General features: G+C 53.6%; 51 protein-coding genes (2 of these 51 cut by a window edge). 26 read left to right on the top strand and 25 right to left on the bottom strand.

Annotated features, from left to right (window positions below):
• Positions 1-1,285 carry the 5' portion of an ATP-dependent nuclease gene (locus ACM615_RS15545; RefSeq protein WP_112287291.1) on the bottom strand. It extends 449 nt beyond the left edge of the window, so the window shows 1,285 of its 1,734 coding nt (coding positions 1-1,285); its start codon is at positions 1,283-1,285; its stop codon lies off the left edge, out of view.
• Between the two features lie 189 nt (positions 1,286-1,474).
• Between ACM615_RS15545 and ACM615_RS15540 the strand changes: the two genes are divergently transcribed.
• The 7 genes from ACM615_RS15540 to ACM615_RS15510 all read left to right on the top strand — a co-directional run bounded on the left by ACM615_RS15540 (position 1,475) and on the right by ACM615_RS15510 (position 11,162).
• Positions 1,475-2,374 (top strand): lysine exporter LysO family protein, encoded by a 900-nt coding sequence (locus tag ACM615_RS15540; RefSeq protein WP_112287398.1) that lies wholly within the window; start codon positions 1,475-1,477, stop codon positions 2,372-2,374.
• A gap of 167 nt (positions 2,375-2,541) precedes the next feature.
• Positions 2,542-4,194, top strand: coding sequence for a hydroxylamine reductase (hcp, locus tag ACM615_RS15535; RefSeq protein ID WP_431012142.1), 1,653 nt, complete (start codon positions 2,542-2,544; stop codon positions 4,192-4,194).
• 6 nt (positions 4,195-4,200) lie between these two features.
• Positions 4,201-5,214, top strand: a complete 1,014-nt coding sequence (gene hcr / locus ACM615_RS15530) for an NADH oxidoreductase (RefSeq protein ID WP_431012141.1) — start codon at positions 4,201-4,203, stop codon at positions 5,212-5,214.
• Between the two features lie 294 nt (positions 5,215-5,508).
• A complete protein-coding gene (gene poxB / locus ACM615_RS15525) occupies positions 5,509-7,230 on the top strand; it encodes a ubiquinone-dependent pyruvate dehydrogenase (RefSeq protein WP_132965401.1) in 1,722 nt (573 codons plus the stop codon).
• 188 nt (positions 7,231-7,418) lie between these two features.
• Positions 7,419-8,432 carry a low-specificity L-threonine aldolase gene (gene ltaE / locus ACM615_RS15520; protein ID WP_132965403.1) on the top strand — a complete coding sequence of 338 codons (1,014 nt, stop codon included), beginning with the start codon at positions 7,419-7,421 and terminating at the stop codon, positions 8,430-8,432.
• An 84-nt stretch (positions 8,433-8,516) separates the two neighbouring features.
• Positions 8,517-9,971, top strand: coding sequence for a DUF2867 domain-containing protein (locus ACM615_RS15515; protein WP_430319211.1), 1,455 nt, complete (start codon positions 8,517-8,519; stop codon positions 9,969-9,971).
• Between the two features lie 156 nt (positions 9,972-10,127).
• Complete coding sequence (locus ACM615_RS15510; protein WP_112287286.1) at positions 10,128-11,162, top strand: NAD-dependent epimerase/dehydratase family protein; 1,035 nt, start codon at positions 10,128-10,130, stop codon at positions 11,160-11,162.
• 37 nt (positions 11,163-11,199) lie between these two features.
• On the opposite strand, the gene ACM615_RS15505 is transcribed toward ACM615_RS15510, so the two are convergent.
• Together ACM615_RS15505 and ACM615_RS15500 are read right to left on the bottom strand one after the other, a co-directional pair.
• Entirely contained in the window at positions 11,200-12,048 is an 849-nt protein-coding gene (locus tag ACM615_RS15505; protein WP_431012140.1) for an N-acetylmuramoyl-L-alanine amidase, read from the bottom strand.
• Positions 12,045-12,371, bottom strand: coding sequence for a heavy metal-binding domain-containing protein (locus ACM615_RS15500; protein ID WP_112287284.1), 327 nt, complete (start codon positions 12,369-12,371; stop codon positions 12,045-12,047). Before ACM615_RS15500 ends, ACM615_RS15505 begins: the two co-directional genes overlap by 4 nt.
• 189 nt (positions 12,372-12,560) lie before the next feature.
• On the opposite strand from ACM615_RS15500, the gene ACM615_RS15495 reads away from it, so the two are divergent.
• From ACM615_RS15495 to sanA, 9 genes are all read left to right on the top strand, one after another.
• Positions 12,561-13,142 carry a lipoprotein gene (locus ACM615_RS15495; protein ID WP_112287283.1) on the top strand — a complete coding sequence of 194 codons (582 nt, stop codon included), beginning with the start codon at positions 12,561-12,563 and terminating at the stop codon, positions 13,140-13,142.
• Positions 13,143-13,352: 210 nt separating this feature from the next.
• Positions 13,353-14,081: an arginine ABC transporter ATP-binding protein ArtP gene (artP, locus tag ACM615_RS15490; RefSeq protein WP_112287396.1), complete on the top strand. Its 729-nt coding sequence runs from the start codon at positions 13,353-13,355 to the stop codon at positions 14,079-14,081.
• Between the two features lie 47 nt (positions 14,082-14,128).
• Complete coding sequence (artJ, locus tag ACM615_RS15485; protein ID WP_112287282.1) at positions 14,129-14,860, top strand: arginine ABC transporter substrate-binding protein; 732 nt, start codon at positions 14,129-14,131, stop codon at positions 14,858-14,860.
• 12 nt (positions 14,861-14,872) lie between these two features.
• Positions 14,873-15,589 carry an arginine ABC transporter permease ArtQ gene (gene artQ, locus ACM615_RS15480; RefSeq protein ID WP_431012139.1) on the top strand — a complete coding sequence of 239 codons (717 nt, stop codon included), beginning with the start codon at positions 14,873-14,875 and terminating at the stop codon, positions 15,587-15,589.
• A complete protein-coding gene (gene artM, locus ACM615_RS15475; RefSeq protein ID WP_112287281.1) occupies positions 15,589-16,257 on the top strand; it encodes an arginine ABC transporter permease ArtM in 669 nt (222 codons plus the stop codon). The genes artQ and artM overlap by 1 nt, the downstream gene beginning before the upstream one ends.
• Positions 16,258-16,483: 226 nt before the next feature.
• Positions 16,484-17,218, top strand: a complete 735-nt coding sequence (locus ACM615_RS15470; protein WP_129638982.1) for an arginine ABC transporter substrate-binding protein — start codon at positions 16,484-16,486, stop codon at positions 17,216-17,218.
• Positions 17,219-17,516: 298 nt separating this feature from the next.
• Positions 17,517-18,401 (top strand): cytidine deaminase, encoded by an 885-nt coding sequence (cdd, locus tag ACM615_RS15465; protein WP_129638983.1) that lies wholly within the window; start codon positions 17,517-17,519, stop codon positions 18,399-18,401.
• 158 nt (positions 18,402-18,559) lie between these two features.
• On the top strand, positions 18,560-20,257 hold the full coding sequence (locus ACM615_RS15460; RefSeq protein ID WP_120161169.1) for an NAD-dependent malic enzyme: 1,698 nt from the start codon (positions 18,560-18,562) through the stop codon (positions 20,255-20,257).
• 227 nt (positions 20,258-20,484) lie between these two features.
• A complete protein-coding gene (sanA, locus tag ACM615_RS15455; protein WP_132965407.1) occupies positions 20,485-21,402 on the top strand; it encodes an outer membrane permeability protein SanA in 918 nt (305 codons plus the stop codon).
• Between the two features lie 105 nt (positions 21,403-21,507).
• Here sanA and mglC read toward each other — a convergent pair whose 3' ends face one another.
• The 7 genes from mglC to ACM615_RS15420 form a co-directional block, all read right to left on the bottom strand.
• Positions 21,508-22,518 (bottom strand): galactose/methyl galactoside ABC transporter permease MglC, encoded by a 1,011-nt coding sequence (gene mglC, locus ACM615_RS15450; protein WP_112287276.1) that lies wholly within the window; start codon positions 22,516-22,518, stop codon positions 21,508-21,510.
• A gap of 18 nt (positions 22,519-22,536) precedes the next feature.
• The gene (mglA, locus tag ACM615_RS15445) at positions 22,537-24,072 is read right to left on the bottom strand and encodes a galactose/methyl galactoside ABC transporter ATP-binding protein MglA (protein WP_112287275.1); all 1,536 of its coding nucleotides are present in this window, start codon (positions 24,070-24,072) and stop codon (positions 22,537-22,539) included.
• Between the two features lie 226 nt (positions 24,073-24,298).
• Positions 24,299-25,297, bottom strand: coding sequence for a galactose/glucose ABC transporter substrate-binding protein MglB (gene mglB / locus ACM615_RS15440; protein WP_129638986.1), 999 nt, complete (start codon positions 25,295-25,297; stop codon positions 24,299-24,301).
• A gap of 249 nt (positions 25,298-25,546) precedes the next feature.
• On the bottom strand, positions 25,547-26,590 hold the full coding sequence (galS, locus tag ACM615_RS15435) for an HTH-type transcriptional regulator GalS (RefSeq protein ID WP_129638987.1): 1,044 nt from the start codon (positions 26,588-26,590) through the stop codon (positions 25,547-25,549).
• A gap of 270 nt (positions 26,591-26,860) precedes the next feature.
• Entirely contained in the window at positions 26,861-28,015 is a 1,155-nt protein-coding gene (gene yeiB / locus ACM615_RS15430) for a DUF418 domain-containing protein YeiB (protein WP_129638988.1), read from the bottom strand.
• 114 nt (positions 28,016-28,129) lie between these two features.
• Positions 28,130-28,795, bottom strand: coding sequence for a GTP cyclohydrolase I FolE (gene folE / locus ACM615_RS15425; RefSeq protein ID WP_112287271.1), 666 nt, complete (start codon positions 28,793-28,795; stop codon positions 28,130-28,132).
• 126 nt (positions 28,796-28,921) lie between these two features.
• The gene (locus ACM615_RS15420; RefSeq protein ID WP_431012138.1) at positions 28,922-30,049 is read right to left on the bottom strand and encodes a YbfB/YjiJ family MFS transporter; all 1,128 of its coding nucleotides are present in this window, start codon (positions 30,047-30,049) and stop codon (positions 28,922-28,924) included.
• A 199-nt stretch (positions 30,050-30,248) separates the two neighbouring features.
• On the opposite strand from ACM615_RS15420, the gene ptrR reads away from it, so the two are divergent.
• From ptrR to fghA, 3 genes are read left to right on the top strand one after another with little or no spacing between them, the layout of a single operon-like run.
• Positions 30,249-31,178, top strand: coding sequence for a putrescine utilization regulator PtrR (gene ptrR / locus ACM615_RS15415; RefSeq protein ID WP_120163913.1), 930 nt, complete (start codon positions 30,249-30,251; stop codon positions 31,176-31,178).
• Between the two features lie 44 nt (positions 31,179-31,222).
• On the top strand, positions 31,223-32,347 hold the full coding sequence (locus ACM615_RS15410) for an S-(hydroxymethyl)glutathione dehydrogenase/class III alcohol dehydrogenase (RefSeq protein WP_112287268.1): 1,125 nt from the start codon (positions 31,223-31,225) through the stop codon (positions 32,345-32,347).
• Between the two features lie 11 nt (positions 32,348-32,358).
• Positions 32,359-33,216: an S-formylglutathione hydrolase gene (gene fghA, locus ACM615_RS15405; RefSeq protein ID WP_129638990.1), complete on the top strand. Its 858-nt coding sequence runs from the start codon at positions 32,359-32,361 to the stop codon at positions 33,214-33,216.
• A 607-nt stretch (positions 33,217-33,823) separates the two neighbouring features.
• Here fghA and gsiD read toward each other — a convergent pair.
• The 5 genes from gsiD to ACM615_RS15380 form a co-directional block, all read right to left on the bottom strand.
• Positions 33,824-34,744, bottom strand: coding sequence for a glutathione ABC transporter permease GsiD (gene gsiD, locus ACM615_RS15400; protein ID WP_129638991.1), 921 nt, complete (start codon positions 34,742-34,744; stop codon positions 33,824-33,826).
• A gap of 8 nt (positions 34,745-34,752) precedes the next feature.
• Complete coding sequence (gsiC, locus tag ACM615_RS15395; RefSeq protein WP_112291498.1) at positions 34,753-35,673, bottom strand: glutathione ABC transporter permease GsiC; 921 nt, start codon at positions 35,671-35,673, stop codon at positions 34,753-34,755.
• 109 nt (positions 35,674-35,782) lie between these two features.
• Entirely contained in the window at positions 35,783-37,339 is a 1,557-nt protein-coding gene (gene gsiB / locus ACM615_RS15390; protein ID WP_113877517.1) for a glutathione ABC transporter substrate-binding protein GsiB, read from the bottom strand.
• A gap of 59 nt (positions 37,340-37,398) precedes the next feature.
• On the bottom strand, positions 37,399-39,255 hold the full coding sequence (locus ACM615_RS15385; protein ID WP_431012137.1) for a dipeptide ABC transporter ATP-binding protein: 1,857 nt from the start codon (positions 39,253-39,255) through the stop codon (positions 37,399-37,401).
• On the bottom strand, positions 39,252-40,259 hold the full coding sequence (locus tag ACM615_RS15380; protein WP_431012136.1) for an isoaspartyl peptidase/L-asparaginase family protein: 1,008 nt from the start codon (positions 40,257-40,259) through the stop codon (positions 39,252-39,254). Before ACM615_RS15380 ends, ACM615_RS15385 begins: the two co-directional genes overlap by 4 nt.
• A 275-nt stretch (positions 40,260-40,534) precedes the next feature.
• On the opposite strand from ACM615_RS15380, the gene tsgA reads away from it, so the two are divergent.
• A complete protein-coding gene (gene tsgA, locus ACM615_RS15375; protein WP_113877514.1) occupies positions 40,535-41,731 on the top strand; it encodes an MFS transporter TsgA in 1,197 nt (398 codons plus the stop codon).
• A 75-nt stretch (positions 41,732-41,806) separates the two neighbouring features.
• Here tsgA and ACM615_RS15370 read toward each other — a convergent pair whose 3' ends face one another.
• A complete protein-coding gene (locus ACM615_RS15370) occupies positions 41,807-42,040 on the bottom strand; it encodes a DeoR family transcriptional regulator (protein ID WP_013574728.1) in 234 nt (77 codons plus the stop codon).
• A gap of 245 nt (positions 42,041-42,285) precedes the next feature.
• On the opposite strand from ACM615_RS15370, the gene moeA reads away from it, so the two are divergent.
• Both moeA and moeB read left to right on the top strand, forming a co-directional pair.
• Positions 42,286-43,527, top strand: coding sequence for a molybdopterin molybdotransferase MoeA (gene moeA / locus ACM615_RS15365; RefSeq protein WP_113877513.1), 1,242 nt, complete (start codon positions 42,286-42,288; stop codon positions 43,525-43,527).
• Between the two features lie 2 nt (positions 43,528-43,529).
• Positions 43,530-44,291: a molybdopterin-synthase adenylyltransferase MoeB gene (gene moeB, locus ACM615_RS15360; protein ID WP_431012135.1), complete on the top strand. Its 762-nt coding sequence runs from the start codon at positions 43,530-43,532 to the stop codon at positions 44,289-44,291.
• A gap of 182 nt (positions 44,292-44,473) precedes the next feature.
• On the opposite strand, the gene ACM615_RS15355 is transcribed toward moeB, so the two are convergent.
• Positions 44,474-46,066 carry an ABC-F family ATPase gene (locus ACM615_RS15355; protein WP_112291487.1) on the bottom strand — a complete coding sequence of 531 codons (1,593 nt, stop codon included), beginning with the start codon at positions 46,064-46,066 and terminating at the stop codon, positions 44,474-44,476.
• A 187-nt stretch (positions 46,067-46,253) separates the two neighbouring features.
• Entirely contained in the window at positions 46,254-47,141 is an 888-nt protein-coding gene (locus ACM615_RS15350) for a nucleoside-specific channel-forming protein Tsx (RefSeq protein ID WP_112291485.1), read from the bottom strand.
• A gap of 352 nt (positions 47,142-47,493) precedes the next feature.
• On the opposite strand from ACM615_RS15350, the gene parS reads away from it, so the two are divergent.
• Both parS and ACM615_RS15340 read left to right on the top strand, forming a co-directional pair.
• Positions 47,494-47,955 (top strand): type II RES/Xre toxin-antitoxin system antitoxin, encoded by a 462-nt coding sequence (gene parS, locus ACM615_RS15345; RefSeq protein WP_112291482.1) that lies wholly within the window; start codon positions 47,494-47,496, stop codon positions 47,953-47,955.
• On the top strand, positions 47,952-48,410 hold the full coding sequence (locus ACM615_RS15340; RefSeq protein WP_129638996.1) for an RES family NAD+ phosphorylase: 459 nt from the start codon (positions 47,952-47,954) through the stop codon (positions 48,408-48,410). The genes parS and ACM615_RS15340 overlap by 4 nt, the downstream gene beginning before the upstream one ends.
• A gap of 37 nt (positions 48,411-48,447) precedes the next feature.
• Here ACM615_RS15340 and ACM615_RS15335 read toward each other — a convergent pair whose 3' ends face one another.
• Together ACM615_RS15335 and ACM615_RS15330 are read right to left on the bottom strand one after the other, a co-directional pair.
• Positions 48,448-48,900 carry a DMT family transporter gene (locus tag ACM615_RS15335; protein WP_112291479.1) on the bottom strand — a complete coding sequence of 151 codons (453 nt, stop codon included), beginning with the start codon at positions 48,898-48,900 and terminating at the stop codon, positions 48,448-48,450.
• Between the two features lie 3 nt (positions 48,901-48,903).
• On the bottom strand, positions 48,904-49,338 hold the full coding sequence (locus ACM615_RS15330; protein WP_112291477.1) for a DMT family transporter: 435 nt from the start codon (positions 49,336-49,338) through the stop codon (positions 48,904-48,906).
• Positions 49,339-49,440: 102 nt separating this feature from the next.
• On the opposite strand from ACM615_RS15330, the gene ACM615_RS15325 reads away from it, so the two are divergent.
• Positions 49,441-50,370 (top strand): LysR family transcriptional regulator, encoded by a 930-nt coding sequence (locus tag ACM615_RS15325; RefSeq protein WP_112291475.1) that lies wholly within the window; start codon positions 49,441-49,443, stop codon positions 50,368-50,370.
• A 578-nt stretch (positions 50,371-50,948) separates the two neighbouring features.
• Here the strand turns inward: ACM615_RS15325 and ACM615_RS15320 are convergent.
• The 4 genes from ACM615_RS15320 to betI all read right to left on the bottom strand — a co-directional run bounded on the left by ACM615_RS15320 (position 50,949) and on the right by betI (position 55,298).
• Positions 50,949-51,404, bottom strand: coding sequence for a GNAT family N-acetyltransferase (locus ACM615_RS15320; protein WP_346637001.1), 456 nt, complete (start codon positions 51,402-51,404; stop codon positions 50,949-50,951).
• 88 nt (positions 51,405-51,492) lie between these two features.
• Positions 51,493-53,178, bottom strand: coding sequence for a choline dehydrogenase (gene betA / locus ACM615_RS15315; RefSeq protein ID WP_112289405.1), 1,686 nt, complete (start codon positions 53,176-53,178; stop codon positions 51,493-51,495).
• Between the two features lie 24 nt (positions 53,179-53,202).
• Positions 53,203-54,672 carry a betaine-aldehyde dehydrogenase gene (gene betB, locus ACM615_RS15310; protein ID WP_431012134.1) on the bottom strand — a complete coding sequence of 490 codons (1,470 nt, stop codon included), beginning with the start codon at positions 54,670-54,672 and terminating at the stop codon, positions 53,203-53,205.
• A gap of 44 nt (positions 54,673-54,716) precedes the next feature.
• Positions 54,717-55,298, bottom strand: coding sequence for a transcriptional regulator BetI (betI, locus tag ACM615_RS15305; protein WP_112289407.1), 582 nt, complete (start codon positions 55,296-55,298; stop codon positions 54,717-54,719).
• A 235-nt stretch (positions 55,299-55,533) separates the two neighbouring features.
• Here betI and ACM615_RS15300 point away from each other — a divergent pair, with 235 nt between their 5' ends.
• A complete protein-coding gene (locus tag ACM615_RS15300) occupies positions 55,534-57,588 on the top strand; it encodes a choline transporter (RefSeq protein ID WP_112289408.1) in 2,055 nt (684 codons plus the stop codon).
• A gap of 75 nt (positions 57,589-57,663) precedes the next feature.
• On the opposite strand, the gene ACM615_RS15295 is transcribed toward ACM615_RS15300, so the two are convergent.
• Positions 57,664-57,671, bottom strand: partial view of an alpha/beta fold hydrolase gene (locus tag ACM615_RS15295; RefSeq protein ID WP_431012133.1) — the end only. 868 nt of this gene lie beyond the right edge of the window; 8 of the gene's 876 nt are visible here — the last part of the coding sequence; the start codon falls outside the window, past its right edge; it ends in the stop codon at positions 57,664-57,666.

Here is a 57,671-nt window from a genome sequence, read left to right as displayed (position 1 = left end):
AATGATAACCACATTGCCGCGCCAGCTGATTCAGCAACCAGACTTCCGTTTCCCCTTCAACCAGCAACCAGCAACGGGCGAACAAAGAAGACGGCCGGTTGAAGCGAATATGAAACGCAATGCGGCGGCTGTCTTCCAGGCTCAGCCCTTCCGGACCAATGCCATACGCGGCCACGCGACCAGATTCACGCACCAGACGACAAATTTGTTCGACCGGTACCAGGGAAAGCAAATCGCCGGAATTGGTGGTGGTGATCCGCTGCAACGGCAGCTGATCCAGCAGGCCCCACGCCACAGAAAGCATGATCGGATGCAGGCGTGTTTCGGGGTCTTCGATAAGCAACAGCGGTCTGGCATCGGGATGCAACACCACTGATCCTTTAGCCTGTAACAGCGTCGAGAACATGCCAAGCAGCATCACCCGCATACTGCGGCTGTTGGGTTCGGCAATCATACGGTTGATGTTATCCAGAGAACGCCATGCCCGGCGGCTTTCTGCGCGGCCATGACGTTTTTGCTGCCACGGCACACTGTTCGATGTCCCCTGCTCGGCAAAATAATGTTCCAGCAACTGCTGCATCGCCGAAAGCCCGCTGCGCAGTTCGCTGTTTTTCAGCGTCTGCGGGCTGTGGACCAGCTCCCGCGTCAGTTCATCCAGTTGTTTTGCCAGTTCTTCGTTATTAGCCGCCAGCCGTGGCGCCAGTGTTTCACTGCGCAGACGGCGGATAAAACGCGCATCGCGTAAACGTAATACCGGATTGAGGCGGATCAAAGCCTGCGCCAGCGGATCAATCGTCGTCAGATTTAAAGGCTGACCGCTGGACGACAGGAAGCTGCGCAGCGTCATGACGCTGCCATCGTCGTCAAGTTCGCCTTCCAGCCGGTAATAAATCCGGTTGAGTTTGTCAGCACATTTCACCCAAAGCGGTGAGAGTGAATTAAACCGCGGCGACATATGATGACCGGCCTGATTCTCACAGAACGTAAATACCACGTGCAGGTACTGGGATTTGGATTCCTCCTCGCCGGCGGGGAAATAGAAATCCTCTTCTTTAAAGCAGTACAGTTTGGGTTCCGGAGAAAGCAGCAGAGTTAACGCGTCGAGCAGACTGGATTTACCCCAGGCATTCTCACCGATGAGAACGGTGTTGGTCGGAAAGGATTCGCCCTCCCCCTGTCGGGAGGCGCCGGTAATCGATGCGCCACGTTGAGCGGGCTGTGTCAGCGTTAAAGACAGGCGGTTAATCCCGCGAAAACCGACAATATCAATACGTTCCAGATACATCAGACGCCTCCTGTGCGCTCAAAACTTTCCTGAGCATGGCGTTAAAAAATGGTTCAGGTCAAGCGTGCAAAGATATCTCTGCGTGCCGAAGCTGCTTTACAGTCAGATAACTTTTCGTTAGCGTGGCGGGCGGCCTTTTCTGCGCCGCGTTCCACTTATGGGATCTCACTTTTCAGGGACTTTTGCATCATGTATTCCGGGCTGTTAATTATTCTCCTGCCGCTGATCGCCGGCTACCTTATTCCGCTAAAAAACCGGCCCCTGCTGCATATTGTTAATCAGTTGCTGAGCTGGATGGTGTACGTCATCCTTTTCATTATGGGCATCAGTCTGGCTTTCCTCGATAATCTCAGCACAAATTTACTGCTGATTTTCAAATATGCGGCAGTGTGTTTCCTGTGCATTTTTGTGATGAACTACGCCGCGTTGTGGCTGCTCGAACGCCGCCGTCCGTGGAAATCAGAGCACAAACAGGAAAAACTGCCGTCGCGTATTCACATGGCGCTGGAATCGTTGAAGTTATGCGGTGTGGTGATCGGTGGTTTCGCGCTCGGCCTGACCCAATGGCACTGGCTGACCTTCGCCTCGCAAGCCAGCGAAATTGCGCTGTTATTCCTGCTGGCACTGGTCGGTATACAGCTTCGCAACAGCAGCATGACGCTGCGACAGATAATCCTTAACCGTCGCGGAATGATGGTCGGGGTGGTGGTCGCCGTCAGCGCCTTAGCTGGTGGTGCAATCGCCGCGTTATTGCTCGGCCTGCCGCTGAAAACCGGCCTTGCGCTCGCCTCCGGCTACGGCTGGTATTCGCTTTCCGGCATTGTGCTTACCGATTCTTTTGGCCCGGTGATCGGCAGCGCCGCGTTCTTTAACGACCTGGCCCGCGAACTGTGCGCCATTATGCTGATCCCGACGCTGGTGCGTACCAGCCGCTCGACGGCGCTCGGCTTGTGCGGTGCCACGTCAATGGACTTCACCCTGCCGGTATTACAGCGTAGTGGCGGCCTGGATATGGTTCCGCCCGCCGTCGTTCACGGATTCGTATTAAGCCTGATAGCGCCTGTGCTGATGGCCTTTTTCTCCGCCTGATACTTGTTTTCCCGCTGCTTTCCGGCAGCGGGCACTCCCCTGTAAAACTTGCGATAAATCAATTCCCCTTCACTTAGTCCTAAAAACCCCTTCATTTCCGTCCCTGCCAGTTTTAGGCTTGCATTAAAACAAGCATTTAAAATGCAACTTTAAAAAAGGACCTCATTATGTTTTGTGTGCAATGTGAACAAACAGTCCGTACCCCGGCGGGCAATGGCTGCGCTTATGCGCAGGGAATGTGTGGCAAAACGGCAGAAACCTCTGATTTACAAGACTTACTGGTCGCCGTGCTCGAAGGCCTGTCCGCCTGGGCGCTGACCGCACGAGGCTACGGGATTATCGATGAAGAGATCGACAGCTTCGCGCCCCGCGCCTTTTTCTCCACCCTGACTAATGTGAATTTCGACTCTGACCGCATCGTCGGCTATGCCCGTGAAGCCATAATCCACCGCGAATCTCTGGCCGTGCGTTGCCGCATGATGGATCCGCAAATCACCGTCAGCCATCCGCTGGCGGCGCTGGAACTGGTCAGCGAAAGCCTCCATGAGCTGCAACAACAGGCGCAGCAGTTTGCGCTGAACGGCGACAAAGCGCAGATTGGCGATGACATTCATGGCCTGCGGATGCTGTGTTTGTACGGCATGAAAGGTGCAGCGGCATACATGGAACACGCGCACGTTCTGGGGCAGTCTGACCCCGCTATTTACGCCGAATATCACCGTCTGATGGCGTGGCTCGGCACGCAGCCAGCGGACATGGGGGAACTGCTCGCAAATGCGATGGCAATCGGCAAAATGAACTTTGGTGTGATGGAAATTCTGGATAAGGGCGAAACCGATGCCTACGGCCATCCGCAGCCGACCAACGTCAATGTCCGTCCGCTGGCGGGTAAAGCGATTCTGATTTCAGGCCATGACCTGAAAGATTTGCAGATGCTGCTCGAGCAAACCGCCGGTACCGGCATCAATATTTATACCCACGGCGAAATGCTGCCTGCCCACGGTTATCCGGAACTGAAAAAATTCCCGCATCTGGCCGGTAACTACGGCAGCGGCTGGCAAAATCAGCAGGTGGAATTCGCGAAATTCCCGGGGCCGGTGGTGATGACGTCCAACTGCATCATCGACCCGAACGTCGGTAACTACGGCGACCGGATCTGGACACGCAGCATCGTCGGCTGGCCGGGCGTCCAGCATCTGGAAGGTGAAAATTTTGCGCCGGTGATCGCGCAGGCCTTGCAGCTTCCGGGCTTCCGTTACAGCGAAATTGAGCAGGAAATAACAGTCGGATTTGGCCGCCAGACGTTGCTCGGCGCGGCGGATACCGTGATTGATCTCGTCGCCGCTAAAAAACTGCGCCATATCTTCCTGATCGGCGGGTGCGACGGCAGCCGCGGCGAGCGCAGCTACTTCACCGATCTGGCACGCAGCGTACCGCAGGATTGCCTGATCATGACGCTGGCCTGTGGCAAATACCGCTTTAACAAACTGGATTTCGGTTCCATCGAAGGCCTGCCGCGCCTGCTGGACGTCGGCCAGTGTAACGACGCCTACTCTGCCATTATTCTGGCGGTCAATCTGGCCGAGAAATTAGGCTGCGGTGTGAATGATTTACCGCTGAGTCTGGTGCTTTCCTGGTTTGAACAAAAAGCCATTGTGATCCTGCTGACACTGCTGTCGCTCGGCGTAAAAAATATCGCTACCGGTCCGACGGCACCTGCCTTCCTGACCGATAACCTGCTGGCAATCCTGAATGAAAAATTTGGCCTGCGCGCAATCACTTCGGTTGAGCAGGATCTGAAAACCATGCTGCCGGAGTAAGCTGAAATGAATTTTCCTTTATTTCCCGATCAGCCGACCGCGCTGTGCCAGAACCGTATGCAGGTGTATTCCGTCACGCAGGAAACACCGGATGTCCGCACGCTGGCGCTGATAAATCACGATGTGTATCCGTATCGTCCCGGCCAGTTTGCGCTGGTCAATATCGGTCAGAGTGGCGACGTACAGCGCGCATATACGCTGTCTTCCACTCCGGGCCAGAGCCGTTTTATTCAGCTGACGGTGCGCCGCATTGAAGGAGGCGCAGGTTCAGAGTGGCTGAATGAGCAGGTAAAACCCGGTGATTATCTGTGGCTGAGTGACGCGCAAGGGGAATTCACCTGCGACACGGAACAGCCCTTGCTCTTACTGGCTGCAGGTTGCGGAGTGACGCCGGTGATGTCGATCACGCGCGATGTTCTGGCACATCATCCGGCGCAAAGCGTACAGGTGTTTTACAGCGTGCGCAGCCCGCAGGACATTATCTTTGCCAGCGAATGGCAGCAGCTGGCGGCGCGCTATCCGCAACTGAATCTGACCCTTCTTGCTGAAAATGGTGCACTGCCGGGGCAAATCGCCGGGCGTCTGAGTCAGGATTTACTGCAAAGCCGGGTGCCGGATATTAAGACACGACGCGTGATGATTTGTGGCCCCGCGCCCTATATGCAACTGGCGGGTGACTGGGCAAAAGAACTCGGTGTGGCGGCGGGCAACATCGTCAAAGAGCAATTTCAGGCGATTGAAACCGTGGTATCTGCCGATCAGCAACTGACGCTGACACGCCTGATGCCGTTACAGAATTACCGCGTTCCGGTGGGAACGACATTGCTGGCTGCCATGGAACAGCATAGTTTGCCGGTCACCGCTGCCTGCCGTGCAGGCGTCTGCGGCAGTTGTAAAACCCGGATACTTTCCGGCGATTATCAGACCACCAGCCGCATGACGCTGACCGATGAAGAAGTCGCCCAGGGTTATGTGCTGGCCTGTAGCTGTCAGCTTCAGGGTGACGTCACCCTCGCCTGATCACACATTAACTCACTGCCCGCACATGACTTTTTACAGTCTTCGCGGGCAGATTTACAAATCTTCACCTCCCTACCCCGCATATTTTTGTATGGTTTAAGGCTGAACATTCAAGGATGTAATCAGTGGACTATGCTTAATCCACTTATTTGAAAATTAGCCCTAAATCATTCGAGTTGGATCAAGGCGGCAACTGAGTGAATTCCCGGGAGCATACATAAGTATGTGACCGGGGTTCGCGAAAGCAGCCTACGCAGAGGCAGCTCGAAGGATGACGGGCGCACCGGAGGGACTATGAAACAAAGCGTAGCAGCATACCTGGCGAAAACTCTTGAAGCAGCAGGCGTAAAAAGGATCTGGGGCGTCACCGGCGACTCCCTTAACGGGCTCAGCGACAGCCTGAACCGCATGGGGACTATTGAATGGCTGGGCACGCGCCACGAAGAAGTCGCCGCCTTTGCCGCCGGTGCCGAAGCACAAATTACCGGTGAACTGGCGGTGTGCGCCGGTTCCTGCGGGCCCGGCAACCTGCATCTGATCAACGGTCTGTTCGACTGCCACCGTAATCACGTTCCGGTGGTGGCGATTGCCGCGCATATTCCGTCGAGCGAAATCGGCAGCGGCTATTTTCAGGAAACCCATCCGACAGAATTATTCCGCGAATGCAGCCACTACTGCGAGCTGATCAGTAATCCCGAACAGTTGCCGCAGGTGCTGGCGATTGCCATGCGCAAAGCCATTCTCAACCGTGGCGTGTCCGTGATTGTGCTGCCAGGCGACGTGGCGCTTAAACCTGCGCCGGAAGACGCCAAAGTCAGCTGGTATCCGCCGGTACTGCCTAAAGTCACACCACAGCCGACCGAACTGGAAAAGCTGGCCGAACTGCTGAACGGTTCGACGAACATTACAATGATGTGCGGCAGCGGTTGTGCGGGTGCGCATGACGAAGTGATTAAGCTGGCTGAAACCCTGAAAGCGCCTGTCGTCCATGCACTGCGCGGTAAAGAACACATCGAATGGGACAATCCGTACAGCGTCGGGATGACCGGTCTGATCGGATTTTCTTCCGGTTACCACGCCATGCTCAATGCCGACACGCTGATCCTGCTCGGCACGCAATTCCCGTATCGGGCGTTTTATCCGACCGATGCCAAAATCATTCAGATTGATATCAATCCGGGCAGCATCGGCGCGCATTGTCACGTGGATATGGCGCTGGTCGGCGACATCAAATCTACCCTGACCGCCCTTCTGCCGCAGTTGCAGGTGAAGAACGAACGCAAATTCCTCGACAAGGCGCTGAAGCATTACGAAGAGGCGCGTAAAGATCTCGACGGGCTGGCCACGCCGAACGACAAGCAGGCCATTCACCCGCAATATCTGGCGCAGCAAATCAGCCGCTTTGCTGCTGCCGATGCGATTTTCACCTGCGACGTCGGTACGCCGACCGTGTGGGCATGTCGTTATCTGCAAATGAACGGCCAGCGCCGTTTGCTCGGTTCCTTCAACCACGGCTCAATGGCGAACGCCATGCCACAGGCAATTGGCGCGCAGGCCATCGACCGTTCGCGTCAAGTCGTTGCGCTGTGCGGTGACGGCGGTTTCGCGATGCTGATGGGGGATTTCCTGACGCTGGCGCAGCAAAAGCTGCCGGTGAAAATCATCATTTTCAACAACAGCGTGCTGGGCTTTGTGGCGATGGAAATGAAGTCAGGCGGTTACCTGACTGACGGTACCGAACTGAAAAACCCGGATTTCGCCGCCATTGCCGAAGCCGCGGGTATCAAAGGGATCCGTGTCGAGAAAGCGTCTGATATCGATACTGCTTTGCAGGATGCCTTCGCCTACGAAGGGCCGGTACTGATTGACGTGATCACCGCCACCGAAGAACTGGCAATGCCACCGCAGATTAAATTCGAGCAGGCAAAAGGTTTCAGCCTTTACATGCTGCGCGCAGTGATCAGCGGCCGCGGCGACGAAGTGGTCGATCTGGCAAAAACCAACTGGCTGCGATAACCCTGACAGGGCTATAGTGCATGATTAGACAAACTCTCATATGCAGCCCTAAATAGTCCGGATTGAAGTAAGGCGACAAGTTTGCGAGTCCCCGGAAGCTTAGATAACTAAGTGACCGGGGTGAGTAAACGCAGTCAACGCATCAGCAATTCGAGGTATGACGGGCATTCACCCAGAAGGAAGCCACGTTGATCGACTTACGCAGTGATACCGTAACCCGCCCCAGTGAAGCTATGCGTCAGGCCATGGCCAGCGCTGAAGTCGGCGATGATGTCTACGGCGATGACCCAACGGTAAACGCTTTACAGGACATGGCGGCACAACTTTGCGGCAAAGAAGCCGCGCTGTTTTTACCGACCGGAACGCAGGCCAATCTGGTGGCGTTACTGACGCACTGCCAGCGTGGCGAAGAATATATTGTCGGCCAGAAAGCCCACAACTATATGTATGAAGCAGGCGGCGCAGCGGTACTCGGCAGCATTCAGCCGCAGCCTCTGGACATGGACGCCGACGGTTCTATTCCGCTGGATAAAGTGGCCGCAGCCATCAAACCCGATGATATCCATTTCGCGCGTACCCGCCTGCTGAGCCTGGAAAACACGCATAGCGGCAAAGTGCTTCCGCTGGATTATCTGCAAAAGGCCTACGCGTTCACCCGTGAAAAAGGACTGGCATTGCATATCGACGGCGCGCGCATTATGAATGCGGCCGTGGCGCAAAACGTTGAACTGCGTGAAATTACACAGTATTGCGACACGCTGACCATTTGCCTGTCGAAAGGTCTGGGTGCGCCGGTTGGCTCACTGCTGGTCGGCAGCAAAGAGTATATCCAGCGTGCTAACCGCTGGCGCAAAATGACCGGCGGCGGTATGCGTCAGTCGGGCATTCTGGCAGCGGCGGCGATTTATGCGCTGGAAAATAACGTCGCACGTCTGAAAGATGACCACGACAATGCGCAGTGGCTGGCAGAAGAACTAAGCAAAATCGGCGTTGAAATCGCAGAGCCCGGTGCGCAAACCAACGTGCTCTACATCAAGCAAAGCGCGGAACTGGCTGCTAAAATGGGCCCGTGGATGCGCGAGCGCGGCGTGATCATCAGCGCAGGTCCTGTGACCCGCGTGCTGACGCACATCAATATCAGCCGCGAAGATCTGCAAAAAGTGGTCGCATTGTGGCAGGAATTCCTGCACCAGCACGCCTGATAATCCGTTACGTCTGCGGCGGTAACCTGCGGGTTATCGCCGTACTTTCTGAATTCTCTCCCTACACTGACTGAGCAAATGGAAATGCCAATCTCGACACAAACTGGCCGGGTCGTCATTCTCGGTGCCAGCGGATATATAGGACAACACCTTACCGCCCACCTGAGCCGGAATGGGTTTCAGGTGACGGCAGCCGCACGCCGGATAGAGTGGTTGCAACAGCAAAAATGGCCGCATGTGCGCTGCTGTTTTGCCGATGTTTATCAGAGTAAAACACTGGCCGCTGCCTTTGAAGGCGCTGACGTGCTGGTGTATCTGGTTCACGCCATGACGGAAGATGATGACCTTCTGGAGAAAGAGCGGCAGGCGGCGCAGCATACCCTGCTGGCACTGAAAGACTCTCAGATAAAGCACATCGTTTATCTCGGTTCGATGCAGCCTGAAGACAATCATTCCCCGCATTTACAGGCCAGAAAACTGACCGGTGATTTACTGCGCATGAGCAATATTCCGGTGACCGAGCTGCGCACCGGCATTGTCATTGGCGCGGGTTCAGCGGCGTTCGAAGTGATGCGGGACATGGTCTATAACCTGCCGGTACTGACGCCACCTCGCTGGGTGCGTTCAAAATCCTCACCGGTTGCGCTGGAAAATCTGCTCAATTATTTACAGGGTCTGGTGACATTACCGGCCACTGAGAACCGTGTTCTGGAAGCCGCCGGGCCGGAGTACATCAGCTATCAGACGTTGTTTGAACGCTTTATCGCCATGAGCGGAAAACGCCGCTGGCTGATCCCCATTCCCCTGCCGACTTCTTTTGTTTCGGTGTATTTTCTCAGTCTGATCACGTCTGTTCCGACGTCGCTCGCAAAGGCACTGATCCAGGGGCTGAACCATGATTTGCCCGCCGACAGCGCAGAATTGCAAAGGTTGATTCCCCAGGATCTTATCTCAATTGATGACGCGATCTGCAGCACGCTTGAGCAGGAACAAAAGCAGGTGATGGATTCACCGGACTGGGGATATGATCCCGATGCCCGTGCGCGCTGGCGTCCCGGTTACGGTTATTACCCGAAGCAAGCCGGTTTCACGCTGGAAACGTCCGCCTCAAAAGCCTCGCTTTGGAAAGTCGTGCAGCAACTTGGCGGTCAGGAAGGCTATTTTTATGCCAACGGATTATGGAAAACCCGCGCGCGCATGGACGATCTACTCGGCGGCGGTGTGAAATACGGTCGTCCGGATCGGGATTTCCTGAAAATTGGCGATAAAATTGATGGCTGGAAAGTGATCGGTCTGAAACCTCAGCGCGAACTGGCGTTGCTGTTCGGCATGAAAGCGCCAGGTTTGGGGCGTCTGACCTTCACCATCACCGATAACGGTGAAAGCCGCAGTCTGGATGTTCGTGCGTGGTGGCACCCTGCCGGATTCAGCGGTCTGCTGTACTGGTTCAGTATGATGCCCGCTCATCAGTTTATTTTTCGTGGCATGGCAAAGCGTATCGCCAGCCTGGCCCGTCAGAAAGATCGTTGCGGACGCTAAAGGGGGTTAATTAATCCGCTTTCGCACACAGCTTGCACCCTTTCTCATTGCAACCCGCACAATTTCACGAAAGAATGGCACCCTTATTGCTCAGGGGTGCCAGAACTCCGACGCAGCAAACATTTTTTCTCTATTTCTGAAGGCATTGGCCTGTATATGAAGGTTTTGGTTACCGGCGCGAGCAGCGGTTTAGGGCGTAACGCCGTCGAGTTTCTGCGAAATAAAGGCATTAAAGTCAGAGCGACAGGACGTAATGCCGCTATGGGCTCACTTTTGCAGAAAATGGGCGCAGAATTTATTCATGCCGATCTCACCACGCTTATCTCCTCGCAGGCGAAAGCGCTGCTGGCCGATATCGATACCGTCTGGCACTGTTCGGGGCTGATGTCGCCCTGGGGCAGCGAACAGGAATTCGAACTGGCGAATGTGCGCGCGACGCGACGTCTGGGCGAGTGGTCTGCGGCTTATGGCGTAGAAAACTTCGTCCATATTTCATCACCGGCCATCTATTTCGATTTCCATCATCATCGGGATATTCAGGAAGACTTCCGTCCGCACCGTTTCGCCAACTCTTTTGCGCGCAGTAAAGCCGCCGGTGAGCAGGTGATCCACACGCTGGCGATGTCTAACCCGCAAACCCATTTCACTATTTTGCGACCACAGGGTATTTTCGGCCCGCACGATAACGTGCTGTTGCCGCGCCTGATGCAGATGCTGAAATATGGCGGAACGCTGATGCTACCGCGCGGCGGTGAAGCGCTGGTAGACATGACGTATGTTGAAAACGCCGTCCATGCGATGTGGCTGGCAACCCAAACACAAGCCACAGAATCTGGCCGCGCATTCAATATCACTAATCAGCAACCCCGCCCGCTGCGTACGCTGGTCAAACAGCTGATGGAAAATCTGGATATCAAATACCGCATCCGCTCAGTGCCGTATCCGCTGCTGGATATGATGGCGCGGGGCATGGAGCGCATCAGCAAAAGCTCCCATAAAGAACCGGTGCTGACACATTACAGCGTGGCAAAACTGAATTTTGACCTGACGCTGGATACCCAACGTGCGCAGAAAGAACTTGGCTACGTGCCGGTGATTTCGCTCGATCAGGGGATTATCCGCACCGCCGACTGGCTGCGCGATCACGGTAAACTTCAGGGACTGCACGGTATCGGGCCAAAACGAGACTGACAAAAGTGCGACTGACCGCAATGGTCAGCCGCGCTGATCAGCTATTTGGATCCGGATACTGCTGCAACAAGGCCTGAGCAATGGCTTCGGTCTGGGCATCCGCATTCCCGCGATAATCACTCTGCCTGAAATGCATCTGGAACGCTGCAATCACCCGCTTTTGTTGCTGCGGTGTCATATTATCGTCCACTGTGTATCCGTACGCTTTCAGCAAGGCCAGTAAATGCGCCTGATCCACCGGCTGTTGCGGATTGCGCCCCGCCAGATACTGCTTCACTACATTCGCATCCGGCCAGGCGCCCACGCCGCGTTTCGCCATTTCCTGCCACGGAAATAACGGCCCGGGATCGTCCTTGCGCTGCGGCGCAATATCACTGTGACCCACCACATTGCGTGGCTCAATCTGATAGCGTGCGACAATCTCATTGCTCAAATTTGCCAGCAAATCAATTTGCGCAGGCGGGAACGGATAGAACTTTTTGCCGAGCAGATAATGGCTGTAGCCTTTGTTTTCCAGCTCGATACCCACCGACGTATCGTTCAGATTGGTGCGCCCGCGCCAGCCACTGGCACCCGCGTGCCAGGCACGCATATTTTCCGGTACCAGTTGCCACGCCACCGGTTTACCGTCTTCCAGCGGCGGTTTTGCCGGAATAAGGTAATGCGCACTGACGTGCTCATCGGTTAGCGTATTTAATGCGTTGTGGAAATCTTCCGCAGTATAGTGGATGACCAGAAAGCGGATCCGCTGATCCGCACCCTGCGCCTGTCGCGTAGTTTCCAGCCGGAACGGTGCATCGTCCGGCTGTTGGCTGGCGTGCTGACAACCGGCCAGCATCAGTAAAGCGGCGGTTAACAGACCACGCCTGATACGCTGGCCGATCATTTGCGATGCACAATGACAGCCGTACCGGAGACGCTCACCATCAGCATGCTGCTGTCTTTGCCCACGGTTTCATAATCGATATCAATACCGACAACGGCATTCGCGCCACGTTCTTTCGCCTGTTCTTCCAGTTCACGGAAAGCAATTTCACGCGCCTTGCGCAGCTCTTTTTCATACGCGCCTGAGCGCCCGCCGACGATATCGCGCACACCGGCAAAGAAATCACGGAAAATATTCGCGCCTAAAATCGCTTCGCCTGTCACCACGCCACAATATTCAGCGATAGTGAAACCTTCGAGGGTCGGAGTAGTTGAAACTTGCATGAGTATTCCTTATCAGTTGTCGTCCAAAGCCTGGCATTCATTTCATTTACAGCATAAACCATGCGTGCGGCATCGAGGTATCAGCCGGTGACTGATTTTCTCTTCGCCATGCATTAAGCCAAATCGGTTTTATACTGTATGGTAAAGAAAGTCATGGTGAAAATGTTCAATCTTTCAGTAAGGAATACGATGAAAAAGAAAACTCTTGTCGCCGCAATCCCGTTGGTGTTCATGTTAAATGCCTGCACCACGGTCGAACCTGCATACAAGGACATTGGCAGCCGTACCGCGCCGTGTGTCGACGGCGGCCCGGACAGCGTGGCTCAGCAATTCTATGATTTCCGCATTAAGCAAGGCGGCAGCGGTTTACCAAACTCCAGCCAGCTTGCCGCTTACCGGCCTTACCTGAGTACGGCGTTGTATAATGCGTTACTCAAAGCGCAGTCACAGCCTAAAGTGGATCTCGCCGCCACACCGAATGAAAAAACCGGTAACGGCGCAGTCGACGGCGATATCTTCTCCAGCCTGTTTGATGGCCCGACGTCCGCTTCCGTGGACAGCGCCTCAACCATTCCAAACACTGACGCCCGCAACATTCCTCTGCGCGTGACCTTCACACATGAGAAGGACAAAGGCGCATCCACCAGCTGGAAAGATGAAGTGTTAATGGTACGCGAAGGCAAATGCTGGACCGTCGATGATGTCCGCTACATGGCGAATCTTGATTTTGCTTCCAGCGGAACATTACGCCAGGTTTTAGAACACCAGTAACCGCTCTGCTTTCTAAAAATACCTCGTGAAAAAGGTTGGTCAGTGATGAATAACGTCATTGACCAACACCCCCGTCACAGATAGTTAACAATATGTTGTGCTAGACTTTAGCCTTCCTGCGGCAACACATAATTTTTAAGCCGCGATCGTTGCATAACTATGCTGTGGAAGTTACCATCTGCGGCATCAATGGCTATTCACTATTTGCGCATGAGTATTCAACTTAATAGCATCAACTGCTTCTACGGCGTGCATCAGGCGCTTTTTGACATTCAGCTTAACTGCCCCGCCGGTGAGACTTTGGTTTTACTCGGACCCAGTGGCGCAGGTAAAAGCTCCCTGTTACGTGTTCTGAACCTGCTGGAAATGCCGCGTTCAGGGACGTTGCAAATCGCCGGTAATACCTTCGATTTCACCCGTAAACCGGACGAGAAAGCCGTTCGTGAACTGCGTCAGAATGTCGGAATGGTCTTCCAGCAATACAATCTGTGGCCGCACCGCACCGTGCTCGACAACTTACTGGAAGCCCCGATGCGTGTTCTGGGTCTGACCAAAGATGTCGCGATGCAACGCGCCGAGAAATTGCTGACCCGTCTGCGTCTGACCGATTACGCGGATCGTTTTCCGCTGCATCTTTCCGGTGGCCAGCAACAGCGTGTGGCGATTGCCCGTGCGCTGATGATGGAGCCTCAGGTTCTGCTGTTTGATGAACCGACGGCGGCGCTGGACCCGGAAATCACCGCTCAGATCGTCAGCATCATCCGCGAACTGGCCGGCACCGGCATTACCCAGGTTATCGTGACCCATGAGGTTGAAGTGGCGCGTAAAACCGCCAGCCGCGTGGTGTATATGGAAAATGGCCGCATCGTCGAACAGGGTGATGCCTCCATTTTCGCCCAGCCGCAAACCAAAGAGTTTGCCAGCTATCTTTCCCATTAACTGTATTTTCACCAATACATTGATTGATGTTTTCTACGGAGTTAGCGATGAAAAAATTAGTAATTGCCGCGGTTCTGGCTACCGTCAGTTTGTCAGCCAGCGCGGCTGATACCATCCGTTTTGCGATGGAAGCGTCTTATCCTCCGTTTGAGTTTGTAGACTCCAGCAATCAGATTCAGGGCTTCGATGTCGATCTGGCTAATGCGATGTGTAAAGAGATGCAGGCAACCTGTACTTTTACCAACCAGGCCTTCGACAGTCTGATCCCAAGCCTGAAATTCCGCCGTTTTGACGCGGTGATTTCCGGTATGGACATCACGCCTGAACGTGAAAAACAAGTGTCCTTCACCAACGCTTACTACGACAACTCCGCTATTTTCATCGCGCATTCTGGTCAGTTCGCTGATGTTGCTGCGCTGAAAGGCAAACGTGTCGGTATGCAAAACGGCACCACCCATCAGAAATTCCTGATGGATAAGCATCCTGAAATCACTGCCGTGCCTTACGACAGCTATCAGAATGCCGTGCTGGATCTGAAAAATGGTCGTCTGGACGCGGTATTCGGTGACACCGCAGTGGTGAACGAATGGCTGAAGCAGAACAAAAACCTGGCCGCTGTCGGTGACAAAATCACTGACCCGACATACTTCGGTACCGGTCTGGGTGTTGCGGTTCGTCAGAACAATACTGAATTGCTGACTAAACTGAATGATGCTCTGGCAAAAGTGAAAGCAGACGGCACTTACAAAACGCTGTATTCAAAATGGTTCCAGCAATAAGTTTGCCTATCAATGACTGAATTCCAACCTTTAGCAAGCGCCGCCGGGATGACCGTCGGCCTTGCCGTTTGTGCGCTGATCCTCGGCCTGGTGCTGGCGATGATCTTCGCTGTCTGGGAATCCGCGCCGTGGAAGCCACTTAGCTGGCTGGGCACCGCGTGGGTCACCGTGCTGCGCGGCCTGCCGGAAATCCTGGTGGTGCTGTTCATCTATTTCGGTTCTTCTCAGCTGCTGATGGTGCTGGCCGATGGCTTTAGCATCAATCTTGGTCTGTTCGAGATCCCGATCAAGCTGCCGATTGAGAATTTCGAAGTCAGCCCGTTCGTCTGTGGCGTGATCGCCCTTTCCCTGCTGTATTCGGCTTATGCATCGCAGACTTTACGTGGCGCACTGAAAGCCGTGCCGCAAGGTCAGTGGGAATCCGGTCAGGTGCTGGGCATGAAAAAATCAGCGATTTTCTTTCGCCTGATCATGCCGCAAATGTGGCGTCATGCATTGCCGGGGCTGAGCAATCAGTGGCTGGTGCTGCTGAAAGATACCGCGCTGGTGTCGCTTATCAGCGTGAATGACCTGATGCTGCAAACCAAAAGCATCGCGACCCGTACTCAGGAGCCGTTTACCTGGTATGTGATTGCGGCCTGCATTTATCTGCTTGTCACCCTGTTCAGCCAGTTCGTGATTAAACGCATCGAACTGCGTACTACCCGCTTTGAACGGAGTGCTTCCTGATGTGGGAATATTTACCTGAAGTCCTCAAAGGATTGCACACCAGCCTGACGCTGACCGTGGCGGCGCTGATTGTGGCGCTGCTGCTGGCGATGATTTTCACCGTGATTCTGACGCTGAAAGTGCCGGTTGCCAGCCAGATTGTGAAAGGTTACATCACGCTGTTTACCGGCACCCCGTTGCTGGTGCAAATCTTCCTGATTTACTACGGTCCGGGTCAGTTTCCATCGATTCGTGAAATTCCGTGGTTATGGGAAGTGCTGTCACAACCGTGGCTTTGCGCGATGTTTGCGCTGGCGCTGAACAGCGCGGCATATACCACGCAGCTGTTTACCGGTGCGGTACGCGCCATTCCTTCCGGTCAGTGGCAATCTTGTGACGCGCTGGGTATGTCGAAGCCCCAGACCCTGCGTATCCTGCTGCCATATGCGTTTAAACGTGCGCTGTCGTCGTATTCCAACGAAGTGGTGCTGGTGTTTAAAAGTACCTCGCTGGCCTACACCATCACGCTGATGGATGTTATGGGTCACAGCCAGCTGATGTATGGCCGCACGTATGACGTGATGGTCTTTGGTGCAGCCGGTCTGGTGTATCTGTGCGTCAACGGTTTACTGACCCTGATGATGCGTCTGATTGAACGCCGTGCGCTGGCATTTGAACGCCGCAACTGATTAAGCAGAAAATACCTGAAGGGACGAGAAATCGTCCCTTTTTTTTGTGCCTGTAAAACCGGCCTCATGCCAGCTTATAATTTTTTAATCAAATTTATTGCATACAAATTCATTTAATGGCACTTTAATTACCGGTCTCACTTCCTGCCAGTTACCCGATTATATTAATAAAATCAGTAAACTGTACCGTGAAGGGAATGTCATTTTTTGAACAGGAATGTATTGCATGAAAAAGCTGATCCTCGCTGCCCTTTTGTCTGCCACTGCTTTTGCTGCCACTGCTGCAGATACTATTCGTTTCGGTACTTCCGCCACGTATCCGCCGTTTGAATCGATCGGTGCTGATAATCAGATTATTGGTTTTGATATCGATCTGGCGAACGCGCTGTGTAAGCAAATGCAGGAAACCTGCACCTTTACCAATCAGCCGTTTGATGGTCTGATCCCGGCGCTTAAATTCCGTCGTTTCGATGTGATCATTTCCGGCATGGATATTACCGAAGAGCGCAGCAAGCAGGTCACCTTTACCCAGCCTTACTACGCTAATACCGCGATGATCATCGGGCCAAAAGGCAAGTTCGCGTCCATCGCTGACCTGAAAGGCAAACGCGTAGGACTGGAAAATGGCACCACACACCAGAAATACCTGATGGAAAAACACCCTGAAATCACCACCGTCGGGTATGACAGCTATCAGAATGCGATTCTGGATCTGAAAAGTGGTCGCCTGGACGGCCTGTTAGGCGACACCGCGGTGCTAAATGGCTGGCTGAAATCCAACCCGAATCTCGGTGAAGTGGGTGAACTGATTAAAGATCCGCAATACTTTGGTACCGGCGTCGGCATGGCGGTGCGTCCTGATAATAAGGAACTGCTGGCGAAACTGAACACGGCGCTCGAAGGCATCAAAGCCAACGGCGAATTCCAAAAGATCAATGACAAGTGGTTCCCGTCCCACTGATCCCCCGTCATCCTTCGAGCTGACGCTGCGTTGGCCGCGTACCAATCTGCTCCCGGCAGATTGGTCACTCACCCCGGTCACATACTGATGTATGCTCCCGGGGTTCACTCAGTTACCGCATGGATTCAGCTCGAATGATTTTGGGGAACGGACTAAAAAGGCGGCTGTTCTGCGTAACATCTCTCAAAAATGTAATCTGCCAGAACTTATTACATCGAAAAAGTGATATCCGTCACACTACATTCATGGAATGACTTTTAAACTGTTCAACCGTAATCACTGTCGAGATCGAATGTTTATGCACGCACGTTTTCATACCGCCTTTGCGGCACTCCCTGAAAATTTATCCTCCGCGCTTGAGCCATTTCTGCGACATGACGACTTTCCGGCAATGTTCTCTGCGGCGGATGTTGCAGAGATAAAACAAGCGACAGGATTGAATGACGATGCGCTGGCCTTTGCTTTACTGCCGCTGGCCGCCGCCTGTTCCGTCACGCCTATTTCTCATTTCCACGTCGGTGCCATTGCCCGCGGTATTTCCGGCAATCTGTATTTCGGTGCCAATATGGAATTCGCCGGTGCGCCAATGCAGCAAACGGTTCACGCCGAGCAATCTGCAGTCACACATGCCTGGCTGCGGGGCGAAACCCGTCTGGCTTCCATCACCGTGAACTACACGCCTTGCGGTCACTGCCGTCAGTTTATGAATGAACTGACCAGCGGAACGGCGCTGAATATTCATCTGCCGGACAGAGACGTCGCCACGCTGGGCGATTATCTGCCGCATTCATTCGGACCGAAGGATCTGGATATCACCACCCTGCTGATGGATAAGGTCGATCACGGTTTCAAAACCGATACGACTGATGCGCTGGCGCTGCTTGCGCTGGATGCCTGTAACCAGAGTCATGCGCCTTACAGCAAATCGCACAGTGGTGTGGCACTGGAAACATCCAGCGGCAAACAGTTTGCTGGTCGCTACGCAGAAAACGCTGCGTTTAACCCAAGCCTGCCTCCGTTACAGGCCGCATTAATCTTGCTGAATATGTCGGGAGAAGATTGCCTGAACGTTCGTCGCGCGGTGCTGGTTGAGCAAAAAGAGGCGCTGATCACCCAAAAAGATGCCACACGCGCCACCTTAAACGCGCTGGGCTGTCAGGATGTGAGCACGCTGACCTGCTGATAGTGTGAGCGGGTTAACACTAAAGACTCCAATTCCGGAGTCTTTAGTTACATAACATTGTCATTACATTTGTCATTTGAAATCCTTATTTCCTCTCTGTTACCCTCACCGCTCCGAAATATAAAAAACAACATTCTGAACACCGGAAGAGTAAAACGATGGAACTTGAATACGAAAGTAAACGTCCCCTGTACATCCCTCACGCTGGCCCGATCCTGTTAGAATTCCCGCTGCTGAATAAAGGCAGTGCGTTCACCGAAGAAGAACGCAGCAATTTCAACCTCCACGGGTTGCTCCCGGAAGCGGTTGAAACTATCGAGGAACAAGCCGACCGTGCTTACCGCCAGTTTCAGAATTTCAAAACCGACATCGATAAGCATATCTATCTGAGAAACATTCAGGACACCAACGAAACACTGTTCTACCGCCTTCTCGACAGCCATCTCAGCGAAATGATGCCGGTAATTTATACCCCGACCGTCGGCGAAGCCTGTGAACACTTTTCTGATATTTACCGCCGCGCACGTGGCCTGTTTATCTCTTATCCGAACCGCGCTCACATTGATGACATGCTGCAAAACGCCACCAAACAACATGTAAAAGTCGTGGTGGTAACTGACGGTGAACGCATCCTTGGACTGGGCGATCAGGGCATCGGCGGGATGGGCATTCCGATTGGTAAGCTGTCTCTTTACACCGCGTGTGGCGGCATCAGCCCGGCCTACACCCTGCCGGTCGTGCTCGACGCGGGGACAAACAATCCGCAACTGCTCAATGACCCGCTGTATATGGGCTGGCGTCATCCGCGCATTACCGGTGAAGAGTATGAAGCCTTCGTCGATCAGTTCATTCAGGCAGTAAAAATCCGCTGGCCGAATGTGCTGTTGCAGTTTGAAGATTTTGCGCAGAAGAACGCCATGCCGCTCCTCGAACGTTATCGCGATGAGCTTTGCTGCTTTAACGATGATATTCAGGGCACAGCTTCCGTGGCGCTGGGCAGCCTGATTGCCGCCAGCAAAGCCGCCGGTGGCAAACTGAGTGATCAGACTGTCGCGTTCCTGGGTGCGGGTTCCGCCGGTTGTGGTATCGCCGAGCAAATCGTTGCGCAAATGAAATCAGAAGGCCTGAGCGAAGAAGAAGCCCGTGCGAAAGTCTTCATGGTGGATCGTTTTGGTTTGCTGACTGACAAATTGCCAAACCTGCTGGATTTCCAGAGCAAACTGGTGCAGAAAAGCAGCGCACTGGCAAGCTGGGGTATGGCGAATGACAGCATTTCGTTGCTGGATGTGGTGCGTAACGCCAGGCCGACTGTGCTTATCGGCGTATCCGGCCAGCCGGGTCTGTTCACCGAAGAAATCATCCGCGAAATGCATAAACATTGTGCGCGTCCGGTGGTAATGCCGCTGAGCAACCCGACATCGCGCGTAGAAGCCACGCCTGCCGATATCCTGAACTGGACCGACGGCGCAGCGCTGGTGGCCACCGGAAGCCCGTTTGCACCGGTAAGCCATAAAGGCACGCTTTACCCTATTGCCCAGTGCAATAACTCCTTTATCTTCCCGGGCATCGGTCTGGGTGTCATTGCTTCAGGCGCTACCCGCGTCACTGACGGTATGCTGATGGCTGCAAGCCGTACACTGGCAGAGTGTTCTCCGCTGGCGACCGAAGGTAAAGGCTCCCTGCTGCCGGACGTCGATGATATTCAGGGCGTGTCTAAATGCATCGCGCTTGAAGTCGGCAAAGCCGCACAGTTGCAGGGCGTGGCGATGGTGACGTCGGAAGATTCGCTGTCGAAAGCGATCGAGCACAACTTCTGGGCACCGCAATACCGCAGCTATAAACGCACCTCTTTCTGATAGCATTTTCGTCAAAAGCTGACTGACCATGATCCAGACCAATGCCCTGCGCATTGGTCTTTTTTTTCGGCTAAATTGCAGCGCATTACGCAGATTAGAAAGTAATTGCCTGAAAAGTGCTGAAAAAACCCGCGAAGCCGGCCGATGCAGAGTCCAACGTATTGCGAACCCCGAAGAGGTAAAGTAGCCTTGGATCCGATTTCCATCTGGTCATAACAGGGATACCTATGATTAAGCGACTTATAGCTGGCGTTTTCGGCATCATTATTCTGATGCTGGCTGTCGCTATTGGGCTTGATCAGTGGATCAGCTTACGCACCCAGCCTTATATTTACGACGAAGTACAGACCCTGCCACATCGTCAGGTCGGCGTGGTACTCGGAACGTCAAAATATTACCGCACCGGCGTGATCAACCAGTATTACCTCTACCGCATTCAGGGCGCGATTAATGCTTACAACAGCGGTAAGGTAAAATACCTGCTGCTCAGTGGTGATAATGCGCAGCAAAGTTACAATGAGCCGAGCACCATGCGACGTGACCTCATCGCCGCCGGGATCCCCGCCAGCGACATCGTGCTCGATTACGCCGGATTCAGGACGCTCGATTCCATCGTGCGCACGCGTAAAGTCTTCGACACCAACGATTTCATCATTATTACCCAACGTTTCCACTGTGAACGTGCGCTGTTTATCGCGTTGCATATGGGGATTCAGGCGCAATGTTTTGCCGTCCCTTCGCCGAAAAACATGCTCAGCGTCCGCAGCCGTGAAATCTTCGCCCGTCTGGGCGCGCTGACCGATTTGTATCTGCTTAAACGCGAGCCGCGCTTCCTTGGCCCGTTGATCCCAATCCCTGCGATACACAATATTCCTGATGATGCCCAGGGCTATCCGGCGGTGACGCCTGAGCAGTTACTGGCTCTGCAACAACAGCTGGAAGACGAGAAGAAAGCCGCTATCGCCAAAGCCGCGGCTGATAAAGCAGCAGCAGATAAAGCGGCTGCGGATAAAGCCGCCGAAGAACAAGCGGCAAAATTGAAAGCCGAGCAGGAAGCCAATGAAGCCGCTCAGGCTGAAACCGAGGATGCCGCTCCTCAACCTGAACCGGCGAAACCGGTGGGCAGAAATCCATTCCAGCAGTGAAAACCACACAGCTCCCACCCCTGCGAAGGGGGTAGCAGTCCGGTTCCGTATTTACGACAGCAAAAAGGCCGCATACGCGGCCTTTTGTTTTTACTACCCGATAACTTATTTTTTCTTGGCGTATTTCAAAGAGTCCAGCGCCACCGCGAAGATGATGATGCTGCCTTTGATGATGTACTGCCAGTAAGGGTTCACGCCGATGTAGGTCAGACCGTAGTTGATGACGGTGAAGATCAGCACACCGGTTACCACGCCTGCCACAGAACCCACACCACCGGCGAATGATACGCCACCGACCACGCACGCTGCGATGGCATCGAGTTCGTACATAAAGCCGAGGTTGTTAGTCGCACTGCCGATACGCCCTGCTTCCAGCAAACCACCGAAGGCATAGAACACACCAGAGAGCGCGTAAATCATGATCAGGTTTAACGGTACGTTAACGCCTGACACTTTTGCGGCTTCCGGGTTACCGCCGATGGCGAAGATGTTTTTACCAAAGCGCGTTTTGTTCCACAACACCCAGACGAAGGCGATAGCAATGACCGCATAGAAGGTGATGTAGGAAAGCTTCAGGCCGCCCAGGTGGATAAAGCCCTGTGCAAACTTGGAGAAGGCAGGATCGAAACCGGCAATCGGTGAGGAGCCCACATAGTCGTAATACAGGGAGTTAATCCCGTAAACGATAATCATGGTACCCAACGTAGTGATAAACGGCGTCACGTTCAGGTAAGCGATGATAATACCGTTAAGCAAACCGATCAGCGCGCCGACGATACACACGGTAAGAATGACCAGCGGGATCGGCACCACTTCCAGATGTGGGAAGACTTTGTTGACGTTGTCCATTGCCTGCAACATGGTGGCTGCGACAACCGCCGCTAAACCAACCTGACGACCGGCAGACAGGTCGGTACCTTGTGTGACAATCAGACCCGCCACACCAAGCGCAATAATCACGCGCACAGAAGATTGCGTAAGAATGTTACTTAAGTTAACCAGACTGAGGAAGCTGGGATCCTGGATGATAATAATGGCCAGTAAGACCAGCAGTACCACATAAATCCCGCCCTCTTTTAAATAAGTGAGCACACTTTTCTTATTTAATGCTTTCATAATAAGAACCCTTAAAAATTAGAGATGCAAGGAAGCCAGGCGTAATATTTCATTCTGCGAAGTCGTTTTTGTGTCAACAATACCCGCAACCTGTCCATTACTCATAACCAATATTCTGTCAGTAATACCCAGCAACTCAGGCATTTCAGAGGAGATAATAATGATCCCCTTCTCTTTTTTAGCCAACTCGGTGATTAACTGGTAAATTTCAAATTTAGCGCCAACGTCAATCCCACGAGTTGGTTCATCCAGCATTAATATTTCAGGATTGGTTAATAACCAGCGCCCGATAATGACTTTTTGCTGGTTCCCGCCAGACAAAGAGCCAATACTGGTTTTATGCCCTGGTGTTTTCACGCGCATGGAATCGATAACCCACTGGGTATCGCTTTTCATACGGGCGGTGTCGAGCAATCCGGCTTTATTTTTATATTGACGGATGTTCGAAATCAGCGAGTTAAAACCGATATCCAGATACGCATAAATACCGGTTGAACGACGCTCTTCAGTCACCAGCGCAAACCCGTGATTAATGGCTTCATTGGCGCTGTGATTATTAATTTTTTTGCCGTGCAGTTTAATGGTTCCGGATACTTTCTCACGGATGCCAAATAATGTTTCAACGATATCCGTACGTTTCGCACCGACCAGACCGGCAATTCCGAGGATTTCCCCTTTATGTAAATCAAAGGAAATATCGCGGATCGAAGGCTGACGCAGTGAAGTCAGATTACGGACTTCGAGGATCACTTCACCCGGGACGTTCTGACGGTCCGGGAAGCGCTGACTGAGTGAACGACCGACCATCATGGAAATGATTCTGTCCATGTCGAGGCCTTCCAGCGACTGAGTGGCAATCCACTGGCCGTCACGCAGGATGGTGATTTCATCACACAGCTGGAAAATTTCTTCCATCTTATGAGAGATATACACAATGCCGCAGCCGCGATCTTTCAGCTTGCGGATAATCGTGAACAGGTGGTTCACTTCCTTTTCCGTCAGGGAAGATGTTGGTTCGTCCATAATGACGATTTTGGCATTGTAGGAAAACGCCTTGGCGATTTCGATCATCTGCATCTGGGAAACAGACAATTTACCGACCTTATCACGCGGATCGATATCGATATCCAGCTCATCAAAAATCGCTTTGGTGTCTTTGTACATTTTGTCCTGATCGACAAAAATGCCTTTGGTCGGATAACGTCCCAGCCACATGTTGTCCATGACGGTACGTTGTAACACCAGGTTTAATTCCTGATGCACCATCGACACACCTTGTTCAAGCGCCTCTTTGGAACTTTTAAAATTAACTTCCTGTCCCTGAAAAAGAATCGTACCCGAGTCTTTGCTGTAAATTCCAAAAAGACATTTTAATAATGTGGATTTACCCGCGCCATTTTCACCCATTAAGGCATGGATGGAATGCGGACGCACTTTTAAATTCACATTATCTAACGCCTTAACGCCTGGGAATGATTTATTAATGCCGCTCATTTCCAGCAGGAATTCACCTGGCTTTTCTGTTTTTGTGTCAGATAACGAAATATCGGCCATAGTTGTACCTGGCTAAAGATAAAAATAAACGGATGTATTAATACCTGATGTCAGCCCTGCGTATGGCCGGTATACGCACCACACGCAGAGCGACATGACGTCCTGTCAGATAAGCATTAACGTCTAATCATACTTAGTCTTTATTTACGGCTTAACCGCAATTATTTTTGCCACTGCTTAGCTTTGTTTTTTATTGCTGTCTGTCTTTACTGCTGCGGACGTCGACTTATTTCACGAAGGAAGACAGATTATCTTTATCTACAGCCACGTAAGGAATACGAACGACTTTATTTTCAACTTTCCAGCTGGTGCCATCAGCAGCGGATTTGCCTGCAGCCAGATTTTTAGCCAGCTCAAAGGTTGCTTTAGCCTGGTTGCTTGCATCGTTCAGCACGGTACCGGCCATTGCGCCAGATTTAACCAGTGCCAGCGCTTCCGGCAACGCATCCACACCGAAGACCGGAATGCTGGATTTGTTATGAGATTTCAGTGCTTCTACAGCGCCCATAGCCATTGCGTCGTTGTTGGCGATAACCACTTCGATTTTGTTAGCGTTAGGACCGGACAACCATGCGTCCATTTTGTCTTTCGCCTGAGCGGTATCCCACATGGCGGTATCGAGCTGCAGCTGATCAGTTTTCAGGCCTTCTTTGCCATTCAGGGTGCTGATCACGTATTTAGTACGCGCTTCAGCATCCGGGTGACCCGGCTCGCCTTTGATCAGTACGTACTGGATGGTGCCGTCTTTGTTCAGATCCCAGGCCGGGTTAGCTTTCCAGTGTTTAGCAATCAGCTCACCCTGGATAACGCCGGATTCTTTAGAGTCAGTCCCGACGTAATACGCTTTGTCGTAGCTGTCTAAATCTTTACGGGAAGGTTCTTTGTTATAGAAAACAACAGGAATGCCAGCACCGCGGGCTTTCTCGATAATTACCGGGGCAGCAGCCGGGTCAACCAGGTTGATGGCTAACGCTTTAACACCCTTCGCCAGCATAACGTCAACCTGGTCATTCTGGGTGGACTGGCTGTTTTGCGAGTCATTCATCAGCAGTTGCACATCTGGAGACGCTTTTGCATCTTTCTCAATGGCTTTGCGAACTTCGGACATGAAGTTGTCATCATATTTGTAGACGGTGACGCCGATTTTTGTATCAGCAGCATGCGCGGCAAAACCAAACATCATGCTTGCAGCCAGAGTCGCCAGGGTGAAGACCTTCTTATTCATTTGTATCTCCGGTTATGTAGGGTGTTACAGAATGTGGCACCGGAAATCCATGCGGGAGCAGTACAGATCCACGCTATGTTTGCGGGTGCCTGCCATCCTTGACTTATAACGTCCTGACTCGCTGTGAAACAAGTCCGCCAGGCGGACCCAAATTGAATCATATTGAAAACGAATGAATCATAATGTGCGTGATGTTAATAAACTGTGAAAGTTCTCACAGATTGAAAACGGTTACATCGCGTTATTTGATCAATAAGTGACGGGCGCCACATTTTGCCACGGTGACACCGAATGGCGTCTGACCAGCGTCGGCATAAAACAATGCGATACGCCCGCAGATAGCTGTTCTGCCGCACCTTTTAGCGCCAGTTCGGTCGCCAGTGTTGCCATCGAAACGATCGGATAGCGCACCGTCGTCATCTTCGGACTGGTATAACGGGCAATCGGAATATCATCAAAACCAATCAAAGAAAAATCGTCTGGAATGTTAATTCCGTTTTCTTTCAACACGGCCATCGCACCCGCCGCCATCGAATCGTTATACGCAAACACCGCACTCAGATGTAAATTACGGCCAAGCAATTCCACCATCGCCGCCTCCCCGCCCTGCAGATCCGGCGAACTTTGCGCCCGCCATGCGGCAGGTGGCGCATCACCGCTCTGATGTGCCTGCGTCATTGCCTGCGTCATTGCTTGTGAATAGCCCTGATAACGCTGCAAATCGTCTTCGATTCCGTGACTGGAACCGATATAACCAATGCGCTGATGCCCCTGAGATAGCAGTAAACGGGTCGCCATTTCCGCACCGCTGACGTTATCAAGCCAGACGCAACGGTGTTCGTAGCCCGGAATAACCCGGTTAATCAGCACCATGCCGGAAACCTGATCCATAAAGCGGGAAAGCTCGTCATCGCCCAGTGCTTTGGAATGCACAATCAGCGCGTTACAGCGTTGTCGAATCAAAACTTCAATAGCATGCCTTTCTTTTTCGGCAATATGATAGCTGTTACCTATCAGGACATATTTCTGATGCTGCTGTGCAACGGTATCCACCGCTTTCACCAGCGCGCCAAAAAACGGATCGGAAACGTCCATCACGACAACGCCAATGGTGTCGCTGGTTTGAGTTGCCAGCGCCTGCGCATTGGCATTTGGCCGGTATCCCAGCGTGGCGACCGCCTGTAAAACTTGTTCGCGCGCTTCTTTGCTGGCGATTGCCGGATTGTTCAGAACACGTGAAACGGTGGCGACAGAAACGCCCGCCAGCCGGGCGACATCACGAATGGTGACCATGCGTCGCTCCGTGATCAGCCAGAGAATGGTAAGGAGGAATACGGAAGTTTTTGACCCAGGAAGTAAAAAATGCAGACAAAGAGAAGCGAGGTGAAGTGCTCATGGCGTTTCCTTTATTAGTGTAGTGGTCGTCGGACTGGCACGACCGCTATCCTAATCATTTTGTGAAAACGCCTGCGTGAATCTCGTCACAGGAAAGAAAACGTTTACATACAATTTTGCAACCTTCATCCCAAATCCATCATTTAGGATGATGTATCGACCTCAGGCTCAGGTGGTTTTCAGTTCTTCGCCTGCGGCTTTCGCCGTCAGAAGACGCCATAACCATTCCACCGGCCCCTGCCTGAAACGGCGCAACCACAGCAGCGTCACCAGCAGATTACATGCCCAGACCAGCGGCACCAGCGCCACCAGTTGCAGGCGGTCGAAGTGCTGGTAGAAGCCGAAAATGTTGAAGAAGGTGGTGCAGATGAGAGTCTGTAACAGATAGTTTGTCAGCGCCATGCGACCAATCATTGATACCCAGCGCGTCAGTCGCCAGCGGGAGATCTGCGGCCAGAAGCCGTAACACAGCGCGAGATAGCTGACGGCCTGCATCAGCGAGCCAATTTCACGCGGCACCTGCAATAAAAAACCACTCCAGCGGTAGTCCCAGCCGGTGCGGTATTGCATATAAATCGCCGGGATTTGTATCAGCAGTGAAAGCGGTAACAGCACTGCGGCAACTTTACGGTAATGCGAGGGACGAAACCCACCTTTCAGCCAGCCGCTGCGCATCAGACCGGAACCTATGAGCATTGCGCCCGCCAGTTCCCAGCCATATTGCGCGCCGATCGCCAGAAGACTCGACGACAGCAAATCGAGCCGGTTCTGAATCGCTTCCCAGCCGCCTTTCAGCCGCCAGTATTGTTCATATTGAATCTCCGCTGGTCCCGGAAGCCAGAAACTGCCGGGCTTGGGCGAACTGATAAGCCCGAGCATGGCCAGTACCGCCACGCCAATCAGATACAAAATAATGCCCGTGGAAATCAGCGACTGACTGCTGCGCCCTTCCCGCACCATCCGCCAGCACACCAGACCGATCAGTCCGTAAGACAGCAAAATATCGCCATCCCACAGCAAGGTCGCGTGTAAAAATCCGCACAGCAACAGAATCGAAAGACGCGCCTGGATCCAGTGTTTACCACGCGGCAGCAACAAATACAGTCCGCCGCCAAACAGCATGGCGAACATCATCAGGAACTTGCCCTGCGCCACGACGTCGAGCACAGCCCATGTCCAGGTATCAGAAGTCGAGGGTGTACCGGCAAATGCCGGATTCAGGTAAGCGGCTTTCGGTAACCCGAAGGCGCTGATATTGAGCAGAAGAATGCCAAAAATGGCGAGACCACGGGCAAAGTCGAGCGTGGCAATACGTGAGCGCATACCTGGCGTTCCTGTTAACGGTAAGGAGCTGATAATTGTGCGGGCTCCAGACAGACTAACGGCACCCTGAAGGTGCCGCAATATTAAAGTGTCTGACTGTTTAAAACGCTGCTGTTAGCTGGCGTGTCTTACGGTTCTTAAAAATTCTTGTCGCGTATTCTGGCTGGATTTGAAAAGACCGCCCAGAGAAGTCGTGGTCGTTGCGCTGGTCGCGTCACGCACACCGCGCGCTTTCACGCAGTAATGCACCGCATCAATGGAAACCGCCACGTTGGTGGTGCCGAGCAGCGTTTGCAAGGCCACCAGAATCTGCTGGGTCAGACGTTCCTGAACCTGCGGACGCTGCGAGAAGAACTGCACGATGCGGTTGATTTTCGACAGACCAATCACGGTGTCTTTCGGGATGTACGCCACGGTCGCTTTACCGTCGATGGTCACGAAATGGTGTTCACAGGTGCTGGTCAGGGTGATATCGCGCACGGTGACCATTTCATCCACTTTCATCTTATTTTCGATGACGGTGATTTTCGGGAAGTTGGCGTAATCGAGCCCGGAGAAGATTTCATCCACATACATCTTGGCGATGCGGTGCGGCGTTTCCGCCAGACTGTCATCGGAAAGATCCAGATTAAGAAGCTGCATGATACCGGTCATATGTTCCTGGATCCGCTGCTTGCGCGTTTCATTGTCGATCGGCAAAGCTTCACGCAGAGGGGTTTCCAGACCACGGGCTAACAGGGCCTCGTGAACCAAATTGGCTTCTTTACTCAGGATTGGCATTCTTTCTTTCTCCGGCAGATGTAATCACTTTGACGCAGATCACGCTAAAGTGAGGTGGCTTACTGTAGAGGAGAGCCGGTTCAGAATCCAGTGATAGTGTTTCATGATGGATGAAATAGCTGCAACTTATCGGTTATGCCGGAAGACCAGCGCACCTGCAATAATGAAACCAGCCAGCGCGACGTACAACGCAGGCTCCAGCTGATGCGTCAGCGCGGTAGAAATCGCCGACAGAACCGGGCCAAATAACTGACCGACGGCGTAACCGGTGGTCAGCAATCCGGCCATATAACGGCTGTGATTCGGCGCCAGTTCACGGCTGCACTGCAAAGCGAGTTGAACCACGCTGAGGAAACCGCCGCCGGTCAGCAATGCGCCGAGCACCAGACCGGTCACGCCCGGCACCACTTCCGCACATAAAATTCCCAGCCCCTGCGCCCATAATGTCAGCGCCAGACGTTTATGCGTCGTCAGGCGGTGCCGGGTCAGAATGCCGATGATAATACCGATAACCGCCGCGCCGCCAAACACCGGCCAGACGAACTGCGCGAACAGGCTGTCAGGAAAACGCGCACTCGCCATTTGCGATAAAAACGTCGCCGGAAGGATGTAACCAAAGCCCGCCAGACTGTAACTCCACACCAGACGTTTCAGCGCAGGCGTCATCACCAGCGGTTCCGTCGCCACATGGGAACGGTGCAGATCGCCTTTGCGCGGCAGATTCGGGGTGATAATCGCCACAAAAATCAGTGCCAGCACGCCGTAGACGCACCAGCCCTGTGCGGAGGTCAGTTGCAAACTGTGGATACCGACCGCTAACATGCCGCTGAGGAAAATCCCCGCCCCTGGCCCGGCGAAAACCGCCGCACTCAGTGCCGGACGGCCATAATGCGCCAGCCGTTCGTTACACCACGCCGACACCATCACCATCGCCCAGCCGCTGGTCCAGCCAATCATGAAGCGCACAATGCTGTGCAGCACTTCACCGGAAATCACCGCGGATAATAACGTGAGAACTACCCCGCCCCACACGCCGAGCCACAGACGGCGTTCGAGATGTTTGCTGGCACGCATTCCATCGAATGCGCCGCACAGATAACCGAGATAGTTGAACGCCGCGACCAGCCCGGCGCCGGTCAGGCTGAACTGATGTTCAGCTATCATTAAAGGAACCTGCGGCGTAAAGGCGAAGCGCCCGATACCCATCGCGACCACAAAAGCCAGAAAACCACTTAATGCAATACGAAAAGCCATAACTGCTCCGTCAGAAGAAACCGCGATGCAACATGTCAGAAACAATGAATAAACATACTCAAAGCCTGTTGCCGAAAACAGCAGATTTCTTAAAAGAAAGTTAATTGGAAGTTGTGGCTATGATGCCTTATGAGTACAATCACGAAAACTGAATAATACAAACCAACTTGTTTACGATAAGAGAACACAGGAACCCATCATGGATCTGACTCAGTTACGGATGTTTTGCTGCGTAGCGGAAACCGGTTCGCTGGCGCGTGCGGCAGAGCAGTTACACCGCGTGCCATCAAACCTGACCACCCGTTTACGCCAGCTCGAACTCGAACTGGGCACTGATTTGTTCATCCGTGAAAAACAGCGCATTCGCCTTTCCGCGATGGGTCACAACTTCCTTAACTACGCCGAACGTATTCTGGCGCTGAGTGATGAAGCCATGAGCATCACACATGCCGGAGAACCTGCCGGGAACTTCGCGCTGGGCTCGATGGAAAGCACGGCAGCAACGCGTCTGCCTTCGTTGCTGGCGGCCTATCATCAGAAATTCCCGCAGGTGGCATTGTCGCTGGTGACCGCCACGTCAGGCGAAACCATCGACAGCGTGCGTGCGGGACGTCTCGCGGCGGCGCTGGTTGATGGCCCGATCGATTTTGACGACATCAACGGTTGTATCTCTTTTCGCGAACGCATGGTGGTGATCAGTCCGCTGGGCGAATCACCGCTCGACGTGCCCGCCGGTCGCAGCGGTCATACCGTTTTTGCGTTTCGCCCGAGCTGTTCCTACCGCCAGCGTTTGCAGGGCTGGATTAAGCATATGAATGTGCCGGTTGCCAACACGATGGAGATTCAGTCCTATCATTCAATGATGGCCTGTGTCGCCAGCGGTGCGGGTATCGCGATGATCCCGCGTTCGGTGCTGGAACAATTGCCCGGACACGAGCGGGTAGAAATTCACGAAATTCCGGATGAATTCGCCGATACCGCCACCTGGCTTATCTGGCGCAGGGATGCGTTCAGCCCGAATGTTCGGGCGCTGAAAGAACTGATTATTGAACAGAATGACGGTGTGATCCCGTTACTGAAACACCCGCTGGCTGGCGAACATGACCCGGCTTTGCATCCGACGTATTAACCTGAAATCTGATTAAGCTAAAAACACCTGACTGGAGCTACATAATGGAAATGATTAAAACGCGTGCGGCCGTCGCCTGGGGCCCGAATCAACCTCTGTCCATCGAAGAAGTCGATTTGATGCCACCACAAAAAGGCGAAGTGCTGGTGCGTATCGTCGCCACCGGTGTTTGTCATACAGATGCTTACACGCTGTCCGGCAAAGATCCGGAAGGCGTTTTCCCGGCAATCCTCGGTCATGAAGGCGGCGGTATCGTTGAAGCCGTTGGCGAAGGCGTCACCAGCCTGGCCGTCGGCGACCACGTGATCCCGCTGTACACGCCGGAATGTGGCGAGTGTAAGTACTGTAAATCCGGCAAAACCAACCTGTGTCAGGCAATCCGCACCACACAAGGTAAAGGCCTGATGCCGGACGGCACCACCCGTTTCTTCAAAGACGGCAAGCCGATTTTCCATTACATGGGCACTTCGACTTTCTCCGAATACACCGTTGTTCCTGAAATCTCCCTGGCGAAAATCAACAAAGAAGCGCCGCTGGAAGAAGTGTGTCTGCTCGGTTGCGGCGTGACCACCGGCATGGGCGCGGTAATGAACACGGCTAAAGTCAAAAAAGGCGACACCGTAGCGATCTTCGGTCTGGGTGGCATTGGCCTTTCAGCGATTATCGGCGCAGTGATGGCCGGCGCAGGCCGCATCATCGGTATCGATCTGAATACCAGCAAGTTCGATCTGGCACGTAAACTCGGCGCAACGGATCTGATCAACCCGAAAGATTACGACAAGCCGATTCAGGAAGTGATCGTTGAAATGACCGACGGCGGCGTGGACTTCTCCTTTGAATGTATCGGCAACGTCAACGTGATGCGTTCCGCACTGGAATGCTGCCACAAAGGCTGGGGCGAATCCGTCATCATCGGCGTGGCCGGTGCCGGTGAAGAAATCTCCACCCGTCCGTTCCAGCTGGTGACCGGTCGTGTATGGCGTGGTTCCGCATTTGGTGGCGTGAAAGGCCGCAGCCAGTTGCCGGGCATTGTGCAGCGTTATATGGACGGTGAATTCGCCCTGAACGATTTCATCACCCATACCCTGCCGCTGGAAGAAATCAACGAAGCGTTTGACCTGATGCACGAAGGGAAATCTATCCGCACGGTTATTCATTTTAATAAGTAAGGAATGTTTCGATGAGCAGCTCGATTGAACTACTCGAAGAACACCGGATGTTTGGCGGCTGGCAGCAGCGCTACCGTCATACGTCTGCGAGCCTGAATTGCAGCATGACGTTCAGCATCTATCTGCCACCGGCAAAAGACGATGCACCGCCGCCGGTACTGTACTGGCTGTCGGGCCTGACCTGTAATGATGAAAACTTCACCCTTAAAGCCGGGGCGCAGCGCGTCGCGGCTGAGCTGGGGCTGATTCTGGTGATGCCGGACACCAGTCCGCGCGGTGAAGGTGTCGCCAACGACGAAGGCTACGACCTCGGTCAGGGCGCAGGTTTTTACCTTAACGCCACGCAGTCGCCGTGGGCAGCGCATTACCGGATGTACGATTACCTGCTCGATGAATTGCCTGCGCTGATCAGCGGGCATTTCAAGGTCAGCGACCGGCAGTCAATCTTCGGCCATTCAATGGGCGGCCACGGCGCGCTGATGCTGGCGTTGCGTAATCCCCAGCGTTTCTGTTCTGTGTCCGCGTTTGCGCCGATTGTGAACCCGGCTCAGGTGCCGTGGGGGCGTAAAGCTTTCACTGCGTATCTGGGGGATGACGAAAGCCAGTGGCTGCAATACGACAGTTGCCACCTGCTGAGTGCATTGCCTGCGGATCAGAAAACGTTCCCGATTTTAGTCGATCAGGGCGACGGCGATCAGTTCCTGGCGGATCAGTTGCAGCCGTCAAAACTGGCAGAAATCGCCCGTCAGCGCGGCTGGCCTTTACAGCTGCGCGCCCAGCCGGGGTACGATCACAGTTACTTCACGATTGCCTCGTTTGTGGAAGATCACCTGCGATTCCATGCGGAGTTTTTGCACTCCGGGGCATGAGTGCGTAATGCCTTTTGATGCTGAATGAGAAAATTTCGGTTTCTCAATGGCAGTGATCATCTGATTCATTGCGTCGAAACCGCCCAAAAGGGGAAGTGCTTTTCCCCTTTTGGATTTCCCCTCGCTTTTTAACTCCCCGCTATCGCTGTCACGACGGACATGTTCTGGTACATCAGTGAGTGGCGCAAAATGTCATCGCTTTGCGATTCCCTCATTTCAGGATTCGAGCCTTGGGTCTCGAACCATTCATTCGGTGCCATTTTTGATCGCGTCAATCAACTTTTTTAAAAGATGAAAAACTGTCCGCTGTGATTTTAAGATCATGCGGGCGATTCAGAAAGCTTGCTGAATGAGAGGTTGCAGACCCAAGGCTGCAATCCCGAAATGAAGGCACCGCCTGGCGGCAAGATTTCCAGCCTGTCGCGGTGATACCTGAAACATAGCCAGCGAGCGGAGCGTGCAGTTTGAGACGTGGAGATTCCAAAGAGGGCTCGTCTTAGCCCTCTTTGGTCGGTTTCAAACACAGCAGGTCATGTGAAAGTTGTTATTAAGAAACCGAAATCTTCGAGATTCAGTTAAAAAAGGGGGCTTTGGGGATCCCAAAAAATCAATTCTTCAATTTCGGATCCAGCGCATCCCTTAACCCATCCCCCAGCAAATTAAACGCCAGTACGGTCAGGAATATCGCCAGACTTGGAAAGATTGCCACGTGCGGCGCCATGACCATATCGGCGCGGGCCTCGTTGAGCATCGCGCCCCACTCCGGCGTTGGCGGCTGTGCGCCCATTCCGAGGAACGACAGGCTGGCAGCGGTGATAATCGATGTGCCGATACGCATGGTGAAATACACCACGATTGATGACAACGTGCCCGGCAGAATGTGACGGAACAAAATCGTGGCGTCGGATGCGCCGATACTGCGCGCCGATTCAATATAGGTTTGCTGTTTGAGCACCAGTGTGTTGCCGCGAACAAGACGTGCGAATGCCGGGATACTGAAGATAGCGACCGCGATGATCACGTTCGACATACCGTTGCCCATCACCGCCACCACGGCAATCGCCAGCAGAATACCGGGGAAGGCAAACAGCACGTCGCAAACGCGCATGGTGATGCGGTCCCACCAACCTTCGTAGTATCCGGCCAGTAATCCGAACACCGTGCCGATCGCTGCGCCGAGCACCACAGAAAGTACGCCCGCGGTGAGTGATATCCGCGTGCCCATCAGAATCCGGCTGAAAATATCGCGCCCCAGTGAATCCACGCCGAGCCAGTGGATCAGCGATGGCCCTTCGTTCAGACGGTCATAATCGAAATAATTTTCGGGATCATACGGCACCAGCCACGGCGCAAAAATCGCGGCGACAATCAGTAACAGGATAAAAGCACCCGCTATCATCGCAATATGCTGCCTGCGGAAACGCCGCCAGAACGCTTTCCACGGTGTGCGAACCGCCTGCGATTGCGCAGTTCCCGGTGTGATAATCGGCAAACTCGCGAGTACGGCATTTCGCCGCCAGTTTTTCATGCGTTCACTCACTTGTATCGGATGGAAGGGTTGATGACGGCGTACAGCATGTCCACCAGCAGATTGATGAGGATGAACTCCAGCGAAAACAGCAACACTTCTGCCTGTATCACCGGATAATCACGCATCTCAACGGAATCGACCAGCAACCGCCCTAACCCCGGCCAGTTGAAGACTTTTTCCACGACAATCGAGCCGCCAAGCAGGAAGCCAAATTGCAGCCCCATCATGGTGACCACCGGGATCATCGCGTTTCGCAGACCGTGTTTAACCACCACCACAGCCTCATGCACGCCTTTAGCGCGAGCGGTGCGCATGTAATCTTCCTGCATGACCTCGACAAATGAAGCGCGGGTAAAGCGGGCCATGATCGCCGCTACGGCAGCGCCGAGCGTTACGGAAGGCAGAATGTAATGCTGCCAGCTGTCAGCACCCACCGTCGGCAACCAGCCCAGTTCAACGGAAAAGATTTGCATCAGCAACATGCCCAGCGCAAACGCCGGGAAGGAAATACCAGAGACGGCCAGCGCCATACCGAGACGATCCGGCCAGCGGTTACGCCAGACGGCAGACACCACGCCAATGACCAGCCCGAAAATCACCGACCACAGCATACTGGTCATCGTCAGCCAGAAAGTCGGCATAAAGCGGGAACTGATTTCATCAATGACCGGGCGTTTTGACACCATCGAGTGACCGAAATCACCGGTCAGCGCATTGCCGAAAAAAGTGAGGAATTGCTGATAAAGCGGTTTATCCAGCCCGAGATCCTGACGTACCAGCTCTACAACGCTGGCGTCGGCGTCCTGTCCGGCCATCAGCCGCGCCGGATCCCCCGGCAGCAGATGCACAAATAAAAACACCAGCACCGCCACAATCAGCAGTGTCGGGATCAGTCCGAGTAATCGTTTTAAAAAATAATTAAGCATGATTCGCTGTCTGTGATTTCACGGTTCGACATCCATGTTCCGGACCCGGAACACACGAGTTCAGGGCGCGCACGCTGTGCGCCACACGCCCTGAAAGCTTCACCGCGTATTATTTCACGTCTGCATCATCAAAACTGAACGCCGTATCCGGCATCACATAGAACCCGGTCAGGCGTTTATTTTTCGCCGACACCAGACGTTCGGTCACCAGGAATGCCCACGGTGCATCTGTCCAGATTTGTTTCTGGGCATCGGCGTACAATTTGGCTTTCTCGGCTTTGTCGGTGGTTTTCAGCGCGTCAGACAGATCTTTATCCACCTGCGCATTGCTGTAGAACGCGGTGTTGAACTGCTTCGGTGGCGCAGCCTGCGTGGAAAACAGCGGCGACAGCGCCCAGTCGGCTTCGCCGGTAGACGCCGACCAGCCGGTATAGAACATGCGGATACCCGCCTCTTTCTGCCCGACATTCTCAACCTGCGCGGCACGCTGCGCTGCATCCATGGCGGTGACTGTCACTTTGATACCGACCTGCGCCAGTTGCTGCTGGGTGAACTGCAACACTTTCTGCGCCGTGCTGTTATTGTGCGACGACCACAGCGTAGTGGTGAAACCGTCCGGATAACCGGCTTCTTTCAGCAATTGTTTGGCTTTAGCCGGGTCATACGGCCACGGTTTGAATTTCGCGGCGTATTCGATGCCCTGCGGCAACGGCCCTTCTGATGGCACCGCGTAACCGGCAAAGGCCACTTTAATCAGCGCCTGTTTGTTGATGGCGTAGTTGATGGCCTCACGCACTTTGACGTTATCGAAAGGCTTTTGCGTCACGTTAAAACTGATGTAACGGTGCAGAATTGACGGCGCGGTGACCAGATCCAGCTTATCGTTTTTCTCCAGCAACGCGGCCTGCTCATAAGGCACCGGGAACGCCAGATCCGCTTCACCGGTTTGCAGCATCGCGGCGCGGGTATTGTTATCCACGACCGGACGCCAGGTGATGGTGTCGAGTTTCGGCTCGCCCTTTTTCCAGTAACCGTCGAATTTCTTCACTTTCACGAAGTCGGTCTGGTTCCACTGTTCCAGCGTGTACGGGCCGGTACCGACCGGATGGAAGCCGATGTCTTTGCCGTATTTAGTCAGTGCCGCCGGAGAAATAATCACCGCAGACGGATGCGCCAGAATGTTGATGAACGCGGAGAACGGTTCTTTCAGCGTAATTTTTACCGTGGTGTCATCGACCGCTTCGGTGCTGGCAATATTTTTAAACAGGTTATAGCGTTTGAGGTGGCTGTCCGGATTACTCGCGCGGTCAAAGTTAACTTTTACCGCCGCAGCGTTGAAATCCGTCCCGTCCTGGAATTTGATGCCGGGATGCAGTTTGATGGTATAAACCAGACCGTCTTTGCTGACCGTGTAGCTGTCAGCCAGCACGTTTTCCAGCTTCATATCCTTATCAAAGCCAAACAGCCCCTGATAGAAAGATTTGGCCACCGCCTGCGACAAGGTGTCGTTGGCATCATAAGGATCAAGCGAGGTGAAGTTAGAACCTACCGCGACAACCACGTCTTTTGCCGCCCAGGCAGACGCCGATGCCAGCGAACCGAAAACAGCGGCAGCGAGCACGGCCTGACGGACTACGTTCTTACCTTTATGTTTATGCTGATTCATATCAGTTCCTTTCCTGTCTTACCCGTTAAAAAGTGGCTCAAAATGAGCCACCATAAAAATTAGTAAACGCCTGCAATGGCGTGCCGGGCAACAAAATGCCCTTCCGCCACCTGAACCAGCGGTGCGACAACCGGCTCATCATTAAGCGCACGAATGGGACTGGGAATTTCATCCACCAGCAGCGCCTGATCTTTACGCTTATGACCCGGATCGGCCACCGGCACCGCCGCCATCAGTTTGCGGGTATACGGATGCTGCGGATTTTCAAACACCGCGCGGCGCGAGCCGATTTCCACAATCTGACCGAGATACATCACGGCAACGCGATGACTGATGCGTTCCACCACCGCCATATCGTGTGAAATAAACAAAAATGCCAGCCCGAACTCTTTCTGCAAATCCATCAGCAGGTTGACGATTTGCGCGCGGATCGACACATCCAGCGCCGACACCGACTCGTCAGCAATCACCACTTTGGGATTGAGCGCCAGTGCGCGGGCGATACAAATTCGCTGCCGCTGACCGCCGGAAAATTCGTGAGGATAGCGCTGCGCATGTTCCGGCAGCAGCCCGACTTTCTCCAGCAACCACGCGACGCGCGCTTCCGCCTCTGCGCCCTTTGCCAGGTTATGCACCAGCAACGGCTCCATAATCGAATACCCGACCGTCAGACGCGGGTCGAGCGACGCATAAGGATCCTGAAAAATAAACTGAATATCACGCCGCAGATGTTGCAGTGCGCTGCCGCTGATATCTGTCAGCGTCTTGCCATCAAAGGTGATGGTTCCGCCCTGACTTTTCACCAGTTTGAGCAACGAACGGCCCGTGGTGGATTTTCCGCAACCGGATTCGCCCACCAGCGCCAGCGTTTCACCGGGATGCAAATCAAAACTGACTTTTTCAACCGCATGCACACGACGTGTCACGCGGTTGAAAATACCGCTGCGCAGGTCAAAACGGGTCACCAGATCACGCACCTGCAATATCGGCGGCACGCCGGGTGTCAGGGTGTTTTGAATCAGTTCGGGATCGCTTTCCTGCTGGTCGGGCGCAGGGAAGCGGGCGGGCAGTGGTTTACCGGCCATGGATCCGAGCTTTGGCACGGCCGCCAGCAACGTCTGCGTGTAAGGCTGTTGCGGTGTACGAAATATCGCGCCCGCGTCACCGGTTTCCACGCTGTTACCCTGATGCATGACCAGAACGCGATCGGCGATTTCCGCCACCACGCCCATATCGTGGGTGATGAAAATCACGCCCATGTGCATCTCTTTTTGCAGCACACGGATCAGCTGTAAAATCTGCGCCTGAATGGTCACATCCAGCGCCGTAGTCGGTTCGTCGGCAATCAGTAACGCCGGTTTACACGACAGCGCCATCGCGATCATCACCCGCTGGCGCATACCGCCGGAAAGCTGATGCGGATAGCTGTCGAGAATATTTTTGGCTTCAGGAATGCGCACCAGATCCAGCATACGTAAGGCTTCGGCACGGGCGGCGCGATGATCTTTATCCTGATGTAAACGGATAGACTCGGCGATCTGTTCGCCTACCGGAAATACCGGATTGAGCGAGGTCATCGGCTCCTGAAATATCATCGCCATGTCCGCACCGCGCAGGCTGCGCATGGCGGGTTGCGTTGCTGCCATCAGATCAACGACTTCACCGTTACGACGGCGAAATTGCATTTCACCCTGGGTGATCTGCCCGCCGCCCTGCTCCACCAGACGCATCAGCGCCAGCGAGGTAACGGATTTACCTGAGCCGGATTCACCGACTATCGCCAGCGTTTCGCCGCGCTTCACGTGAAAACTGAGCTGATTCACCGCAGGGATGATGTGCCCGTCATGCGCGAACTGCACGCTGAGCTGGCTGACCGCCAGAACGTGGTCCGCAGGCAGAGTCAGGGAATTATTCATGAGCGGTAAATACTGACGACGGGTGCTTCACCCACGCGGGCAAAGCCGCGATACATACCTTCACTGTTGAAAGGCAGTTCCACGTTGCCAAATTTATCGACGGCGATCATCCCGCCGCTCCCGCCCAGTGGCAGCAATTTTTCCTGCACCACTTTGTGTGTCGCTTCTGCCAGCGTTAAACCGGCGTATTCCATCAGCGCCGCCACGTCGTAGGCAGCGACGGTACGCATAAACACTTCACCTGTGCCGGTGCTGGAAATCGCCACCGTATTGTTGCTGGCGTAACAACCGGCGCCAATAATCGGCGAATCACCGACGCGTCCGGCCTGTTTGTTGGTCATTCCGCCGGTCGATGTTGCCGCCGCAAGATTACCGAGTTCATCTATCGCCACCGCGCCTACGGTGCCAAATTTACGTTCCGGATCAATCGGATCGCCTGAAGCATTCAGCGACGCCCCGTCGTGATCGAGCATTACGCCGGTATACGCGGCAATAGCGCGCTGCAACTGATCATAACGTTCCTGAGTGAAGAAATACGCCGGTTCCACCATTTCCTGACCATTGGCACGGGCAAAATCTTCTGCGCCTGCACCGGTGAACAGGACGTGCGGGCTGTTTTCCAGCACCTTACGGGCGGTCAGAACAGGATTGCGGATATGGCTGACGCCGCAAATCGCACCGGCATCCAGCGTGCGGCCATCCATAATGCAGGCATCTAATTCATGCGTACCCTGATGGGTAAATACCGCACCTTTACCGGCATTAAATAACGGGCATTCTTCCAGCAGGCGCACGGCTTCGGTTACGGCGTCCAGTGCGCTGCCACCCGCGGCCAGAATCGCCTGCCCGGCACTGACAATCCTTTCCAGTTCGGCCAGGTAAAGTTGTTCTTTTTCGGTGCTCATTGCCGCACGGGTTATTGCCCCGGCACCACCATGAATAGCAATGACCGGACGCTTCTTGTTCGAAACGGAAGCCGCTGAATTATCAGTAGAAGAACTCATTAGCACTGCACCTTTCGATGTTGTATTTATGTATGGAAGATGTTGACCTGTTTTTTGACTATATTTAGCCCGCTACAGTATGTAAAGCAGAAATGCATCGCCACCAAAATGGCGCTAATTGCTTAGATTGTTTAGGAAAAACAAATGCTGCAATTGAATATACATGCGGGACAAATCACCAGAGAACAGCAATAATAAACGTCCTAATCGCGGCAAAAGCACCTCTGGATAAGCTTACCGCGACTTTTTATTTTCTCTTTTTAGGAAATCAGTTTATGGAAACTGTTTATAACCGCCGCCGGATTAATGTGATCTCATGGCTAAGTTACTTTTTTACAGGGGGCCTCGTCTCCACTCTGGGCATCGTTATCGGGCCAGTCGCGACGGCTTTTAATAAAGATCCGGCCTTTATCGGCCTCATGTTCTCACTGATGAACATCGGTTTATTCCTGCCGATTATGATCAGTGGCATCCTGATGCGTAAGTTCGATCTGGGCAAGCAGCTGATCACCGGGTCAATTGTCACCATCCTGACCTGTATCGCGCTGTTCGTGATGCCGTCGATTACCCTGTTCGGCATCGGCGTTTTCCTGATTGGTGCGACAGCTGGCCTGATGATGTCGATTGGCAGCTATCTGGTTGTGCGTATTAATGACGACCCGAAAAAGCGTTCCGCCAACTTAATCTTCACCGACTTCTTCTTTGCGCTTTCCGGCATGACGCTGTCTCTGGTGCTCGGTTTCCTGTTCAAGCATGGCGCGAGCTGGCTGGCGATGTACGGCATCATGGGTACGCTGAGCGTGCTGATGATCCTGCTGTGTGTGGGTCAGAAATTCCCGACCGTTGCGCAGCCGGAAAAAGTGGCGAAAAGCGAGCGGGAAGCGAAAGAGCCGTGGGGCTTCGCGGCGTACGTGCTATGTTTTGCCCTGTTCGCCTTCGTCTTCAGCGAGCTGGTTTTCACCCTGTGGATGCCAAGCTGGTTGCATGAGCATTTCGGTCTGGACACTGACAAAGCGGCGATCTACATCACCACTTACTGGATGGTGAAAGCGATTGGCCTGTTCCTGAACCAGTTCACCGTGCGTTTTGTGAAACTGCGTACCTTCCTGTTTGCGTCGGCCATCGTCGGGTTAATCAGCCTGTTTGTGGTGACACACAACGAAAACACCACGCTGGTGATGATTGCCGTTGGCCTGTTCGGCTTCTGTAACTCCGGTATGTTCTCCGGCCTGATGAGCTACGGCAGCCTGCAGGTGAAAAACTCACCTCCAACGCTGACCTCTGCGCTGCTGACGACGGCTTCCGTCGGTACGCTGATTTTCGCTTCCTTCTCATCATTCATTTACCGCGAATACGGCCTGTTCTGGGCACTGAATATTGCGACCGTATCTTACGTTCTGCTGGTGCTGGCGGTGATCATCGCCGGTGTGCGCAGTAAAGCGGAAAAAATCCACCGCGAAATGGCGGCATAACATTTACTACGCATAAATTCATGCATAAAAAAGGGAAGGCATAAAAGCCTTCCCTTTTCTTATTTAGCTGCGCCTTTAAAGCTGCGGGCAGCGCTGCAAACTGTTTAGCCAGGATGTTTCTGGCTGAGCGGCCAGACGACGCGCGCGTCCATGGCGGCGTAAAATCAATCCCTTGTCCTGCATTTCACTCAAATCACGTCGGATCGTTTCAAGACTCACATCCAGCGATTGTGCCAGTTCGCTAACCTGTAACACTTCATGTTGTTCTACCAACTGAAGGATGGCCTGATGGCGATTTTTTTTAAGCACCGGTTATTCCTGTGTATATGACAGATATGTGACACAAATCACAAATAACGGTAACTATGATAACCGCGTTACATCCGTAATTTTGGGATCGATCTCAATTTTTCAGAAATCCCCACGAAGTTTTTACGCCTTCAGCGGTTTTTGGTTCGTCCCGATTCTCTGTCATACTATGCTCATGCCCCATTTTCCCGTCCGTCGCCGGTGAGTACGCCCGCGTCGCCGGGCTGAATCACTAAGGAATTTTGATGGAATTCAACACTGCAGGTTTGATCTCACTTCAGGAAGCGCTGGATAAAATGCGCGCTTACGTTCCGAAAAAAACAGCGCAGGATGCCGAATCGTTGCCACTGGCAACCGCCGCTGGCCGTATTACTGCGGCGCCGGTGCTTTCCCCGATTTTTGTCCCGCCTTTTGATAACTCCGCGATGGACGGTTATGCCCTGCGCATTGAAGATCTGCACGAGGGCGCTGTCCTTCCGGTGGCGGGAAAAGCCTTTGCCGGCGCGCCTTTTCATGGCGAATGGCCTGCCGGAACCTGTATCCGCATCATGACCGGTGCGCCGGTTCCGGCCGGTGCCGACACAGTGATCATGCAGGAACAGGCAGAAGTTTCAGACGCGGGAATACGTTTCACAGCAACGGCGCAAAAAGGCCAGAATATCCGCCTGACCGGAGACGACATTAAGCAAGGCGACAGCGTTTTGCCTGCGGGCGTGCGTCTGGGGGCGGCAGAATTACCGCTGCTGGCGTCCCTTGGCGTGACTGAAGTACAGGTCTGGAAGCCGCTGAAAGTCGCCGTATTTTCCACCGGTGATGAGCTGCAACCTGTCGGTACGCCTCTGCAGGAAGGCCAGATTTATGACACGAACCGGTTTGCCGTGCGGCTGATGCTCGAGCAACTCGGCTGTACGGTGCTGGATTTAGGCATTATCCGCGACGATCCGCAGGCATTGCGTAAAGCGTTTGAAGAAGCCAATGAATTTGCCGATTTGGTGATTTCCAGCGGCGGTGTTTCCGTCGGTGAGGCCGATTACACCAAACAGATGCTGGATGAACTGGGCGAAATTGGTTTCTGGAAACTGGCCATGAAACCGGGCAAACCGTTTGCTTTCGGAAAACTGAAAGACAGCTGGTTCTGCGGGCTGCCGGGGAATCCGGTGTCGGCTGCACTGACGTTTTATCAGCTGGTTCAGCCATTTATCGCTCAGCTTTCCGGTCACAGTGCCTGGCAGTTCCCGCCACGCCTGAAAGCGAAAGCCGTAACGCCGCTGAAAAAATCGCCCGGCCGCCTCGATTTTCAGCGCGGTATTTTCAGCACCAATGCAGAAGGTCAGCTGGAAGTGCGCACTACCGGCCATCAGGGATCGCACGTCTTCAGCTCCTTCAGCCAGGCTAACTGTTTTATCGTGCTTGAGCGTGAACGCGACAATGTTACGGCTGGTGAAATCGTTGAAGTCGAGCCTTTTAACGCGCTGCTGCGGAGCTGAACATGGCGACTCTGCAGGAACTGACGGACGCTGAAACCCTGCGCTATAACCGCCAGATAGTACTGAAAGGGTTTGATTTTGATGCGCAGGAACAGCTGAAAGCCAGCCACGCGCTGATTGTCGGGCTGGGAGGTTTAGGCTGCGCCGCCGCGCAATATCTGGCGGCGGCAGGCACCGGTACGTTAACGCTGCTGGATTTCGATACGGTATCGCTCTCAAACCTGCAACGCCAGACGCTGCACACTGACGCGCGGATCGGGATGCCGAAAGTCGACTCCGCCGCCATAGCGCTGGCGGCAATCAATCCGCACATCCGCTTAAATCAGGTAAATGCTCAGGCGGATGACGATTTGTTACGTGAGCTGATCGCCGCCTGCGACGTGGTGGTGGATTGCACCGACAATGTCACGACGCGTAATCAGCTGAACAATGAATGTTTCGCGCAGAAAAAACCGCTGGTCTCCGGCGCTGCTATCCGTATGGAAGGTCAGCTCAGCGTATTTACCTACCAGCCGCAGGAACCCTGCTACCGCTGCCTGAGCCGGTTATTCGGTGAAAATGCGCTGACCTGCGTGGAAGCTGGCGTCATGGCCCCGCTGGTCGGCACCATCGGCAGCTTGCAGGCGATGGAAACCATCAAACTGCTGACAAAATTTGGCGAAACCCCGCGCGGAAAACTGCTGATGTTCGACGCCATGACGTTGCAGTTTCGCGAAATGAAACTGATGAAAGATCCGCATTGTGAAGTGTGTGGTGATTGTTGAATCAGTAAATCCAGACACAAAAAAACCGCCTTTATCGGCGGCGGTTTTAAATAATAAGAACCTCTAAATCATTCGAGTTGTATCAAGGCGGCAACTGAACAAATCCCCGGGAGCATACATCAGTATGTGACCGGGGTTTGTGAGGAAAGCCAACGCAGAGACAGCTTGAAGGATGACGAGGTTTAATTGATGCCCTGGCTACGCAGGTAGTCTTCGTAGTTACCAGAGAAATCAATCACGCGCGTCGGGGTCATTTCCAGAATACGCGTTGCCAGTGAGCTGACGAATTCACGGTCGTGGGAAACGAAGATCAGCGTTCCTTCATACATTTCCAGCGCCATGTTCAGTGACTCGATGGATTCCATATCAAGGTGGTTGGTTGGTTCATCCATAATCAGGATGTTTGGACGTTGCATCATCAGTTTCCCGAATAACATACGACCTTTCTCACCACCGGAAAGCACTTTCACTTTCTTCTTGATATCGTCCTGACCGAACAGCAGACGGCCTAACACACCGCGTACAGCCTGCTCGTCATCTTTCTCGGATTTCCACTGGCTCATCCAGTCGAATACGTTCAGGGTATCGTCGAATTCGTATTCGTGATCCTGCGCGTAATAACCGATTTTAGAGTTTTCAGACCATTTCACTGAACCGCTTTCCGGCTCATGCTCACCGACCAGCGTTTTCAGCAGGGTCGATTTACCGATACCGTTAGCACCCAGAATCGCGACTTTCTCGCCGACTTCCAGCATCAGGCCGAGGTTTTTAAACAGCGGACCGTTGTCGAAACCTTTGGTGATCTTTTCCACTTCCAGCGCATTACGGAACAGTTTCTTGTCCTGTTCGAAACGCATGTAAGGGTTCTGACGGCTGGACGCCTTGATTTCATCGAGCTGAATTTTATCAATCTGACGGGCGCGGGACGTTGCCTGTTTAGATTTAGAGGCGTTGGCGCTGAAGCGGCTGACGAACGATTGCAGTTCAGCAATCTGCGCTTTCTTCTTGGCGTTATTAGCTGTCAGAAGTTCACGAGCCTGCGTGGCCGCCGTCATGTATTCATCATAGTTGCCCGGATATACGCGCAGTTCGCCGTAGTCCAGATCCGCCATGTGCGTACACACCATGTTCAGGAAGTGACGGTCATGCGAAATGATGATCATGGTGCTGTTACGTTCGTTCAGCACCTGCTCCAGCCAGCGAATAGTATCGATGTCCAGGTTGTTCGTTGGTTCGTCGAGCAGCAGAATTTCCGGATCCGAGAACAGTGCCTGCGCCAGAAGCACACGCAGTTTAAAGCCCGGCGCGATTTCGCTCATCGGACCATAATGTTGCTCAACAGGAATGCCTACGCCCAGCAGCAGTTCGCCGGCACGGGATTCTGCGCTGTAGCCGTCCATTTCACCGTAAGCGACTTCCAGATCAGCCACTTTGTAGCCGTCTTCTTCGCTCATTTCCGCCATGGCGTAAATGCGGTCGCGCTCTTCCTTCACTTCCCACAATTCGGTGTGGCCCATGATCACGGTGTCCAGCACGCTGAACTGTTCGAAGGCGAACTGATCCTGGCGTAATTTACCCAGACGTTCGTTCGGATCAAGAACGACGTTACCGCCAGAAGGCACTAAATCGCCACCGAGGATCTTCATGAAAGTGGACTTGCCACAACCGTTCGCGCCAATCAGGCCATAACGGTTACCGCCGCCAAATTTCACGTTAATGTTTTCAAATAACGGCTTGCTGCCGAATTGCATGGTGATGTTGTAAGTACTTAGCACAACGCTCGCTCTTAATTGGGAAATGTGATTTGGCGCGCATTATGCCACAACGGCGCGTTGGGATCGCCTCCCCTTGTGTACATTTTTCGCGCAATAGCTAAAAAAGTTCCCTGCACACTCAATGATCGTGGGGAAATAAAAACAAAAAACCCGACATAAGCCGGGTTTTACAGTTCAGATTCGGGGATCAGAAGTTGTAGCCGATCACGCCGTAGTAACCCCAGCCGGTGGACTTCACATCGAAGTTACCGTTGCCGAAGTTCAGCTCTGCGCCGTCAGCCCACTGGCCGCCGTTGTGGAAGTAACGCGCCACGAAAGAGTAATGCCAGTGCGTGTAGTTCAGGGACAGAATATGGCTTGAGGCGATAGAGTTGTTAGAACGCGCTTTGTTGCCGTTCACGTCACGCATATCGTCATCACCCAGTGAGGAGCCCCAGTCGAAGTTGGTGAACCCGATATAGCTCAGGTTGCCGCCCCACAACTGAGTCAGCGGAACAAAGTATTTCACTTTGAAACGGTAACCGTCCCAGCTGTTTTCGTTGGCAGCGTTGTAGTTCTCCCACTGGTATTTTGCATACACGTTCAGAGACAGGCTCATCGGCAGGCCGGTATCGATATCGGTGCCCAGACCCATGTACCAGGTGTTCTGACGGTTTTCGCTGTCCGGACCCATATCGTAGATATAGTTGTTCGCGAAATACCATTCTTTGAACGGACCAAAGCTCAGATCAGTGCCGGTCAGCTTATCGATAGAGAAGCGCGGTTCGATTTCCATAAACAGCGGAGAACCGTTTTTATCCCAGATACCGGTGTCGTTACCGTTACCGGCGCCGAAGGTTTTAGGAATATCGATATAGCCGTAGAAATCAAACCAGTCTTTGTGCGCAAACGCTTCATATTCAAGGTAAACATCGTTACGCAGTGTCGGCCCGAAACGGGTATCTGCGCTGCCTACAACGTTAACACTCTGGTGCCACCAGTCAGAAACAAATTCGCCCTTGCTATCATCAGCGAGCACGGTCGCGCTGTAGGACAAAGCCATCAAAGCGCCTGCTGCAATAATTTTATTTTTCATATTTATACCAGAAGCGGGGGGTGGGACAACGCCTTGCCACTTTCAGACGTTGCATAAAACAAACCCTAAAACTGTGATCCGCAACCGATTGCTGCACATAGTGCATAAAACCTGCAATTTCCAGTTACTTCCTACAAGAGTCGACTTTTCTTAGCTAATAAATAGATTTGGTCAAGGTTTGTCAATTTCTGTTTCATTCTGATACATCCCGAATGTGATATTGATCACACATATGTTTCAAGTGTATTTCATTCACGTGATCAGGGGCCAGAAAAAAACATCGTTCATAAAATGAACATTCGTTATTTGTCATGCTATAGTAATGACAAATAACGGTACGGAGGAACGCAGTATGAATTCAAAAATTTCCGGGCTGTCTTCCAGCCTTTTGCAAAAACCTGCAACACCGCTTTGGCAATCTGCGGGACTTCCCGCAAGCAGCGGAATTAGTTTGATTAATGCCATACAAAAGGGATTTCCGGTTGATAGTATCAGCCGTCTTAATACTGAGCTGGGATGGCCGAAAATGGTGTTACTGGAAATAATGGGGATTAACGAACGTAATTATGCGCGTCGTAAAGCCGGAAACGGATTGCTGAAAAGTGAAGAGAGCGAGCGAGTGGCGCGGCTGGTACGCATCGTAGATGCCGCCACCGATTTGTTTGAAGGGGATCGTGTCGCTGCACTCGAGTGGTTCACCCGCCCTGCTCCGGCACTGGATGGCTCCCGCCCGCTGGAACTGCTGTCCTCTGAAGCGGGTGCGGTGGAAGTCAGCCGTTTGATCGGTCGTCTTGAGCACGGTGTTTTCAATTGAAGCTGTATCGTATCGTGCAAACCCGCCATCTGGCGACAGCCTGGTCGGGCGCAGGTGCGCAGCTTTACGGCGGGCGCTGGAATCCACCGGGCAGGCCGGTGGTTTATGTCACCACCAGTATTTCGCTGGCGATCCTGGAAATCCTGGTGCATTTGCAAAACAGTATGCTGATGCGGTCGTATACCTTGCTCAGTATTGAAGTGCCGGAGGAACTGCTGGATACGCTGGAAGTTTCCGAACTGGCATCTGACTGGCGGAGTGCATCGCCGCCGGACAGCACACAACGTCAGGGTGACGCCTGGCTCGAGGAAGGTGATTATGTCGGGCTGAAAGTGCCGTCGGTCATTGTGCCGTCGGAATACAACGTGTTGCTGAATCCGCAGCATCCGGCTTTTGTCGATTTACTGAGTTCAGCAGAACGCGAGCCGATGATATTTGACCCGCGCCTGCAATAGCCACTATTACAGAGACGGGTCTTTTTACTTTCAGAGATTATTCCGCTTTCCGGTTACTACGGTATATCAGCGCCAGCGCAATGATCAGGCAGGGAATAGCCGCCAGCCGGTGCCATGACAACGCAATTTGCGGATTATCCAGCCAGCCGAAATTATCGATCAACATCCCCATACTCAGCTGTCCGAGGATGACTGCAACAGTCGCCGCTGCAGTACCGACACGCGGGACGGCAGTCACCATCACAATGATGTAAGGCACACCAAATAACGCCCCCGCAAGTTGCCATTTCGGTACCGTCAGTAAGGTTTCCGGTTGCGGTGTTTGCAGGAATAACACCAGCACGGCAGTAATTGCTGCGCCGACGCTGAATGTCAGAAAGGCGCTTTTCAGCACACCGACCTTTTCCCCTAACTGCCCGTTGACTGCCGCCTGCATACTCAGCGCAGCACCTGCGACAATCGCAAGAATAATCATAATCATTTCAGTCATGTTTCAGCCCCAGGCAATCAGAATAAGTGCAGCAACGATAAACAGCAGAGCCAGCAGGCGTTCACCGCCGACTTTCTTATGCGGCGTACCAAACCAGCCGTAATGGTCGATCAGCACACTTTTCGCCACCTGCCCTGATAAAATCGCAATCATTGTCATGCCGATACCAATGACCGGTGTCGCGAGGGTCAGCACCACGACATACACGGGACCGAGGACGCCACCCAGCAGTTTCCAGCCTGGTTGTTCTGTGAAAGACGGCGCATTACGCGGGCTAAAAAACAGCACCAGCAAACCGGTCAGTACGGCACCGACACCGAAAATACTCAGTGTTGCCCACAGATGCCCGACTTCTGTTCCCAGCGGACCAATCAGTCCTGCCTCCAGCGACAGCCCCATCCCCGCCAGAATGACCAGCGGAATTAACATCAGATTCATTTTTACCCTGCTTTTTGTTTTTTGAGAGGCGGCGACTATAGCGTGACAGAACTATGCGAAAAACAGCACAATGAGGAAAATACCTTTGCAGGAATTGCACAGATGAAAGGTTTTAATCAGATCAATATTCAGGCATTACGGCTGTATGTCGCCGTACTGGATCAGGGCAGTTTCTCTGAAGTGGCGCGCCGGGAAGCGATGTCGCCGTCAACCGTATCGCGGGTGATTTCACAACTGGAACAGGCGTTACAGACGCAGCTTTTGTACCGAAATACGCGTGCCGTCAGTCCGACAGAATCGGGCAAGCTGCTGGCAGAACATGCGCGTCAGGTACTGGCTCAGCTGGATCTCGCCGCGCTGGATTTACAGGAACAGGACAGCGAACCCGGCGGACTGATCCGCATCAATGCTCCCGTAGTGTTTGGCCAGCGCCACCTTGCGCCGTGGTTGCATGAGCTCAACGCACGATACCCGCGCCTGAATATTGAACTGATGCAAACCGATGATTTCATCGACCCGTTACAGGACAGCGTGGATTTGCTGATCCGCATCGGCGTGATGACAGATTCCACTTTGCAGGCGCGTACGCTTGGCCACCAGAATTTCCGCCTTGCCGCGAGTCCGGCGTATCTTGCCCGCGCAGGAACGCCGAAAACGCCGGACGATTTAGCCAGTCACAGTTGTCTGGTTTTCAAAGGATTTGCCGGTTCGCAGCGCTGGTATTTCCGTCAGCCTGAACAGGAATGGCGCTCGCTAAACCTGCGGGGATCACTGACCAGTAATAATGCAGAAACCCTGACGCAGGCGGGGATCGACGCCATGGGGCTGGTTGTATTTCCTACCTGGCTGATAGGCGATGCATTGCGGGACGGTCGTCTGGTCAGCGTGCTTGAAGACTATCAGGTATCGACGTCACCGGAGCCGCAAACCATATCGGCGCTGTACCCGAACAGCCGACGCCCTTCGATCAAAGTACGGGCGGTGATTGATTTTCTGGTGGAGAAGTTTGGCAGCCCGGCGTATTGGGAGTGAGGCAGTTGCACTGAGGGCTCTTTCGATTAGTCCGAGACAATTTCGGTTTTTCAAGTGCTGTGATCACCTGACTCGCCGCGCCGAAACCGACCAGAGGGGAAAGGCTTTTCCCCTCTGAACTCCCCTCGCCTTTTTCAACACGCGCTCCGCTCGCTGGCTATGTTTCAGGTATCACAGCGACAGGCTGGAAATCTTGCCGCTGTGCGGTTCCCTCTCTCGGTCCTGAAGCCATTGGTCTTCAGGACCGAGAGAGGCAAGATTTCTGAACCGCCCGCAGGATCTTAGATTCAAAACCAAAGGGTTTATCTTTTAGAATAGTTGATTGGCGTGCTCAAAATTCAGCTGAACGGAGCGGCTTCGAGACCTATGGCTCGAAGACCGAGAGAAGGCAGTGCGAAGCACCTGAATTTGCGCCACTTACTAATGCATCAGAACACGTCCATCGTCCCAGCGGCAGCGCGCAGTAAAAGAGCCGGAGATTCTTAAGAGACGCGGCGATAGGCGCCTCTTAAGGCCGGTGTGGGTGGCAACCCACGGTGTTGGTGTTGACCTTGAAGTTAAAGCTAAAGGCTAACCCTTTACCTCAACTCCATCCCCACATGCGCAATCCCATCTTCATCATAAATCTCCGTATACGCCACAAACCCCAGCCGGCCGTAGAATCCCTGCAAATGAGCCTGCGCGGAAATCGCGACGCGCGCGCCCGGCCAGTGTTTCTGGCAGGCTGCCAGTGCCTGTTCCATCAGCTGATATCCCAGTTTCAGGCCACGTGCGGAAGGGGCAACAATCACCCGTCCGATTGCCACCTCATCATCGGAACGCAGAATACGCGCATAGGCGGCTATTTTACCGTCCAGCCAGGCGATGATATGACGGTTTTCACCGGTCAGATCCTGCCCGTCGATGTCCTGATAAACGCAGGTTTGCTCGACCACAAACACTTCGCTGCGCAGTGACAGAATGGCGTAAAGCTGTGCCGTGTTGAGTTCGCTGTGATGGTAATCCTGCCAGTGAAGCGATGAAGATCCGGTCATGAATAAGTGCCCTGCCTTTTCTGAAAGCCAAAAAAAAGAGATATTCCTGAGAATATCTCTTTTTAACACAGATTTTACAGCCAATTTATCAGGCAGATTTCTTCAGCGGTGTCGTGCGAACCGGTGCATCGCCTGCGGTGTAATATTCTGCGGTACTGCGCGGTAACGGCTGACGCCCGCGGATTTTATCGGCAATCTTTTCTGCGATCATAATCGTCGTCGCGTTCAGGTTGCCGGTAATGATCTGCGGCATGATGGAGGCATCCACCACGCGCAGGCTTTCTACCCCGTGAACGCGCCCTTCTCCGTCCACCACCGCCATCTCATCAGTACCCATTTTGCAGGAGCACGAAGGATGGAACGCCGTTTCGGCGTGCTCGCGGATAAACGCATCCAGTTCTTCATCAGTCTGTACGTTTTCACCCGGACTGATTTCACGACCACGGTAAGGATCCAGCGCTGGCTGATTCATGATTTCACGGGTGATGCGGATAGCGTCGCGGAACTCGTGCCAGTCCTGCTCGGTTGCCATGTAATTAAACAGGATGCTCGGATGCTGGCGCGGATCTTTCGATTTCACCTGCACGCGGCCACGGCTTGGCGAACGCATGGAACCCACGTGCGCCTGAAAACCATGCTCTTTCACCGCGTTGCTGCCGTTGTAGTTAATCGCCACCGGCAGGAAGTGATACTGAATATTCGGCCAGGCAAACTCTTCGCGGCTGCGGATAAAACCACCCGCTTCGAACTGATTGCTTGCGCCGACACCGGTACCTTTAAACAACCATTCTGCGCCAATCGCGGGCTGGTTATGCATCTGCAAGGCCGGGTATAAAGACACCGGCTGAGTGCAGCTGTATTGCAGGTACATCTCCAGATGATCCTGCAGATTCTCGCCGACGCCCGGCAAATCATGAACCAGCGGAATCTCCAGACGGTTGAGCAGCTCCGCTGCGCCGACACCCGAACGTTGCAGAATTTGCGGTGACGCAATCGCGCCGCTGCACAGCAACACTTCACGTTTCGCTTTCGCCGTTTTAGCGTTGTAGTCGTCACCGTGGAAATAGCTGACGCCCGTGGCACGCTTGCCTTCAAACAGAATTCTGTCGGTCAGCGCGTGCGTCACGATGGTCAGATTGGCACGCGGTTTGGCCTGATCCAGATACCCGCGCGCTGTACTTGCACGACGGCCTTTCGGTGTAACGGTTCTGTCCATCGGACCAAAACCTTCCTGCTGATAACCGTTCAGGTCGTCGGTACGGGGATACCCAGCCTGCACACCGGCTTCAATCATCGCGTGGAACAGCGGGTTATTGCCTTTTTTCGGCGTCGCCACACTGACCGGTCCGTCGCCACCGTGAAAATCATTCGGACCGATATCGCGGGTTTCGGCTTTGCGGAAATAAGGCAGGCAGTCCAGATAACTCCAGTCTTCCAGACCCGGCGCTTTCGCCCAGTTATCGAAATCCATCGCGTTACCGCGGATGTAACACATACCGTTAATCAGCGAAGAACCGCCCAGACCTTTACCGCGCCCGCATTCCATACGGCGGTTATTCATATGCGGTTCCGGGTCGGTTTCATACGCCCAGTTATAACGACGGCCCTGTAACGGGAACGCCAGCGCAGCAGGCATCTGTGTGCGGAAATCCAGACGATAATCCGGGCCGCCCGCTTCCAGCAGCAACACGCTGACATTGCTGTCTTCGGTCAGCCGGGTGGCGAGAACGTTGCCGGCAGAACCGGCACCAATAATGATGTAATCGTAATCCATTAAAATCTCCTCTGTCGCGGCGGATTAAAAGACTGAGCTGAATTCGCCCAGTTCGACCTGCACGGATTTGATTTGGGTGTAATGCTCAAGCGTGGTGACGCCGTTTTCACGACCAACGCCGGAGTGCTTATAGCCGCCGACCGGCATTTCTGCCGCCGATTCGCCCCACGTATTGACCCAGCAAATCCCGGCTTCGAGTTTGTGAATAACACGATGCGCACGGTTGAGATCCTGCGTCACCAGCCCGGCAGCCAGACCGTATTCGGTATCGTTGGCGCGGCGGATCACTTCCTCTTCACTTTCATACGTCAGAATGCTCATCACCGGTCCGAAGATTTCTTCGCGGACAATTAGCATGTCATCGCGGCAGTCGGTAAAGACCGTCGGGGCGACATAAGCGCCTTTCGCGTATTCGCCGGAAGTCACGCGTTCGCCGCCGGTCAGTAACGTCGCGCCTTCACGCTTGCCGCTGTCGATGTAACGCAGCACGGATTCCATGTGTGCGAAGCTGACCAGCGGGCCGAAGTTGACGTTTTCGTCAGTCGGATCGCCCAGACGAATACGCTTCACGCGTTCCAGAACTTTAGCTTCAAACGCTTTGTGCAGTGCTTTTGGCACAAACACGCGGGTGCCGTTGGTACACACCTGGCCGGAGCTGTAGAAGTTCGCCATCATGGCGATGTCAGCCGCTTTATCGAGATCCGCGTCTTCAAAGATGATCAGCGGAGATTTGCCGCCCAGTTCCATCGTCACTTCTTTCAGCGTGGACGCCGACGCGCTGGCCATGACTTTCTTGCCAGTTTTAACGCCGCCGGTGAACGAAACTTTGGCGATATCAGGATGATCGGTTAACGCCTGGCCGACGCTGGCTGCACCGGTGACTACGCTGAACACGCCGTCCGGCACGCCCGCTTCGGTGTAGATTTCCGCCAGTTTCAGTGCGGTCAGCGAGGTGTTTTCGCTCGGTTTGAACACCATCGCGTTTCCTGCCGCCAGCGCAGGTGCGGATTTCCACAGCGCAATCTGAATCGGGTAGTTCCATGCGCCGATACCTGCGACCACGCCCAGCGGCTCGCGGCGGGTATACACGAAGGAAGAATCGCGCAGCGGAATTTGCTGGCCTTCAATGGCAGGGATCAGCCCGGCGTAATATTCCAGCACGTCTGCGCCGGTGACGATATCCACCGCCAGCGTTTCCGACAGCGGCTTGCCGGTATCGGCGGTTTCAATCGCCGCCAGCTCGTCGTTGCATTCACGCAGAATATCCACGGCGCGGCGCAGAATACGTGCGCGGCTCATGGCCGTCATTGCCGCCCAGACTTTCTGGCCTTTCTGCGCGGATTTCACCGCCAGATCGACATCGGCGTGCGTGGCGGATGGCAGCGTGGCAATCACGTCGCCATTGGCCGGGTTCACTGCATCGAAGGTTTCATCACCGGTACTGTCCTGAAAACGTCCGTTGATATAAAGTTTTTGCGTGCCGTAGCGGGACATAAATCTCTCCTCGGTCTGTGCGGTCTGAAGGTTTTCTGCCTGGCTCATGTGAGCTGCGATTCGATGTGGCGGCGGGTGATTTGCATCGCCTCGGCGCGGTTAAATTCTTTACCGCTAAGTGCGCCGCGCAGCCACAGGCCGTCAATCAGTGCGGCGGTGCTTTGTGCCGCCAGACGTGCCTCACTTTTGGGCAGAAAACGTCTGAATTCAGAACATAAGTTTGAATAGAGCCGGCGGCTGTTGACCTGTTGCAGACGGTACAACTGCGGGTGATGCATGCTGCTCGCCCAGAAGGCCAGCCAGGTTTTCATCGCCGCGCTGTTGGTCTGACTGTCGTCAAAATTGGCTTCTGCAATCGCATGCAGTCGCGCCGTCGGTGCAGTATCTGTCAGCTGCGCTAACCGCAACTGCACCCCTTCCCCCAAATGACTGAGCAAATAACGCATGGTCGCTTCCAGCAGCCCATTCTTGTCACGAAAGTAGTGACTGATGATGCCGTTGGAGACGCCTGCACGGCGTGCGATCTGCGAAATCGACGCATCGTGCATCCCGACTTCGTTGACCGCCGCCAGGGTTGCCTCAATCAATTGCTGCCTTCTTATCGGCTGCATTCCTACTTTGGGCATGGTTCCGGCTCCTGAAAATGAGCGGGTTGAAACGCGCTTAAAAACCGTTTTTTTACGCTTTCGTACAACCTTGTTAACGCTCTTACGCCACCTATTTAACTTTTTTTTGATTGAACGTTCAATTAAAAATGCATATATTTTATTACCAATACGTTAGTAATTTGTATGAATTTTGGAGTTGGTAAGAAGCCAATTTATTGAAAAACAGTGATTAATTAGCAAGGCAGGGGAAAAAATGGCAATTGCCGATACGACAGATAAACAGAGCGAAAAACCTCGCGACCAGCTCAACAAGGTGGTGTTCTTCACCTCCGCAGGTTTGATTTTAGCCTTCACACTAATGACCATTTTCTTCACCGATTTATCGGGAAAATGGATCAGCCTGACCCTCAACTGGGTGTCTGCTACATTTGGCTGGTATTACATGCTGGCGGCGACGCTGTACATCGTGTTTGTAGTGTTCATAGCCTGCTCGCGCTTCGGCTCGATCAAACTGGGCCCTGAACAATCCAAACCCGAATTCAGCATGATGAGCTGGGCGGCCATGTTATTTGCCGCCGGGATCGGCATCGACCTGATGTTTTTCTCGGTCGCCGAACCGGTAACGCAGTACATGCTGCCGCCGGAAGGTAACGGCCAGACGCTGGAAGCCGCACGACAGGCAATGACCTGGACGCTGTTCCACTACGGCCTGACCGGCTGGGCAATGTATGCGCTGATGGGGATCGCGCTGGGCTATTTCAGCTACCGCTATAACCTGCCACTGACCATCCGTTCGGCGCTGTACCCGATTTTCGGCAAACGCATCAACGGCCCGATCGGTCACAGCGTGGATATTGCCGCCGTCGTCGGCACCATTTTTGGTATCGCGACAACGCTCGGTATTGGCGTGGTGCAGCTCAATTACGGGCTGAAAGTGCTGTTCCATATTCCGGAAAACCTGACCGTTCAGGCCGCCCTGATCCTGCTTTCGGTGATCATGGCGACGGTATCGGTCACGTCTGGCGTGAATAAAGGCATCCGAATTCTGTCGGAACTCAACGTGCTGCTGGCGCTGGGGCTGATCCTGTTCCTGCTGTTCTTTGGCAATACCGAATTCCTGCTCAATGCGCTGGTGCTCAACATCGGGGATTACATCAACCGCTTTATGGGCATGACGCTCAATACCTTTGCGTTTGATCGTCCGACGGAATGGATGAACAGCTGGACCCTGTTCTTCTGGGCATGGTGGGTGGCCTGGTCGCCGTTTGTCGGCCTGTTCCTGGCGCGTATTTCACGCGGGCGCACCATCCGTCAGTTCGTGCTCGGTACGCTGATCATTCCGTTTGTCTTCACCCTGTTGTGGCTGTCGATTTTCGGTAACAGTGCGCTGTATCAGATCCTGCACGGCAATCTGGATTTCGCCAACGAAGTGATTGCGCACCCTGAGCGCGGCGTTTACAGCCTGCTGGCGCAGTATCCCGGTTTTACGCTGAGTGCTTCTGTCGCCACCATCACCGGCCTGCTGTTTTATGTCACCTCGGCGGATTCCGGTTCACTGGTGCTGGGTAACTTCACCTCAAAACTGGCGGACATTAATAACGATGCGCCGAACTGGCTGCGGATTTTCTGGTCAGTCACCATCGGCGTGCTGACGCTGGGGATGCTGATGACCGACGGCGTTTCCGCGCTGCAAAACACCACGGTGATTATGGGGCTGCCGTTCAGCTTTGTGATTTTCTTCATCATGGCCGGATTATATAAATCGCTGCGGCTGGAAGATTACCGCCGCGCCAGCACCCAGCAGAATCTGGCGCCGATGCCTTCAACCAGCGACGCGGCGCTGAACTGGAAACAGCGTCTGTCACGGGTGATGAACTATCCGGGCACGCGCCATACGCAGAAAATGATGGATACCGTCTGCCGTCCGGCGATGCAGGAAGTGGCGCAGGAACTGGAACTGCGCGGGGCGAAAGTGACGTTCAACGAACATGAGCCACAGGAAGACGAGAAAATCGGGCCGCTGGAATTGCAGGTGGCGCTGGGCGAAGAACAGAACTTTGTGTATCAGATCTGGCCGGTGCGTTATGCCGTCCCTGCCTTTACCTATCGCGCACGTGCGGGTAAATCGAATTATTACCGTCTGGAAACCTTCCTGCTGGAAGGTACGCAGGGCAATGACCTGATGGACTTCACCAAACATCAGGTAATCAATGACATTCTGGATCAGTACGAACGTCATCTGAACTTCCTGCACATTAACCGCGAAGCGCCGGGGAATACCCTGACCTTCCCGGAACAGCCGGTTTAATCACGTAAACCTGATAACAACGACCTCACAAAAAACCCGCGTAATGCGGGTTTTTTTATGTCCGGAAACGTGCGCTTAACGTA

Source organism: Rahnella sp. PAMC25617, assembly GCF_050606005.1.
Taxonomy (GTDB): Bacteria; Pseudomonadota; Gammaproteobacteria; order Enterobacterales; family Enterobacteriaceae; genus Rahnella; species Rahnella variigena.
This window is presented reverse-complemented; position numbering and strand designations above follow the sequence as displayed.

Bases quoted from the DNA above. Each gene is read 5' to 3' on its own strand.
- ACM615_RS15495 (WP_112287283.1), top strand. From the start codon at position 12,561: ATGAAAAAGAAAACTCTTGTCGCCGCAATCCCGTTGGTGTTCATGTTA.
- ACM615_RS15460 (WP_120161169.1), top strand. From the start codon at position 18,560: ATGGAACTTGAATACGAAAGTAAACGTCCCCTGTACATCCCTCACGCT.
- gsiB (WP_113877517.1), bottom strand. From the start codon at position 37,339: ATGAATCAGCATAAACATAAAGGTAAGAACGTAGTCCGTCAGGCCGTG.
- yeiB (WP_129638988.1), bottom strand. From the start codon at position 28,015: ATGCGCTCACGTATTGCCACGCTCGACTTTGCCCGTGGTCTCGCCATT.
- ACM615_RS15510 (WP_112287286.1), top strand. From the start codon at position 10,128: ATGAAGGTTTTGGTTACCGGCGCGAGCAGCGGTTTAGGGCGTAACGCC.
- folE (WP_112287271.1), bottom strand. From the start codon at position 28,795: ATGCCAATCCTGAGTAAAGAAGCCAATTTGGTTCACGAGGCCCTGTTA.
- ACM615_RS15420 (WP_431012138.1), bottom strand. From the start codon at position 30,049: ATGGCTTTTCGTATTGCATTAAGTGGTTTTCTGGCTTTTGTGGTCGCG.
- artJ (WP_112287282.1), top strand. From the start codon at position 14,129: ATGAAAAAATTAGTAATTGCCGCGGTTCTGGCTACCGTCAGTTTGTCA.
- mglC (WP_112287276.1), bottom strand. From the start codon at position 22,518: ATGAAAGCATTAAATAAGAAAAGTGTGCTCACTTATTTAAAAGAGGGC.
- ACM615_RS15350 (WP_112291485.1), bottom strand. From the start codon at position 47,141: ATGAAAAATAAAATTATTGCAGCAGGCGCTTTGATGGCTTTGTCCTAC.
- mglB (WP_129638986.1), bottom strand. From the start codon at position 25,297: ATGAATAAGAAGGTCTTCACCCTGGCGACTCTGGCTGCAAGCATGATG.
- gsiD (WP_129638991.1), bottom strand. From the start codon at position 34,744: ATGAAAAACTGGCGGCGAAATGCCGTACTCGCGAGTTTGCCGATTATC.
- betA (WP_112289405.1), bottom strand. From the start codon at position 53,178: ATGGATTACGATTACATCATTATTGGTGCCGGTTCTGCCGGCAACGTT.
- ACM615_RS15500 (WP_112287284.1), bottom strand. From the start codon at position 12,371: ATGCAAGTTTCAACTACTCCGACCCTCGAAGGTTTCACTATCGCTGAA.
- betB (WP_431012134.1), bottom strand. From the start codon at position 54,672: ATGTCCCGCTACGGCACGCAAAAACTTTATATCAACGGACGTTTTCAG.
- hcr (WP_431012141.1), top strand. From the start codon at position 4,201: ATGAATTTTCCTTTATTTCCCGATCAGCCGACCGCGCTGTGCCAGAAC.
- moeA (WP_113877513.1), top strand. From the start codon at position 42,286: ATGGAATTCAACACTGCAGGTTTGATCTCACTTCAGGAAGCGCTGGAT.
- artM (WP_112287281.1), top strand. From the start codon at position 15,589: ATGTGGGAATATTTACCTGAAGTCCTCAAAGGATTGCACACCAGCCTG.
- ACM615_RS15540 (WP_112287398.1), top strand. From the start codon at position 1,475: ATGTATTCCGGGCTGTTAATTATTCTCCTGCCGCTGATCGCCGGCTAC.
- gsiC (WP_112291498.1), bottom strand. From the start codon at position 35,673: ATGCTTAATTATTTTTTAAAACGATTACTCGGACTGATCCCGACACTG.
- ACM615_RS15380 (WP_431012136.1), bottom strand. From the start codon at position 40,259: ATGAGTTCTTCTACTGATAATTCAGCGGCTTCCGTTTCGAACAAGAAG.
- artQ (WP_431012139.1), top strand. From the start codon at position 14,873: ATGACTGAATTCCAACCTTTAGCAAGCGCCGCCGGGATGACCGTCGGC.
- poxB (WP_132965401.1), top strand. From the start codon at position 5,509: ATGAAACAAAGCGTAGCAGCATACCTGGCGAAAACTCTTGAAGCAGCA.
- ACM615_RS15325 (WP_112291475.1), top strand. From the start codon at position 49,441: ATGAAAGGTTTTAATCAGATCAATATTCAGGCATTACGGCTGTATGTC.
- ACM615_RS15300 (WP_112289408.1), top strand. From the start codon at position 55,534: ATGGCAATTGCCGATACGACAGATAAACAGAGCGAAAAACCTCGCGAC.
- ptrR (WP_120163913.1), top strand. From the start codon at position 30,249: ATGGATCTGACTCAGTTACGGATGTTTTGCTGCGTAGCGGAAACCGGT.
- mglA (WP_112287275.1), bottom strand. From the start codon at position 24,072: ATGGCCGATATTTCGTTATCTGACACAAAAACAGAAAAGCCAGGTGAA.
- fghA (WP_129638990.1), top strand. From the start codon at position 32,359: ATGAGCAGCTCGATTGAACTACTCGAAGAACACCGGATGTTTGGCGGC.
- ACM615_RS15470 (WP_129638982.1), top strand. From the start codon at position 16,484: ATGAAAAAGCTGATCCTCGCTGCCCTTTTGTCTGCCACTGCTTTTGCT.
- ACM615_RS15505 (WP_431012140.1), bottom strand. From the start codon at position 12,048: ATGATCGGCCAGCGTATCAGGCGTGGTCTGTTAACCGCCGCTTTACTG.
- ACM615_RS15320 (WP_346637001.1), bottom strand. From the start codon at position 51,404: ATGACCGGATCTTCATCGCTTCACTGGCAGGATTACCATCACAGCGAA.
- galS (WP_129638987.1), bottom strand. From the start codon at position 26,590: ATGGTCACCATTCGTGATGTCGCCCGGCTGGCGGGCGTTTCTGTCGCC.
- parS (WP_112291482.1), top strand. From the start codon at position 47,494: ATGAATTCAAAAATTTCCGGGCTGTCTTCCAGCCTTTTGCAAAAACCT.
- ACM615_RS15410 (WP_112287268.1), top strand. From the start codon at position 31,223: ATGGAAATGATTAAAACGCGTGCGGCCGTCGCCTGGGGCCCGAATCAA.
- ACM615_RS15515 (WP_430319211.1), top strand. From the start codon at position 8,517: ATGCCAATCTCGACACAAACTGGCCGGGTCGTCATTCTCGGTGCCAGC.
- ACM615_RS15330 (WP_112291477.1), bottom strand. From the start codon at position 49,338: ATGAATCTGATGTTAATTCCGCTGGTCATTCTGGCGGGGATGGGGCTG.
- sanA (WP_132965407.1), top strand. From the start codon at position 20,485: ATGATTAAGCGACTTATAGCTGGCGTTTTCGGCATCATTATTCTGATG.
- ACM615_RS15385 (WP_431012137.1), bottom strand. From the start codon at position 39,255: ATGAATAATTCCCTGACTCTGCCTGCGGACCACGTTCTGGCGGTCAGC.
- tsgA (WP_113877514.1), top strand. From the start codon at position 40,535: ATGGAAACTGTTTATAACCGCCGCCGGATTAATGTGATCTCATGGCTA.
- hcp (WP_431012142.1), top strand. From the start codon at position 2,542: ATGTTTTGTGTGCAATGTGAACAAACAGTCCGTACCCCGGCGGGCAAT.
- betI (WP_112289407.1), bottom strand. From the start codon at position 55,298: ATGCCCAAAGTAGGAATGCAGCCGATAAGAAGGCAGCAATTGATTGAG.
- ACM615_RS15335 (WP_112291479.1), bottom strand. From the start codon at position 48,900: ATGACTGAAATGATTATGATTATTCTTGCGATTGTCGCAGGTGCTGCG.
- cdd (WP_129638983.1), top strand. From the start codon at position 17,517: ATGCACGCACGTTTTCATACCGCCTTTGCGGCACTCCCTGAAAATTTA.
- moeB (WP_431012135.1), top strand. From the start codon at position 43,530: ATGGCGACTCTGCAGGAACTGACGGACGCTGAAACCCTGCGCTATAAC.
- artP (WP_112287396.1), top strand. From the start codon at position 13,353: ATGAGTATTCAACTTAATAGCATCAACTGCTTCTACGGCGTGCATCAG.